Annotated in this window: 39 protein-coding genes, 3 tRNA genes and 1 pseudogene (1 of these 43 only partly in view); 33 read left to right on the top strand and 10 right to left on the bottom strand. The window is 55.2% G+C overall.

Going from position 1 to position 42229, the window contains the following annotated elements:
- Positions 1–421: 421 nt before the first annotated feature.
- On the top strand, positions 422–1126 hold the full coding sequence (locus BLP93_RS17630) for a DUF6946 family protein (RefSeq protein ID WP_092116492.1): 705 nt from the start codon (positions 422–424) through the stop codon (positions 1124–1126).
- A gap of 386 nt (positions 1127–1512) precedes the next feature.
- Here the strand turns inward: BLP93_RS17630 and BLP93_RS17625 are convergent, their stop codons facing one another.
- Positions 1513–1671 (bottom strand): hypothetical protein, encoded by a 159-nt coding sequence (locus BLP93_RS17625; RefSeq protein ID WP_425248207.1) that lies wholly within the window; start codon positions 1669–1671, stop codon positions 1513–1515.
- 11 nt (positions 1672–1682) lie between these two features.
- On the opposite strand from BLP93_RS17625, the gene BLP93_RS17620 reads away from it, so the two are divergent.
- On the top strand, positions 1683–1904 hold the full coding sequence (locus tag BLP93_RS17620; RefSeq protein WP_425248209.1) for a 2-thiouracil desulfurase family protein: 222 nt from the start codon (positions 1683–1685) through the stop codon (positions 1902–1904).
- Entirely contained in the window at positions 1901–2464 is a 564-nt protein-coding gene (locus tag BLP93_RS01525; protein WP_092116490.1) for a putative glycolipid-binding domain-containing protein, read from the top strand. The genes BLP93_RS17620 and BLP93_RS01525 overlap by 4 nt, the downstream gene beginning before the upstream one ends.
- A gap of 123 nt (positions 2465–2587) precedes the next feature.
- Here BLP93_RS01525 and trxC read toward each other — a convergent pair whose 3' ends face one another.
- Positions 2588–3019 (bottom strand): thioredoxin TrxC, encoded by a 432-nt coding sequence (gene trxC / locus BLP93_RS01520; RefSeq protein WP_092116488.1) that lies wholly within the window; start codon positions 3017–3019, stop codon positions 2588–2590.
- Positions 3020–3200: 181 nt separating this feature from the next.
- Here trxC and BLP93_RS01515 point away from each other — a divergent pair, with 181 nt between their 5' ends.
- The 10 genes from BLP93_RS01515 to BLP93_RS01470 all read left to right on the top strand — a co-directional run bounded on the left by BLP93_RS01515 (position 3201) and on the right by BLP93_RS01470 (position 14008).
- The gene (locus tag BLP93_RS01515) at positions 3201–4247 is read left to right on the top strand and encodes an FUSC family protein (RefSeq protein WP_161946151.1); all 1047 of its coding nucleotides are present in this window, start codon (positions 3201–3203) and stop codon (positions 4245–4247) included.
- Positions 4248–4575: 328 nt separating this feature from the next.
- Positions 4576–5382: a M48 family metallopeptidase gene (locus tag BLP93_RS01510; RefSeq protein WP_092116484.1), complete on the top strand. Its 807-nt coding sequence runs from the start codon at positions 4576–4578 to the stop codon at positions 5380–5382.
- Positions 5383–5575: 193 nt separating this feature from the next.
- Positions 5576–6439, top strand: a complete 864-nt coding sequence (locus BLP93_RS01505) for a patatin-like phospholipase family protein (protein WP_092116482.1) — start codon at positions 5576–5578, stop codon at positions 6437–6439.
- Between the two features lie 147 nt (positions 6440–6586).
- A complete protein-coding gene (locus BLP93_RS01500; RefSeq protein WP_092116480.1) occupies positions 6587–7255 on the top strand; it encodes a phosphatidylserine decarboxylase family protein in 669 nt (222 codons plus the stop codon).
- Positions 7252–8013, top strand: a complete 762-nt coding sequence (gene pssA / locus BLP93_RS01495; RefSeq protein WP_092116478.1) for a CDP-diacylglycerol--serine O-phosphatidyltransferase — start codon at positions 7252–7254, stop codon at positions 8011–8013. The genes BLP93_RS01500 and pssA overlap by 4 nt, the downstream gene beginning before the upstream one ends.
- 286 nt (positions 8014–8299) lie before the next feature.
- On the top strand, positions 8300–9835 hold the full coding sequence (locus BLP93_RS01490) for a 2-isopropylmalate synthase (protein WP_092116476.1): 1536 nt from the start codon (positions 8300–8302) through the stop codon (positions 9833–9835).
- Positions 9820–11091, top strand: a complete 1272-nt coding sequence (locus BLP93_RS01485; RefSeq protein ID WP_092116474.1) for a 3-isopropylmalate dehydratase large subunit — start codon at positions 9820–9822, stop codon at positions 11089–11091. Before BLP93_RS01490 ends, BLP93_RS01485 begins: the two co-directional genes overlap by 16 nt.
- 1 nt (position 11092) lies before the next feature.
- Positions 11093–11587: a 3-isopropylmalate dehydratase small subunit gene (locus BLP93_RS01480; protein WP_092116472.1), complete on the top strand. Its 495-nt coding sequence runs from the start codon at positions 11093–11095 to the stop codon at positions 11585–11587.
- A 62-nt stretch (positions 11588–11649) separates the two neighbouring features.
- The gene (locus BLP93_RS01475; protein ID WP_092116470.1) at positions 11650–12702 is read left to right on the top strand and encodes a 3-isopropylmalate dehydrogenase; all 1053 of its coding nucleotides are present in this window, start codon (positions 11650–11652) and stop codon (positions 12700–12702) included.
- Complete coding sequence (locus tag BLP93_RS01470) at positions 12680–14008, top strand: YhjD/YihY/BrkB family envelope integrity protein (protein ID WP_092116468.1); 1329 nt, start codon at positions 12680–12682, stop codon at positions 14006–14008. The genes BLP93_RS01475 and BLP93_RS01470 overlap by 23 nt, the downstream gene beginning before the upstream one ends.
- Positions 14009–14058: 50 nt before the next feature.
- On the opposite strand, the gene BLP93_RS01465 is transcribed toward BLP93_RS01470, so the two are convergent.
- Complete coding sequence (locus tag BLP93_RS01465; protein ID WP_092116466.1) at positions 14059–14553, bottom strand: rubrerythrin family protein; 495 nt, start codon at positions 14551–14553, stop codon at positions 14059–14061.
- A gap of 215 nt (positions 14554–14768) precedes the next feature.
- Here BLP93_RS01465 and BLP93_RS01460 point away from each other — a divergent pair, with 215 nt between their 5' ends.
- The 7 genes from BLP93_RS01460 (at position 14769) to BLP93_RS01430 (ending at position 19415) form a co-directional block, all read left to right on the top strand.
- A complete protein-coding gene (locus BLP93_RS01460) occupies positions 14769–15596 on the top strand; it encodes a CheR family methyltransferase (protein ID WP_092116464.1) in 828 nt (275 codons plus the stop codon).
- A gap of 317 nt (positions 15597–15913) precedes the next feature.
- Positions 15914–15988, top strand: a tRNA-Gly gene (locus BLP93_RS01455).
- Between the two features lie 9 nt (positions 15989–15997).
- Positions 15998–16072: transfer RNA gene (locus tag BLP93_RS01450), tRNA-Cys, on the top strand.
- Positions 16073–16087: 15 nt separating this feature from the next.
- Positions 16088–16162: transfer RNA gene (locus BLP93_RS01445), tRNA-Gly, on the top strand.
- Between the two features lie 112 nt (positions 16163–16274).
- Entirely contained in the window at positions 16275–17045 is a 771-nt protein-coding gene (locus tag BLP93_RS01440; protein WP_092116462.1) for a class I SAM-dependent methyltransferase, read from the top strand.
- On the top strand, positions 17042–18781 hold the full coding sequence (locus tag BLP93_RS01435; RefSeq protein WP_092116460.1) for a YcaO-like family protein: 1740 nt from the start codon (positions 17042–17044) through the stop codon (positions 18779–18781). The genes BLP93_RS01440 and BLP93_RS01435 overlap by 4 nt, the downstream gene beginning before the upstream one ends.
- Before the next feature lie 316 nt (positions 18782–19097).
- Entirely contained in the window at positions 19098–19415 is a 318-nt protein-coding gene (locus tag BLP93_RS01430) for a TusE/DsrC/DsvC family sulfur relay protein (protein ID WP_092116458.1), read from the top strand.
- Between the two features lie 337 nt (positions 19416–19752).
- Here BLP93_RS01430 and BLP93_RS01425 read toward each other — a convergent pair whose 3' ends face one another.
- Positions 19753–22368 (bottom strand): tetratricopeptide repeat protein, encoded by a 2616-nt coding sequence (locus BLP93_RS01425; RefSeq protein WP_092116456.1) that lies wholly within the window; start codon positions 22366–22368, stop codon positions 19753–19755.
- A 320-nt stretch (positions 22369–22688) separates the two neighbouring features.
- On the opposite strand from BLP93_RS01425, the gene BLP93_RS01420 reads away from it, so the two are divergent.
- A complete protein-coding gene (locus tag BLP93_RS01420) occupies positions 22689–23057 on the top strand; it encodes a molybdenum cofactor biosynthesis protein MoaE (protein ID WP_092116454.1) in 369 nt (122 codons plus the stop codon).
- Positions 23058–23066: 9 nt separating this feature from the next.
- Here the strand turns inward: BLP93_RS01420 and BLP93_RS01415 are convergent, their stop codons facing one another.
- The 3 genes from BLP93_RS01415 to BLP93_RS01405 are packed head-to-tail and all read right to left on the bottom strand — an operon-like array spanning position 23067 to position 26002.
- Entirely contained in the window at positions 23067–23966 is a 900-nt protein-coding gene (locus BLP93_RS01415) for a glycosyltransferase family 2 protein (RefSeq protein WP_244148610.1), read from the bottom strand.
- Positions 23963–25243: a DUF401 family protein gene (locus BLP93_RS01410; RefSeq protein WP_092116450.1), complete on the bottom strand. Its 1281-nt coding sequence runs from the start codon at positions 25241–25243 to the stop codon at positions 23963–23965. The genes BLP93_RS01415 and BLP93_RS01410 overlap by 4 nt, the downstream gene beginning before the upstream one ends.
- 6 nt (positions 25244–25249) lie before the next feature.
- Positions 25250–26002, bottom strand: coding sequence for a tetratricopeptide repeat protein (locus BLP93_RS01405; protein WP_092116448.1), 753 nt, complete (start codon positions 26000–26002; stop codon positions 25250–25252).
- Between the two features lie 187 nt (positions 26003–26189).
- On the opposite strand from BLP93_RS01405, the gene galE reads away from it, so the two are divergent.
- Positions 26190–27164: a UDP-glucose 4-epimerase GalE gene (gene galE / locus BLP93_RS01400; protein WP_092116446.1), complete on the top strand. Its 975-nt coding sequence runs from the start codon at positions 26190–26192 to the stop codon at positions 27162–27164.
- Positions 27165–27206: 42 nt separating this feature from the next.
- On the opposite strand, the gene BLP93_RS01395 is transcribed toward galE, so the two are convergent.
- Entirely contained in the window at positions 27207–28493 is a 1287-nt protein-coding gene (locus tag BLP93_RS01395) for a CBS domain-containing protein (protein ID WP_161946150.1), read from the bottom strand.
- Between the two features lie 348 nt (positions 28494–28841).
- Here BLP93_RS01395 and BLP93_RS01390 point away from each other — a divergent pair, with 348 nt between their 5' ends.
- On the top strand, positions 28842–31379 hold the full coding sequence (locus BLP93_RS01390) for a glycogen/starch/alpha-glucan phosphorylase (RefSeq protein ID WP_092116442.1): 2538 nt from the start codon (positions 28842–28844) through the stop codon (positions 31377–31379).
- A 261-nt stretch (positions 31380–31640) separates the two neighbouring features.
- Here BLP93_RS01390 and BLP93_RS01380 read toward each other — a convergent pair whose 3' ends face one another.
- Positions 31641–32111 (bottom strand): phosphatidylglycerophosphatase A family protein, encoded by a 471-nt coding sequence (locus BLP93_RS01380; RefSeq protein ID WP_092116438.1) that lies wholly within the window; start codon positions 32109–32111, stop codon positions 31641–31643.
- 240 nt (positions 32112–32351) lie between these two features.
- Here BLP93_RS01380 and BLP93_RS01375 point away from each other — a divergent pair, with 240 nt between their 5' ends.
- From BLP93_RS01375 to BLP93_RS01330, 10 genes and pseudogenes are all read left to right on the top strand, one after another.
- Positions 32352–32969: a class I SAM-dependent methyltransferase gene (locus BLP93_RS01375; protein WP_092116436.1), complete on the top strand. Its 618-nt coding sequence runs from the start codon at positions 32352–32354 to the stop codon at positions 32967–32969.
- Between the two features lie 59 nt (positions 32970–33028).
- Positions 33029–35824, top strand: a complete 2796-nt coding sequence (locus BLP93_RS01370; protein ID WP_092116434.1) for a PAS domain-containing sensor histidine kinase — start codon at positions 33029–33031, stop codon at positions 35822–35824.
- Positions 35825–35850: 26 nt separating this feature from the next.
- A complete protein-coding gene (locus BLP93_RS01365) occupies positions 35851–36465 on the top strand; it encodes a flavodoxin family protein (protein WP_092116538.1) in 615 nt (204 codons plus the stop codon).
- A 211-nt stretch (positions 36466–36676) separates the two neighbouring features.
- Positions 36677–37084, top strand: a pseudogene (locus tag BLP93_RS01360) (CatB-related O-acetyltransferase); the annotation flags it as partial.
- 191 nt (positions 37085–37275) lie between these two features.
- Positions 37276–38160, top strand: coding sequence for an ABC transporter ATP-binding protein (locus tag BLP93_RS01355; protein WP_341844724.1), 885 nt, complete (start codon positions 37276–37278; stop codon positions 38158–38160).
- Positions 38157–38954, top strand: coding sequence for an ABC transporter permease (locus BLP93_RS01350; protein WP_244148609.1), 798 nt, complete (start codon positions 38157–38159; stop codon positions 38952–38954). Before BLP93_RS01355 ends, BLP93_RS01350 begins: the two co-directional genes overlap by 4 nt.
- A 34-nt stretch (positions 38955–38988) precedes the next feature.
- Positions 38989–39684 carry a TVP38/TMEM64 family protein gene (locus BLP93_RS01345; protein ID WP_092116428.1) on the top strand — a complete coding sequence of 232 codons (696 nt, stop codon included), beginning with the start codon at positions 38989–38991 and terminating at the stop codon, positions 39682–39684.
- Positions 39685–39694: 10 nt separating this feature from the next.
- The gene (locus BLP93_RS01340) at positions 39695–40468 is read left to right on the top strand and encodes a hypothetical protein (protein WP_092116427.1); all 774 of its coding nucleotides are present in this window, start codon (positions 39695–39697) and stop codon (positions 40466–40468) included.
- Positions 40469–40698: 230 nt separating this feature from the next.
- Positions 40699–41415, top strand: coding sequence for a tetratricopeptide repeat protein (locus tag BLP93_RS01335; RefSeq protein ID WP_092116425.1), 717 nt, complete (start codon positions 40699–40701; stop codon positions 41413–41415).
- Between the two features lie 90 nt (positions 41416–41505).
- Positions 41506–42144 (top strand): flagellar brake protein, encoded by a 639-nt coding sequence (locus tag BLP93_RS01330; RefSeq protein WP_161946149.1) that lies wholly within the window; start codon positions 41506–41508, stop codon positions 42142–42144.
- Positions 42145–42155: 11 nt separating this feature from the next.
- Here BLP93_RS01330 and BLP93_RS01325 read toward each other — a convergent pair whose 3' ends face one another.
- A protein-coding gene (locus tag BLP93_RS01325) for an ABC transporter ATP-binding protein (protein WP_092116421.1) crosses the window boundary here: on the bottom strand, positions 42156–42229 show its final stretch. Its footprint extends 709 nt past the window's final position; the window shows 74 of its 783 coding nt (coding positions 710–783); the start codon falls outside the window, past its right edge; its stop codon occupies positions 42156–42158.

Raw genomic sequence — 42229 nt, 5'->3', positions numbered from 1 at the left:
TGCTGGGCGCCCTTTCTCGCTGTAGTAAACCGTAAACTCATCATCGAAGTGCTGCCAAGGGATCTGTTTAGCCAGTTGAAGCAGAGAATGATGGGGATTGAGTTGTTTCAACAAATCCGGATAGAGGAAGTTGCCTTGATTACAATTTTTCTTTTTCGCCTTCATAGTCACTCCAAAATCAGTGATTTTTCGACCGGCTTATTACAGAAATACTGCAGTAACTGGTTGAAAATGTACTACGAAATAGAAAAAATGTCAAACAATTTTAAATAGTTGATCTATTTTCAGGGCAGACTACTTAGAAGATGTCCTGGGAGAAGATGTTGAAATATTGGGGAGTTGAATTCAGGGGGGGAAATTCAATAGATTAGCTCGGTCCAATCCCAAACAATGCAGGCGTTAGGGTAAACGGAGTGTCTTTTTGAAACGAATCTTCGTACCGACCCAGAGTAGCGGCGACTGGCAGCGCTTGCTTGGCAAGCCAAAGATTCACTGGAAGAAGGGGCGTTCCGCTATGTCGGCCGCTGCGTGTTGGGAGGCTGCCGAACCGAATCTTCCTGCAGATATAAGAGCGGCCCTTGAATCTGCGAATGATCCCGCGCTTGCCGGTTTGGAGCTGCTGGTCGCAATCCCTGAATGGGAAGTTGCGCTGCCGGGGGGCGGAACTGCGTCACAGACTGACGTGATGGCGATTACTCGCAATGCGCAAGGGTTGGTCATTCTCGGGGTCGAAGCAAAGGTTGACGAGACGTTCGGTCCAACCCTGAAGGAGAAGAAGGCCCAGGCTTCGAAAGGCCAGTTGGACCGCATCGCCTTCCTTGAGCGGGAGCTGGGCCGTGATGAACCGTTCCCCGGCAGGGTCCGGTATCAACTTCTTCATCGTACCGTTTCCGCGCTACTCACCGCCCGAGCATTTCACGCTCCAGTAGCGGTAATGCTTGTCCATTCATTTTGCCCTAAATCAAGGTGGCGCGCGGACTTCTCTGCATTCTGTGATGCGCTGAAATGCCAGCCACTGAGTACAGATTTGTTTGAGACCCCCAGGATGGACAGTACTCGATTGATACTTGGGTGGTGCTGCGGCAGAGTAGAAAACCTGACAGCGGAGTGGCCAAGTTTCCTCTAACATGACGCTGCACAGGACGGGAATCCGCTGGCGCTCCTACCCGCCTGTGAGCTGACAGTTAGCCTTTCGAATGAATATGAAACAGAATCCAAATATTCTGACCATCAAGAACATTAATTGCATTAGTCACCCATCTTGCTATGACCGATTGGTCGGCAAGAACGCCAACAAATCGCTCCATGGCTCTTTCAATTGAAAAGATGGAATTGTATTGGTTTTAGAAAGTTTCAAGGGACTCTTCAGAAAGGCAAATAAGACATCAAAAAAGCGTGGGGAAAATTTTTACACTCTTCAAATAAGGCACGCCCGCGCAATGGTTGAATGAAGCTGAAGAAGAAGGTGAGGAAACAAAGAAGCCACCTCTAGAAACAGAATATTTAACTAAACTACTTGATTTTATCTGTCCCGAGGTTGAGGCCGGGATGGGCATTCCCAGAAGTCCAGCGGAAATCCTGAAAGGCGATGGGTATTGCGTGATGAATGGTGAAGCCGAAGTTGTCGATATAAACGGCGACAGGGTGACTCGATTTTTCTGTCTGGTGCATCTCGTGTCTTGGTGTTATGCAAAAAGTTCGGCATTGAAATCGCAATGCTGGCGGAATTCAGTCCATCGTGTGGAAGTTCAGCCATTTATGACGGCAGCTTCTCAGGTAAAAAAACAACTGGCATGGGCGTTACAACAGCTCTATTGCGACGACACGGGGTTCACGTGTTTAGCCAATATGAAATAGCTGATGCCAACAGGCAATTCACGCGACGAGCCTATAAGACCGTATGAACAAGTCCATTGCCGTCTTATGGCGTAGACTGGATATGCCTGGCCACGATGCTTGCCGGTTCGCACAAAGCAAGCAGGGCTGGACCTTGCGAGGCATGGCTGTATTCCTTGAAGGGAAGCAGGTTTGCCAGCTTCGCTACGAGGTACTTGCGGATCCGGCATTTCAGACACGGGAGGCGGTGGTCGCGGGATGGGTCGGCGATACGGTAGTGGACTTGCAAGTCTGTGTCATCGGTCACGGGATGTGGACAGTGAACGGTGTGGAGCAGCCACAGTTGGCAGGCTGTGTGGACCTGGATCTTGGCTTCACTCCCGCTACGAATTTCCTTCCGGTTCGGCGTCTGAGGTTGCGTATTGGTGAGGAAGCGCAAGCGCCCGCCGCTTATCTGGCTTTTCCCCAGCTGAGGTTTGAGGTTCTTCCGCAGAGCTACAAGCGGATTTCAGAAACGAAATACGAATACCAGTCGCCAAGCGCCGGCTATACTGGAACTCTGGAATTTTCCCCGCAAGGCGTCATCGTCAGCTACCCCGGTCTGTTCAGCATTGAGGGATTAAATTAACTGCGGTGCGGGAAATACGCGGGGTTGCTTGAATTCTGGAGTCAGATTATGGCTTCGGGCTTCGATTTTTAAATGAAGGACCGGCACTTCATGCGGTGCCGGATCTCTGATCAATTGGTTCCGTCAGATTTGGCCCATAACCCATTGTTCTATTTGCGAGGCGCCGACGGCTCCGGAGAATCGTGCTTTCTCCTTTCCATTCCGGAAAATGACCATGGTCGGTATTGACTGGATGCCGAATTCCTGACCGATTTGCGGCGCATCCTGGGTATTGAGCTTGGCGAGACGCACCTTTGGAAACAGGGCGCGTGCCGCTTCCTCGAAGGCCGGAGCCATCATCTTGCACGGACTGCACCAGGGCGCCCAGAAATCCACCAGAACAGGGATGTCCGTCCTGGTGATATACCGATGAAAAGAGTCCCCGGACAACTCAATGGGCCTCGGCTCGAAAAGAGGCGACCTGCACCGTCCGCAGACTCCCTTCCCGATACGATCCGAATCCACCTTGTTCACGCTGGCACAGGATGGACAGACAAGGTGCGTGCTGGAACTCATGTGAATGCCTCCATGGAAGTCTGGTGAGATTACGTGAAATAAGCGTAAAGTCGTAATGGGATCGTTGATATCCCAAGAAGATGCATATTGAGACATGCATCGTCAAGCCAAAAACGCCGGGCTTGCTCTTTCTCGGTTGAAAAGCGAAACCGGGGGGCGACGAAATAGTGGAGGTTGCCGTGTGATATCTCGAAAAACGTTGTTTACCCGGATCTCTCCGGATCATCTGCGCCATGGCCTGAAGACGGGTCTGGCCGCTGTTCTGGCGTATGCCGTGGTGTTCGTGTTCGATCTGGAATACGGCTTCTGGGGCGTGCTGTCGGCGGTGATCGTGATGCAGATCAATGTGGCCGATTCGGTCCAGATGTGCTGGTACAGGCTGACGGGCACCGTGATGGGCGCGCTGATCGGCATCGCCGCGATCCTGGCCTTCCCGGAGCCCGGCTGGCAGACGGCGCTGGGGCTTTTTCTGTCCGTGGGCTTTTGCGCCTACATGACCAGATACAACCCGCGCTACCTGATGGCGGCCATTACGGTGGTGATCATCGTGGTTGCCGGCAGCGAGGAGGAACAGCGGGTGTTGTTCGGTCTGTACAGGATTCTGGAAATCGGCATCGGCGTGAGCAGCGCCTTCCTGGTCACGGTGCTGGTCTGGCCGCGCCGCGCCGGAACCACGCTTCGGGAACAGTTGCGGTCCCATTTTGCCGAAGCGGCGCATTGCCACGATACCCTGGTGGAAGCCTTTCTTTCCAGACAGACCACAGTGAATCGGGACCTGCTGGACAATATCAGCGCCAAGTCGCTGCAGAGCAGGGAACTGCTGAACAAGGCGATTCGCCACGAGCGTCTGCTATCTTCAGAGGATACCGCCACGTTGAGCCAGAAGGTAACGGCTCTGGAAAACTGCGTCGAACAAATGCGCTCCATGCAGAACGTGCTCAATAATTTCGAAGAAGGCGAAGGGTATGACATCATCATGGCCCAGGAAGTGCGGAGTCTGGCCCGTGTGATCCGGGAAGTGATGGTTTCGATCGGAGAGGGGCGGGAAGCCGTCTTGAACGATCTGGCGGACGCGGTGCGGAGATTCGACCTGCGCCTTGAGGAACTCCGATCCGCCGGCGTCACCAAACGCTTCAACCTGCACAAGCTGCTTCAGGTTTTTTCATTCCTGCACGCCCTGGAACATACGGCCAAAGGTTTGCTGAAAATGCGGAAAAGTCCGGCTTGATCAAATGAGCATCCGGCTGCTTGGGGATGTCACCCTGTTTCTTTTAATTTTACGCAGATGAAAATCCTTATGTGTCGATCTGTGGGCAATACTCTTCGTGAAACAACTCGTTATCGTGATAGCTTTCAATTATGCAATAGGACCCGATCCGCCTTGACTTTCCTTTCCTAAAGACAACTATTTAGGATGATGATCATTCGCACTTCCGCTCGGTTGAATGGACGCCGACAAGGTCGAACCGAGTGCAGCCGAGATTAAATGATCAGTGGTTGGCGAAGGGGAACAATCCTGCGGACGCTCAAATGGAGAAAGGTCAAGGAGGCGGTTGATGCGTGAATTGCAAATAGTCATGATTTCGCTTTTGTTTCTGCTGGTCGCGGCCTGTGCCACGGTTCCCGTAACTGGGCGTACCCAGTTGCAGCTTGTTCCCTCGGACCAGCTTGCTGCCATGAGCCAGGAGCAGCACACTCACTTTATGGCCGAGCACAAGCTGTCCGGTGACGTTGAAAAAGTCAGGATGGTGAGGGAAGTGGGGCAGGACATCGCCTGGGCGGTGGAAGCATATATGCGCGAACTGGGCAGAGGGGATGATGTCGCCAATTACAATTGGGATTTCAGTCTTGTTGAGGATGACTCCGTCAATGCCTTCGCCATGCCTGGAGGCAAGGTCGTCATCTTCACGGGGATTCTCCCGATCGCGCAGAACAGAGACGGTCTCGCGGTGATCATGGGGCATGAAATCGCCCACGTGGTGGCGGATCACGGCAATGAACGAATGAGTCAGGGGCTGCTGACCCAACTGGGCGGCCTTGCCCTGGCCACGGCCTTGAGTCAACGACCGGCCGCCACGCAGGAGTTGTTCATGGCCGCATTCGGCGCCGGCGCTCAGGTCGGAGTGCTGCTGCCGTTCAGCCGGTTGCATGAGCGAGAGGCGGATCATCTGGGTTTAATATTCATGGCCATGGCCGGATACAACCCGGAAGAGGCGCCGCGGTTCTGGGAACGGATGACGGCGGAAAAAGGCGGGGCGCAGGCTCCTGAATTCTTGAGCACCCACCCGGCGGACAGCCGCAGAATCGAGGAAATTCGAAAGCTTTTGCCGGAGGCCATGGAATACTACAGGGCATCGCAGTGACGATTGTGATCCCGATTAAGCAGTATAAGCTTCATCTTGTTGATATTGAATCGAAATCTAGATAAGCCCGCATCAGGCAAATACCTGACGGTATTTATCGGTGCCTCGTTTTCATGCGGGACGCCATGTTCAATTTTAACCGCACGAGGTATCCGTTATCCGTGCGGTTTTTGCTTGTTCACGTCACGGAGAGATGATGATCGATGCCGGATTGGTGTTGGAAGGCGGTGGCTTGCGGGGCGTGTTCACCTCCGGGGTGCTCAGGCGATTCGTTGATGAGGGATTATGGTTCGCCAACATCTACGGCGTCTCCATGGGCGCGTGCAGCGGCGCAAACTATGTTGCCCGACAGCCTGAGCGGAACCGGATCGTCAATATCTCGTTCGTGAACGATTCCCGATACCTGAGCTGGATGCGGCTGCTCCGAGGCGGGGATCTGTTCGGCATGGAGTTCATCTTCAGGACAATTCCGCACTTCATCGTGCCCTTTGATTATGCAGTTTTCCGGGACAGCCCGATCACCTTCTTTGTCGGCATGACGGATTGCCTGACCGGAGAAGCCGTGCATGTGGAAAAAAAGGAATTCGCGAACACGGTGGAGGGGGTGGATACGGTGTTTCAGGCCACGGCCAGCCTGCCGCTGATCGCAAAACCGATACAATACCAAGGACGCATGGTCATGGACGGCGGCATCGCCGACGCCGTGCCTATCCGCAAAAGCATGGCTGAAGGAGATGCAAAGCGGGTGATCGTGCTGACCCAGGCGCGGGGCTACAGGAAAAAAACAAACGGCTTCCAGTTGCCGTGGCGGATCTGGTATCCTGATTATCCGGGACTGGTTCGAATATTAACCCGCCGGAACCATGTCTATAATGAGACAATGGATCTGATCGAAGAAATGGAGGTCCGAGACGAGGCATTTGTCATTCGGCCGGCTACGACTCTCGGAATTGGCCGGATATGCAGAACACCTAAGAAGCTTTATGACCTGTACGACATCGGCTATTTCGAGGCTCAGAAGCGGATGGAGGCGTTGCGAGAGTATCTCTCCCCGTAATTCATGCCCTGTTGTAAATGTGGACGCAACGATTTCGACGACTTTTCAACGACTTGTTTGACTTGCGGACCGGATTGGTTAAATAGAAAAATTCTTGCGGTTGAGGTTCGGCGAATCTAATTATTAATTCGAATAAAGAGGTAATTGATGCTTCAATCCAGACCGGGGGTCTGCAAGGAAGGGTTTCCATACATCGGGTTGGGAGTCTTCGTGACCTTGACCATGGCGATCATGGGCTGGACCATTCCGGCGCTTGTGGGTTTGATCCTGACGATTCTGACCCTGAATTTTTTCCGGGACCCCGAGCAGGTCACCCCGCGGGAACCGGGCTTGGCGATAGCTCCGGCTGACGGGAAAATCGTTTTTATCGGGCTGGCCGTTGATCCGGCAACGGGAAAGACGCGGCAGAAGGTCTCCATCTTCATGAACGTCTTCAACGTGCACGTGAACAGGACTCCCGTGACGGGGAAGGTTGAAAAAATCACCTATTTCGCCGGAAAGTTTCTGAACGCGTCCCTGGACAAGGCTTCGGAAGATAATGAACGCAACCAGTTCCGGATCGTGGACGAGTTCGGACATGGCTGGACAATGGTGCAGATTGCCGGGCTGGTGGCCCGCAGGATCGTCTGCTGGGCCGAAGAGGGTGATGAAGTGACCCGGGGCCAGCGCATCGGCCTGATCAAATTTGGGTCCAGGGTTGACCTTTATCTGCCGGAAGAATATGAACTTTGCGTGACGCAACGGCAAAAAACCTTTGCCGGTTTGACCGTCATGGCCAAGCTGAAAGCCCAACCAAATCTTCCCGAGGCATCGTGAATCGCCAGAACCAGCCGATCTGCAAAGGAGTTTACCTCCTCCCCAACCTGTTCACCACAGCCAGTCTGTTTTCCGGTTTCCTGGGAATTGTCTGGGCCATTGAAGGACTGTTCGTCCATTGCGCCCTGGCGATTCTGGTGAGCTGCGTGCTGGACGGTCTGGACGGGATGGTTGCCCGGCTGACCCGTTCCACCAGCGAATTCGGGGTTCAGTTGGATTCCCTGGCCGATCTGGTTGCTTTCGGCGTCACTCCGGCCATCATGGTCTACATGTGGCAGCTCCAGAACTACGGCCGCCTCGGCCTTGTGGCTTCCTTCCTCCTGGTGGCCTGCGGCGCGTTGCGCCTTGCCAGGTTCAACGTACAGTCTGGCAAGGTATCCCAAAAATATTTTATCGGTCTGCCCATCCCCGCGGCAGCCTGCGTGCTGGCGACACTGGTTCTGTTCAGCACCGTTTCCCCCGGCTTTCTTGAAGACAGATTCGGCGTCCTGACCCTGACTTTGGTCTATGTCCTCTCGTTCCTGATGGTCAGCAGGGTCCGGTACCTGTCCTTGAAAGAATTCGAAGGCATGCGCACGCATCCTTTCCGAACCACGGTCGTGGCCATGCTCATGCTCGTGGTCATCGCCTCCGAACCGAAGGTTATCGGGTTCATGTTCTTTCTCACCTACCTGATTTCCGGACTGGTTCTTTCTTTCCTGATTCTACCCTTTCGCAAGCTTCGTCTGCTACGGGAGTCCCCAAATGAACTCCCGTAACCAATCCTTCCCCCTCATATCCTGATTCATTTCTTGCTTCGTGAACACTTCACGGTCGACACCATCGCGTTTGGCTTCACGTGTTCAGGATTCAGGTTTTCTTCCGGAAATACGCCGCAACATTCTTTAATTTACTGCGCAAGACGATACGAGTTCAACGTCTCGTCTTGTCGGATCTTACATCCGGATATATTCGCAACTTGCTCAAGGCTTGTTGCGCAGTTACTTATGTTCGTGGCAACATGTCATTTTTTTTACATCATTTTCAATATATTGTGAGGACGTCATGAGTAATTCACGAGTTCTTTTTTTCGATACCACCTTGCGCGACGGAGAGCAGTCACCCGGCGCGACCATGAACATGCCGGAAAAGATTCGTCTGGCCAGGCAGCTTGAGTCCCTGGGCGTGGATATCATCGAAGCCGGCTTTCCCGCTGCCAGCCAGGGTGATTTCGAGGCGGTGCAGGCCATCAGCCGGACCGTCAAGGAGTGCCAGGTCGCCGGCCTGTGCCGGGCCACTCCCGCGGATATCGACCGGGCCTGGGATTCCATCAAGGACGGCGCAAATCCGCGCATCCATACCTTTCTGGCCACGTCCCCGCTGCACATGGAATACAAGCTGCGCAAAACCCCGGATCAGGTTCTGGAAATGGCTGAAGCTGCGGTGCGGTACGCGGTCAAACATACATCCAACGTGGAATTCTCGGCCGAGGACGCCTCCCGCTCGGACTGGGATTTTCTGGCCAAGGTCGTGGAACGGGTCATTGCTGCCGGAGCGCGGACGATCAACATTCCCGACACTGTGGGCTATGCCCAGCCGGACGAGTTCGGCGCCCTGATCCGCCATCTCCTGGAAAAGGTGCCCAACAGCGACCAGGCCGTGTTCAGCGTGCATTGCCATAACGACCTCGGGCTGGGAGTGGCCAATACCCTTGCGGCTCTGCGAGCCGGAGCCCGGCAGGCCGAGGTGACCTTGAGCGGCATCGGCGAGCGGGCCGGCAACGCCGCCCTGGAAGAGGTGGTCATGGCCCTGAACGTGCGCAAGGACGTCTACAACCTGACCACGAACATCAAAACCGAGCAGCTTTTTCCGTCCTGCCGACTGCTCTCCCTGATCATCGGCCGGCCCATCCCGGCGAACAAGGCCGTGGTCGGCGACAACGCCTTTGCCCATGAGTCCGGCATTCACCAGGACGGCATGCTCAAGCACCGTTCCACGTACGAGATCATGACCCCGCAGAGCATCGGCCGCTCCGGAACGGAAATGGTGCTGGGCAAGCATTCGGGCCGACACGCCCTGAAATCGCGTCTTGAGGAGCTGGGATACCGGCTGGACGAGGCCCAGCTGGACCTGGTTTTTCAGGCCCTGAAGCGTCTGGCGGACAAGAAGGAACAGATCGCCACCGAGGACATTGAGGCCCTGGTGCTGGAGGAGATCTACCGCATTCCGGACAAGTACAAGCTGGTCTACCTGAGCGTGATGTCCGGGAACATGGCCATTCCCACCGCGGCCATGAAACTGGAGGTGGACGGCGAGGAAAAACAGCTGGCGGATTTCGGCGTCGGACCGGTGGACGCGGTGTTCCACACCATTGCCAAGGTCTGCGGGCGCAACCCGAAATTGTTGCAGTTCTCCGTAAACGCCATTACCGGTGGCACGGACGCCCAGGGCGAGGTGACCGTACGCATCGAGGAAAACGGCGCCTCGGCTGTCGGACGCGGCGCGGATCCGGACATTATCGTGGCCAGCGCCAAGGCGTACCTGAACGCATTGAACCGTATCGCCAAAAAGCAGGAGGAAAAAATATGCCCCAGACCCTAGCGGAAAAGATACTGCAAGGTCACACCGACGACACGATCACCGGAGCGGGTCAGATCGTGCAGGCCAGGGTGTCGCTGGTCCTGGCCAACGACATCACCGCGCCTCTGGCCATCAAGTCCTTTGAGGCCATGGGCGCGACAAAGGTCTTCGATCCGGAAAAGGTTGTCCTGGTTTGCGATCATTTCACGCCGAACAAGGATATTGATTCGGCCCAACAGGTTAAAGTCGTCCGGGATTTTGCCAGGCGCATGGGCATCACCCATTTCTATGACGGCGGCGAATCCGGCGTGGAGCACGCCCTGCTGCCGGAACTTGGGCTGGTCGGGCCGGGAGACGTGGTGGTGGGCGCGGACAGCCACACCTGCACGTACGGCGGGCTGGGCGCGTTCGCCACGGGCATGGGCAGCACGGACGTGGCCGGGGCCATGGCCCTGGGCGAAACATGGTTCAAGGTGCCGCCGACCATCCGAGCGACGTTCACCGGAACCATGCCCCAATACCTGGAAGCCAAGGATCTGATCCTGCTGCTGATCGGCCGGATCGGCGTGGCCGGCGCCACCTACAAGGCGCTGGAATTCGACGGCCCGGTGATCCGGGACATGGACGTGGAAGGGCGGATGACCATGGCCAACATGGCCATCGAGGCCGGCGGCAAAGTCGGATTGTTCGCCGCGGACGAGAAGACCGTGGCCTATGCCCGGGCCGCGGGCCGCAAGGATCCGGCGCATATTGTTCCGGATCCCGGCGCGATCTACGAGCAGGAGCTGACCTTCGACGTTTCCGGGCTGTCGCCCCAGGTGGCCTGCCCGCATCTGCCGGACAACGTCCGGCCCGTGGAAGAAGTCTCCTCCGTGGCAGTGGATCAGGTGGTCATCGGTTCCTGCACCAATGGACGGATCAGCGATCTGCGCCGGGCGGCCGAGCTGCTCAAAGGCCGCAAGGCGGCCAAGGGGCTGCGCCTGATCGTCCTTCCGGCCACGCCCATGATCTACAAGCAGGCCCTGCGCGAGGGACTCCTGGAAATCTTCATGGATGCCGGAGCCGTGGTCGGACCGCCCACCTGCGGGCCATGTCTGGGCGGGCATATGGGCATCCTGGCGTCCGGGGAAAAGGTTCTGGCCACCACCAACCGCAATTTCAAAGGCCGCATGGGCAGCCTGGAGAGCGAGGTCTATCTGGCCGGAGCAGCTGTGGCCGCTGCCACGGCCGTGACCGGACATATCTGCCATCCAGCTGAAATCGAGAAGGGGAACTGACATGATCTACACTGGAGCGGCCCGCAAGGTCGGAGCCAACATTGATACGGACGCCATCATCCCGGCACGGTTCCTGGTGACCACGGATCCCCTGGAACTGGGCAAGAACTGCTTCGAGGGGTTGGAGTCGGGCTGGATCAACCGTGTCACGCAGGGCGATATCCTGGTCGCCGGGCCGAATTTCGGCTGCGGATCATCCCGGGAGCACGCACCCATCGCCATTCTCGGCGCGGGCATGCCGGTGGTCCTGGCGCACAGTTTCGCCCGGATCTTCTATCGCAACGGTTTCAACATGGGGCTGACCCTGCTGGAAATCGGCGATGCCGTGAACGATATCCGGGAGGGCGATCGCCTGGAAGTGGACGCCGAAAAGGGGCTGATCCGCAACCTGGACCAGGACAGGGACATCCCCTGCACCCCGGTCCCCCGGTTCATGCAGGACATCCTGGCCCAGGGCGGGCTGGTGGGATACGTCCGGAGAAAAATGGCCGTCTGAAGCAGGGGAAGTTTGTCCTCGCTGAATAAATTCTTATGTATCGCAAATGGAGGTGCAACGACATGCGCAGTTATAATATCGGTTGGTTTCCCGGGGACGGCATTGGGCCGGAAGTGACCATGCAGGGCCGCAAGGTGCTGGATGCGGCCGGAGCCAGGTTTGGATTCAAGATCAACTGGAATCATATCGACCTGGGCGGCGAACGCTACCTCAAGACCGGGGAAACCGTGCCGGACTCCGTGCTGGAGGAGATGCGCGGACTGGATTCCATCTACCTCGGAGCCATCGGTCATCCCGACGTCAAGCCGGGCATCCTGGAGCAGGGCATTCTGCTGAAGATTCGTTTTGCCCTGGATCAGTACATCAACCTGCGTCCGGTGAAACTCTATCCCGGGGTCGAATGCCCGCTCAAGGACAAGGGGCCGGAGCAGATCGACTATGTCGTGGTCCGGGAAAATACCGAAGGGCTTTACGCTGGCAGCGGAGGGTGTCTGCGCAAGGGCACGGTGCACGAGATCGCGGTGCAGGAATCCGTGAATACCTACATGGGCGTGGAGCGCTGCCTGCGCTACGCCTTTGAACTGGCCGCTGCTCGGCCGCGCAAGAAGCTGACCCTGTGCGGCAAGACCAACGTGCTCACCTTTGCCTTCGGTCTCTGGGATCGGGTTTTTCACGAACTGGCCAAGGACTATCCCCAGGTGGAACTGGACTACGCCCACGTGGACGCCACCTGCATGTGGATGGTCAAGAACCCGGAATGGTTCGACGTCATCGTCACGGACAACATGTTCGGGGACATCATTACCGATCTCGGAGCCATTACCCAGGGCGGGCTGGGGATCGCGGCCGGCGGAAACATCAACCCTGAAGGGGTGTCCATGTTCGAACCCATCGGCGGATCCGCTCCGAAATATACCGGACAGGGCAAGGCCAATCCTTTGGCTGCGATTCTGGCCGGACAAATGATGCTCACCGAGTTGAAGGAAGATGCGGCCGCGCAGGCCGTGGAGCAAGCGGTGATCGGCATCCTGCCGACAATGGCCGGCCAGGGCGCCGGACGGATGGGAATGACCACGGACGAGGTCGGAGATCGTGTGGCCGAGGCTATCGCTTAAAATTCCCTTCGACAAGCTGGGGGACGGGCTGAACTGGTTTCTGCAAACCACGTACGGCACCGTCCTCCAGTTTTTGAAAAATCAACTTACAAGCCACGCTTCAGCCGCGGCTTTCTACTTCCTGTTGTCCATCGGGCCGTTGATCCTGCTGGTCATTTCCCTGCTGAACATGTCCCTGATCAACAACCCGGAGCTGAGCGACCGGCTGTTCAACTTCCTCACCGAGTTCAACGAAGAATTGAACGAGGATTTTTTTCGGACCATCGGTATCTTCGAGTCGCAGGTGGCTATCAGCGGTCTGGGTTTTCTCGGCTTTCTCTGGACCAGCCGCCTGATCATCAGTTCCATCCAGAGCGCCTTTCACGTCATCTTTCCAAGCAGCCGGACCAGGAATTTTCTGTGGAGCAATCTGCTATCCATGGTTCTGGTGCCGGGGGTGCTGACCCTGCTGCTTCTGTCGGCGCTGTTCAACATAATCATCCGTTTTCTGTACAATCAATTGCAGGTCATCATTCAGATGGAGCATGTCTATGAACCGCTGCTGTATCTGTCCGGCTGGATCGTTCCGCTGGGGCTGGTGTTTGGCCTGATTTTCGTATGTTATCGATTTCTGCCTCTGGCGAAGCCGAACACATGGCACGCCCTCCTGGGAGCCGGGTTATTCACACTGTCCATTCACGGCCTGAGAGTCATTTTCGTTGAATTTATCACTCTGGCTTCCTACAACTACATCTACGGCTCCCTGGGTGCCGTGATATTTTTGCTGCTGTGGGTTTATGTGATTTTTTTGCTTTTCTTCCTGTTTGCCCAATTCGTGGAAGTGGCCGGACAGGTGGATATTTTCGCTCTTGATCGAATCATCGACCCGCAAAATGGTTCCGGCGGAATCGGCAATCGAGTGGAAACGAGGTTGTTCACCCGGTCACGTCGCATCTTCTCCAAGTATTCCCGTAAGGTCAGGGCCGGCGAGGTAATCTATCGCCAGGGTGATCGGCACCGCGAAATCTTCTACCTGTATTCCGGAAGAGTGGAGTATTTCGACGAATCAAAACCTGACGTCGCCACACACCTGGAAGATGTGGAACCGGGACAGTTTTTCGGTGAGACGGCATACCTGCTGCAACATTCCCACATTGTTGCAACCCGGGCCAAGGAGGATTCCGAACTCCTCCTGGTCCCGCCCCATGTCTTCGAGAGCCTGCTGGCCCACAGTCCTTCGGTATCACGCAAGGTCATCAAGTCGCTGAGCCTGCGCCTGAAGCAGGTGGCGACGGGAGAGCAGGGAGGGGTGGCGAAACCGGCCTGAGAAAGAAGCTGTCCCGCGAAGCGTTGTGCCCGCGGGACTCTTGGAGGGGATTAGTCGACCTTGAAAAATGCCTTCTGCATGGCATTGCAAACCGGACATTTTTCCGGAGCATCGCCTTCCACTGTATATCCACAGACGCTGCAGACATGGATGTCCACTTCCGCGGGTTTGCCCAGATTCTGCATGGCCTTTTCGTATAACCCAGCATGAATTTTTTCCACTTCATTGGCGAAGTGAAAACCGCGCTCGACTGCCTTCTGCTGTTCTTCCTGCGCTTCGGCGATCATCTGGGGGTACATTTTCGTAAATTCATGAGTTTCGCCGCTCAACGCTTCCCTGAGATTCTCTTCGGTGGTCCCGATGCCGCCCAGCAACTTGAGATGGGCGTGGGCATGGACGGTTTCAGCTTCGGCTACAGCCCGGAACAGCCGGGCAACCTGATGATGCCCTTCTTTGTCGGCCTGCTTGGCAAATGCAAGATATTTGCGGTTGGCTTGCGATTCTCCGGCAAACGCTTCCTTCAGATTCTCTTTTGTCTTGGACATGGGCTTCTCCTTTTTGCTGTAATGGCTCATGTACGGCGACGAGCGTTCTTTGCGTCGTGCCGTTGTCATACATCCACTTTCACCATACTAAAAGTGGCTCAGCAAGGAAAGCCGTTGTCGACGTCTTGAAAAAGGGCTAATTGCTTTTCGGGTCCCGCTTTAGGCGCATTCAGGGGGTGGATCGGGATGTTTTGTCGATAAATGGAGGCAAAGACATGTTGGGGAGCATGATGGAGCGCGATTTTCGTCGGCTTAGCGAATTTGTGCAGAATAAATGCGGCATCAAAATGCCTTCATCCAAAAAGACCATGATGGAGGCGCGATTGCAGCGGCGGTTGCGGGCCCTTGGTCTTGCCGATTACCGAGCGTACTGCGAATACGTTTTCAGCCCCAAAGGTACGGAGAGTGAGATTCCGCACCTCATCGACGCCTTGAGCACCAATACGACCAGCTTTTTTCGCGAACCTCACCACTTCCAGTACCTCACTTCCTCAGTACTTCCGTCCTGGTGGCAAAACAACGGACACGAGCGGGAACTGGCGGTCTGGAGCGCTGGATGTTCCTCCGGGGAGGAACCGTACACCCTGGCCATGGTTCTTGCGGAATTCATGGAGCATCATCCGCTGTTCCGGTGGTTTATTTTGGCCACGGACATCAACACCCAGGTATTGGAGCGGGCCGCCAAAGGCATCTATCCCGACGACAGGCTGAATTCCATTCCGGCCCAGCTCAGAACAAAATATCTGCTGCGCAGCAAGGACCGCTCCAAAAAATTGATTCGCATCATCCCCGCCTTGCGGGAAAGAATCCATTTTCGCCGCCTGAACTTCATGGAAAAGTTCGCCTTTCGAGAACCCATGGACATCATTTTCTGTCGCAACGTCATGATCTATTTTGAGCGCGACGTGCAGGAACGGCTGATCCGAAACTTTCTTGAATATCTGCATCCCTTGGGGCACCTGGTGATCGGTCATTCCGAAAGCCTCGCCGGAATGAACCTGGGGCTGCGCCAGGTCGCCCCAACAGTGTATGGAAAGGCATAGCGTCATCTTTTCTTCAGCAAGATTTTCCTACTCACTGGCTACTGCTTCGCTGGCTTCGTAACATCGGACCATTGTTCAGATAAACATCAAATGGCGTTTCAGGCGCTTGGCAATGATCGACGATCGAATCCTGGCTCAGTCCGACAGACGATGCAGAAAATCGAGACAAGCGAACCCTCCGTGCTTGTTGTGAAAAGTGAGTAGTGACAAATTTGCATCATTAGGGGAATGGGATGGAGAGACATTCGCGTATTTCCATTATTTCATTCCCGCCCTTGACAGACCGACTGCTCTTGGCTACTTACACAACCCTTCGAGCGGGAATAACTCAGCGGTAGAGTGCAACCTTGCCAAGGTTGAAGTCGCGGGTTCAAATCCCGTTTCCCGCTCCAATTTTTTTCGGCGGCATAGCCAAGTGGTAAGGCAGCGGTCTGCAAAACCGCCATTCTCCGGTTCAAATCCGGATGCCGCCTCCATTTTTCATATCTCTTGCGGGAGTAACTCAGTGGTAGAGTGCAACCTTGCCAAGGTTGAAGTCGCGGGTTCAAATCCCGTCTCCCGCTCCAGTTTTACCTTTTCCTCCCCAGCAGCTATTCCACCCGATTCCATATTCCACCTGCTTTGCTTCATCTCATTGAAGAACCGACCATCTCGGCAGTGCTAGAAGGATTTGTTCCAATGCAGCTTCTGAATCGTTCTCTTTCCTCACAACAACTCGAACACCTGCTCCGCGAAGGAACCCTCGAAGAACTTATGGCGGTGGTTTCCGCCAGAAACAAGGTTCATTTCGAGAAGGTGCGCGTTGGTGAGGATGTCGTGGAATGTCTTCAGGTGACCGACATGGAGGGCTACATCGAGGAGCAGTTGGAGCGGACGGCCGGTGGCGGATTCGATGCGCTGCCGCTGTGGGCGAAAATATGGCCGGCCTCTCTGCCATTGGCCATCTACATGCAGCGCCTGATCCCCGGTCCTGATGAACGTGTTCTCGAAGTCGGCGCCGGCCTTGGTCTGGCAGGCCTTTTCGCAGCCAAGCAGGGGTTCTCCGTCGTGGTCAGCGACATTGTGCCAGAGGCCTTGCTCTTCGCCAGGATAAACGCATTACAAAACAATCTTGGCGAATCCATCCAGGTCCTCCCCATAGATTTTGTCAAGAATGGTCACATTGGTCGCTATCATCGGATCATCGGTTCCGAGGTGCTTTACCGGGAACAATTTTTTGAACCGTTGTTGGCTTTTTTGCGCAACCACCTGGAACCGACCAGCCGGAGCGAAGTTCTGCTCACGGCGGATGCAAGCCGGCGTTCCTCGAAATTTTTTGCGGCAGCCAAGAATTATTTTCAGATCTCACGCTCTTCCATGCCATACAAGAATGATCGGGTTCATGAGTTCGGGTTTGGAGGCGATGTGGCCGAAAAGGAACTCTGGTTTTACCGCATGAGACCGTTATGAGCATTCACCTGAAGCCCTGTCCCAAAGGGCACACACGGGAGCTGGACAAAGTCTGCTCTCCGGAACAAACCGTCCAATGGGTGCGTAAGGCGCTGGCCGTCTTTGGCGAAGACATTCTTGCTGAGACGAGGCGCATCGATACCGGACGGCTCGGAATCCCGGTATATTTGAGCGTCTGTGGTGAAATGGCGCGGCAGGTCATGCCGACACGCAAACAGATGGGCAAAGGCGCTTCCGCCATCCAGGCCGAGGCCTCGGCACTGATGGAACTTGTCGAGCGATTCAGCTTCTTCAGCTTCTGGAAAGGTGTTCAGGATGTCGTTCCCTGTACTTGGAGCGAGGCGGAACGCAAGTGGCCGGGAAAGATTTTGCCGATTTCCGAAATCGCCGGTTCGGTTGCCGAAGACATTGCCGAAGAGCGGGCCAGGGCTCTGATGGATCTGGTTTCCTGGCGGTTTGTTCCGGCAACCCGTCTGGATACCGGCCAGGAAATGCTTGTCCCCTTGGAATGGTTCAAGAAAATCAATGAATTTAACGGATCTTCCGCCGGCAACACCGAAGAAGAGTCGATTCTGCAGGGTCTGTGCGAACTGGTGGAGCGGCATGTGTGTGCGGTGGTGGATCGCCGGCAGATGGAAACGCCGACCATCGATCCCGCCAGTGTTGAAGACCCTGTCCTGCGAGATCTTTTGAATGCGTTTGAACGCCAAGGTATCGTCGTTTTACTCAAGGATTTTTCCCTGGGGCTGCCCGTACCCACCGTTGCCGCGGTCGCTTATGATCCGGCCACGTTTCCGGACAGCAGCGAGATCGTTTTCACAGCGGGCACCGCATCGACTCCGGCCAAGGCGGCCATCCGGGCTCTGACCGAAGTGGCTCAACTGGCGGGGGATTTCGAAACTGGGAGCAATTATGAAGCTTCCGGGCTTTCGAAATTCACCGAGCTGGAACAAATTGCCTGGCTGGAACGGGGAGATTCTGTTGCGCTGGCAAGTCTGCCGGATATTGGTCGTGAGGACATTCTTGACGAGCTGAAATGTTTCTGCGAGGGGTTGTTGGACCAGAATTTTCGGGCCTACAGCGTGCAGACAATCCAACCGGCACTGAATGTTCCGACTCATTATTCCTTCATTCCAGGCTTTCAGTTTCGCGAGAGGGCGCAGAACTCCACCATCGGGCTTTTTGTCGGGCGCATGCTTGCCGAGGAGTCCTCTTTCGAACAGGCTCAAGCCGGTCTGGAAACGCTGCGAAAAATGTACCCATTGGCAGCGTTCCCCGTGTTCTTTCGAGGTTTGTTGGCCATCCGCAGAGAAGCTTTTCAGGAAGCCAGGGAGTTGCTTGCACGGAGCGAGCAGGGTTTGGAGCAGCAGGATGATCAGGCTCTTGCCGCCTTCTATCAGGGCTATGCCATGAGCCAGGAGCAGCGCTGGCCAGCTTCCATACCGCATCTGGACCGGGCGATACGTCTCTGTCCAGAGGTCAAGGAATATTTCAACCTTCGAGGTGTGGCCAATTTCAAGCTGGGCGAATATGCCCTTGCCGAATCGGACTTCAGGAGCGCCTTGAATCTTGATAGCGGTTCCGCCATGGATTTGGCGAACATGGGGCTTTGCGTCAAATTCCAGGGCCGGACGGAAGAAGCCGAACACCTGTTGCAATCCGCCCTTGATCTCGATCCAAATTTAGGTTTCGCCCGGACCCACCTTCTGGAACTGCAGTCCGGAAGAGCAGCTTGACGGCTCAGTCCTCGCAGAGCGCACTTTTCGTTATTCCGTTCCATGGGCAAAAGCATCTTTTTCGGACAGTTTTTCGGTGATAAGGTATTCGGCATTGACAAGAAATCTCTGGTATTTTACAAGCTCCATAGATTCAGCCGGTCATGTGAATGAAATCCATGAAGTTGTTTTTCAAGGACTTTCATTTGGTCTCGAAGGAATGTTTTATCGTTACAGACTATCTCGGACACTTCGTCCGTGATTTTTTTGACAAGGTCCAGGTCGTGCTCACGGCACATTCATTTCGAGTTTTAACAATTGTTAAGGAGGATTGACAATGGCAACAGTAGAATTCAAGGGAAATAACTTTGAGGTCGATGAAGATGGTTTCTTGCAGCGCTTTGAAGACTGGAACCCTGATTGGGTAGAATATGTCAAGGAAAGCGAAGGTATCAAGGAATTGACCGATGAACACCAGAAGGTCATTGACTTCCTGCAGGATTACTACAAGAAGAATGGAATCGCGCCCATGGTTCGCATCCTGTCCAAAGTGACCGGATACAAACTGAAGCACATTTACGAACTGTTCCCGTCCGGACCTGGAAAAGGCGCCTGTAAGATGGCCGGCCTTCCCAAGCCCACAGGTTGCGTATAGTTTCCATCTTTCGCATGTGATGTTTAAAGCGGAACTCGTAAGAGTTCCGCTTTTTTTTTTCGGGACCACCAATCCGGAAAGCAACTACGCAACCAAGGTCCGGCTTGCCTTGATTTTGCAGCCTCGCAAAGTAATTGCTCATTAAGGCCGGGCAACCAATCATCGGGGGGCCGTGCTGCCTGGATACCGGCCTTCGCCGGTATGACGGAATGGAGTGGCGCGTTAACGAGTTCCTACGGGCGTCACCCAGCGCAGGCCGGGGTTCTGGTGTTTTGGTGTAGTTCACCCGGAGTTATTGAACAGTTGCCTCGCAAACTCCTCGACAAGCGCTCATTGTTCACTTGCTGCGTTGTCTTGAGGCCAGGTATTTCCGTTTTTGCTTTTCGTACCCCAGGCTGGTCCAGACAGCGGCAATGGTCCCGCTGATGACGACCATGATCAGGCTGACGGTTCTTTGGACCTGCCAGCGTTGATCCGTAATCCATTCCGTTGCCCAGACTGATCCGGACTGCTGAATGGAATGCAAGAGGACGGGAACCACGACAATCGAAGCCAAGAGGCCGAAGATAGCCAGCCAAAGGAATCTTTTGCACAAGAAGAGCACAAAGAGAGAACTCTCTCGGATCAACTTTACGCTTTTCATTTGTTTACTCATTTTCTGGAGAATATCTTCAGCTTCCTGCATCTGCGTCAGTGCTTGCCGATATGTTTTTCCGTTATGCAGGTCCATCTTGCTGATTGATTGAAGAATGCGTCCGCCTTTGTTGTAATAGCTGTTTGTTTTGCGGATCAATCTGGGGAAGGGGAAATAACAAATCTCTTCATAGATTGAACGCATCCTGGCTATATTGTCGCGGACCCTGATCCTGATCGCGGCAACAGCTTCCTTGATTTTCTTGTCCGTATCCTTCTGGAGATTCTTTCCGGCGGCGAGGGTTCTGGAAAACATCACGTAATTTTGGACATCCTTTGTTTCCGACAAATGTTTGATTCGCTCTTCGGCATCACGACGAAATGGGTTTTCATCTTCAAACCATGTTGCCAGTTTTGTGTTGAGTCCAGGCAGGTCATTTTGTTCCCTTGTAGCGTTATGTTGCGCCGCGGCCCAGGGGCCGGACAGGGATGTCAGCAGAAAGGACCGACCGCGTTCCAGTTCGTGGTCAATCAAGATGCGATTGAAAATGTGTGGGTTTTCGGCCATAAGCTCTGAAAAAAGTACCCAGGCCTGATCCAGAAAACCCTTCTTGGTGATGCAGACCCCTTGCCGATACCGAGGTTCCGGCCATTTCGGGCTGAAGGAAAGGGCTTCGCCGTAAAGTCCATGCGCTTGATCATATGCTCCCTGAATCTCGCGCAATCTGCCCTTTAAAAAAAGGAGGTAGGCCTGTTGCAGAGGGGTGTAGCTCAGGTTCTGGGCATCCCTCCAGTGGGCTTCGGCCTTCCGTTGATTATCCGTTTCCAGGGCGATGAAACCAAGCAACACATGTGGCTGGTAGTTCTTCGACGTCCTTAGAACGGCCTGCTGCATCATGCGTTCGGCTTGGGCATAGTTCCTGGACCGTGCATTTTCAAGGGCCGCCCAAACGTACTCGCCATCCGGCTGCGTGAGCTGGCGCAGACCGTCCGGAAACTCCTTGCCTCTGCACCTCCAGACAAGGCGGATCATGCGATGTTGGACGGGAAAATTGATCTCGAAGACGGCCTTGAGGAAAAGATTTTCCGGGGCTTCGGCCAGTAAAATGTCCGGATTTGTGCTCAGGTTGCCGTTTCCCACGGCCTGATCCAGCTTCTTTACGGCTTGGGCAAACTCCTTGTGGTCCAGACTGCCGATTTTATCCCACACGCCTTGATCCTGGTTGAAGATCTGTCGGCTCGGGCATTGGGACAGCTGGTGGGATTTCATGCCGCAATAGAAGCACGGCAATTCTTTGCCCGCAGAGGTGACCGCCGAAACCGGGAACTCAAGGGTTGGACGTTGCGTCTGGCCGGTGGTCCGTGAAGTTACCCGGCATACGGAATCCAGCTTCAGTGTGCCGGCAGAATTCAGAAAGGTGATTTCGAAATCCTCTCGAAGCAATAGTCCCGCGCTCAAGGGAAGGTGCGGCTCATCCGGAGGAAGACAATCCCAGTCCAAATCGACCTTGTTGGGCAGGTCGTCGGTGAAAGCCAATCCATTGGGTGTGAGCGCATCGTAGAGGCAGGGCCAATACTGATTTGGGTCTTCTGATTTGACTTGCGCTATGATTGACAGAAGATCTCTGCACCAGGTGGTCAACAACGCCAGTCCGTCAATTTTGAAGAAAAGCAGCTGATGTTGATAGATATACCTGATGCCCAATCGATCCAGTGTCCCTTTCAGGCGCATGTAGAAATTTTTCCAGCGCAACGCGTAATGTTCATTGCCCGTATCCTGCACTGGTTTGACGAAGAATAACCAGCTCAAATCAGCATCCAATGAAAATCCGGGATCAACCATCAATGTATGCCAACTCAAGGAAGACATGCCGTAGGCGGGCGGCCGCTGCTCCGTGGACAATCCCGAAAACGTTTTGATTTGTTGAACAAGGTCCGGATGAATCCAGACATCCAATGAATCTCCGGGCTGGACTTTTTGCTCTTTGAGTTGATTTGGAATGCTCACGGAGAGTTCGTGCAAGGATTCCCCTATGAGGATCTTGGCCGGCAAGACCTGGATCAGTACCGGCTCGGGATGAATCCTGGCCCAAATCAACAACCTGGCCAAAGCCGGATAAACCTGACTGCCTTGAAAAAACCAAAGACTCTGGTTTGTGGAGACGATGATTTTTTGTCCGCCAAACCGGATCAGGGTCTGGTGGATGGTGGTATTGGCATTCTTATTATTCCAGACCACCCAGACGCCGAAGCCGGAGTGCACAAGGCGAGGGTTCCCGATGCTGGACAGACTTTTCAAGATATCCGAAAGCAGGTACATGCAAACCCCTTGTCAAACGACGTAATTATTCTAAAATAAAGCAGATGGTACCACGAAGAGCACGAAGGCCAGGAAGGATGGGAACTCGATTCACCAGCTAGAAATCACATGTGAGCAGTTCTCGCCAATGTTTCCTTCTCTGTCCCTTTCGTGTCCTTCATGGTGATAATGGACTGTGAAGCAAAGACTTATCAGATTTATAAGATCAACAGCATGTTGCTGAACTAAATTCTAATTGCTCGAAGCTTGGAAAAGCAGGTTGCTCGCAGGCTGTGCCGACAATTTAAGCAGTTACACAAATTTCAACCAAAGGACGAGTCATGGATATCAGCAAGGCAATCGCTGAGTTGAAGCAAAAACCGGGTTTCGCGGACAATGTGGGCATGGTGCTGGTCCATAACGGCACTGTTCGTAGCTGGTCCAGGCAGGACAAGCAACATGTCACGGCCCTTGAAGTGACGCCGGATCAGGAAAAAATTCAGGAGCTGGTCCGTGAATATTCAGCGAAACCCGGAATCTTCCGGATTGTCGTGGAAGCCAGATCCGGCCGCTTTCAGCCCGGGGACGACCTGTTGTTCATTATCGTTGCCGGAGATGTTCGCGAACATGTCAAGCCGGTGCTTTCCGAACTCCTGGAGCGCATCAAGGCAGAGGGCGTGCGTAAACGCGAAATCATGGCCGGAGCATAATCGTTTCGATCATGTCCGTGTAATGCCTTCGACGTCCGGGCGAGGGGTTTCGGCATTCATTTCCGTCAGCCACGGCCGCAGCCACTCCTTGACCCGCTGCGCTTCATCGGACCTGTCGTGCTTGAGGCTGCCCTGGATATATATTGCCGCCTTGGCACGAAGTTCCCGGAGTGTCATTTCCCGTTGCCGCGGCGTCATTTTTGCGTTCCGGAGCAGTTTGTCCATGGCCTGGAGGCGGTAAAGGTCCAGGCCGATGATTTTGCGGGACAACTGGTCCGGGTGCCCTCCGGTCTTGCAGACCAGTTTTTGCGGGCATAGTCCCACAGGATGCCGCACCAGCGTGCGCAGCCAGAGGTCGTAGTCCTCGCATGCCGGAAGAAGCGGGTCGAAGGGGCCGATTTCGTCCCAGAATTCGCGATCAAAGAGTACGCAGGAAGGGCTGATCAGACAGAGTTTCAGGGCCTGCTCCAGGAACCAGCCTTCAGGTTTGCCGTGTTTGTCCTTCGGATTGACGCGACGCCCATGCCGGATCCAGATTTCGTCGGTCTGCGAGATCCGCCATCCGCCGGCCTGATGGCAGCGCAGGTGGACGGCCGTTTTTTCCGGCAACCACCAGTCATCCGAATCCAGCAAGGCCAGCATTTCCCCTTGGGCTGCCGCCAAACCGCGATTTCGGGCCGCGGAAACTCCCAGGTTGGTCTCGTGCCGGATGAGCTGGACACGCGGATTCCTGACGGTCCGCAGGGCCTCGGGCGTGGCATCCGTGCTGCCGTCGTCCACCACGATGATTTCCAGGCAATGGCCGGTCGGCAAGTTTTTCTGTCCCAGGACCGAACGTACCGCCCGGAGAACCTCAGCCGGGCGGTTGTGGACCGGGATGACTACGGAAACAAGCACCGGCTGCCTCACCAAAATTCCATAATCAACCTGGCGTAAGCCACCGCGAACAGAAGCATGATTCCGCAGGGCAGGGCCAGGCTTTTCAGCACTTCATCCAGGCGGGCGTGAAAGTATTCGCAGGTCAATATCAGGCAGATATGCAAGGGCGAGGCCAAGACACCGATGAAACCGGAGAAAAGGACAAGGACCACGTAACCGGTGGTCTGTTCGATGTGCAGATTGGCGGCCAGGCCCATGATCAAGGGCAGGACCCCGCCGACAAAAGCCACGGTCAGACCGGAAATCATGCCGACGATGAAGGGCAAAAAAACACTGATCCAGAACAGGGCCGTGGGTGTGGACACTGATCCGGCAAGGGCGTCGACAATCCCTCCCTGTTCCAATACGGCCTTGAAGGCAAAAATGGCCGCCACCAAAAAGAGCATCCGCAGGGCATGGGGACTTTTGATCACCGTGACGAGCATCCTTCCGGGCAGCCTGTTCTGCAGGACAAGACAGGTCACGGCCGCGGACAAAGCGATGATGAAGCCCCATTCCATGGGTATCTCCGGACTCAAGAGGGCGATCAGCCCTTCCAGCCCCAGGGAACCGAAGACGGCGATCAGCAGGGGCAGGGATTCCCGGAGCAACGGGGCGAGACTTCTTTTTTCACTGACCTCGGCGACAGGCGCGTGGTCCGTCAACGGCAGAACGCCGGGGCGAAGGAAGAACAGCCAGCCCAGGAGGATGGTCAGCACCAGGCTGGGCCAAGTGAACATCAGCAGGCGAAACAATGCAATATCCGCGATGAAGGCTGCCAGAATGATCCCCGGATACAGCGGCCAGCAGAGTTCCCAGACATGGCGGAACCAGTAGTTGAGCTGGACGAACCGCTGGGGGGAAATGGAGAAGGGGGCGGCGATCTCCTTGAGCATGGGCGCGGAGAAAATCGCACCCCCGGGCATGGGCAGCAAGCCGATCAGGGCCGGAAAAAAAACCAGCCTGGGCCGTGGCCAGTGCAGCAATCCGGAGATGTGGTTCATCATCCGGCGGCCTTGGCCGGATCGTTCCAGGATGTCGCTGAAGTACAGGATCAGCAGGACGATCCCTCCCAGCAGGAGAACCTTTTCGTGATAGATGCCGATGGCGGCGATGGTTGCCCATTCCAGAGGCTGGACGCCGAACAACAGGGCCAAGAGCAGACTGCCCAGCAGAATTGATGTTCCGATGCCCAGCTTGAAACGGATTCCCGTGAGAATGGCGATGAAGGCCAGGGCGATCTTCAGCAACGGCCAGATGGTGGTCATGAAGAATCAGCGCCGGAGCTTTTGTTCCAGATAAAGTTTGAACTGATTGGCTTCCGGCATGGCCGGATTCAATTCCAGGGACTTGATCACGAATTTGAGCGCCAGAGTGTCGCGGCCCTTTTCATGGAAGATGCGGGACATGTTGAACATCAGGTTTTCATCACTCTTGCACAAGGGCATGGCTCGGGCATAGTATTTCAACGCCTGGGCGAACATCTTGTTCTTGCGTAACGCTATCCCGAATTCATTGAACATGTGCTTGTGGCATGGCTGGAAGGCGCCCTTGAGACGGACCAGGCGGCGAAAGACAATGTCCCCGCGTTCCCGGTCGCCCCGGGACAAATAGCATTGTCCCAGGCCGAAGGTGGCCCGGATGTTCTCCTCGTCGATGCGCAAAACGTTTTTGAACTCCATCTCCGCGCTGAAGGCCTCCTTGTGTTGCAGGTGCCGTTCGCCACGGGCCACGCCCTTTTCCACCTCGCGCATGACCGGAATCACTTTGGAAAAGTAGACATCCGGCTCCGGAAGGTAGTTTTTCAAAAGCTCTTCCTTGGTGATTAGCCTGGAGGCGCCGGTGGGCATGAAACGATCGTTCAGGGACTGGACGGAGATCTGGTCGTTCTCCTGCTCCACGGCATATACCAGAAGATTCTGGACGGTGTTTTTTTTGGTGTGGCCAAACCCCACGGGAATAAGGCATTTCGTGGAGAATACTCCCTTGATGGCGTTGGAGGGCGACGGGAGGGGTGGCGAACTCATTGTCTAGTTATTCCGGAATGTTAAAATGATGGTTGACCGCTCTGGAAGCAGTCTATTAACTGCCATTGTCTGAGGATGCAAGCCGACAGATGAACAGTTCCAATACAATACGGTTATGGAACCGAGGCAGGAAGGACAAGGCAAATCAGCCATGAACCGCGAGTCCATGGCCAAGCGAGGAGAGAGGATGAGCGACTGCATTTTGGTAACGGGCGGCGCCGGGTATATCGGCAGCCAGACGTGCAAGGCCCTGGCTGCGGCGGGATATCGGCCAGTGACGCTGGACAATATGGTCTACGGCCACGAATGGGCCGTCAAATGGGGCGAGTTGGTCCGCGGCGACATCCTGGACGCCCAGACCCTGGATGCGGTGTTCTCCCGCCATGCTCCGGCGGCGGTGATCCATTTCGCGGCCTATGCCTACGTGGGCGAATCCGTGACCGATCCCCAGAAGTATTACCGGAACAACGTGGGCGGGTCGTTGAGTCTGCTGGAAGCCATGCGCCGCCACGACTGCCGGTACATGGTTTTTTCCAGCACCTGCGCCACGTATGGAGAGCCGAAGGAGATCCCCATTCCCGAGAACCATCCCCAGCATCCGGTCAATCCCTATGGCTGGAGCAAGCTGATGATCGAGCAGATGCTCAAGGATTTCGATACGGCGTACGGCCTACGTCATGTGGCGTTGCGCTATTTCAATGCCGCCGGAGCGGATCCTGACGGGATCGTGGGCGAGGAGCACGATCCCGAAACCCATCTCATTCCGCTGGCTATTCTGGCCGCCCTGGGCAGACGCAGGGCATTGTCCGTGTTCGGCCGCGATTACCCCACACCGGACGGCACGGCGATCCGGGACTACATTCATGTGGCCGATCTGGCCGAAGCCCATGTGGCCGCGCTGAAGTTTCTTCTCGCCGAAGACCGCAGCGAGGCCTTCAATCTGGGTACGGGCACGGGCCATACGGTGCAGCAGGTCATCGAGACGGTTCAGGAAGTCGGAGGCCGGGAGGTGCCGGTGGCGGACGCGCCCCGCCGGGCCGGAGATCCGCCGGCCCTGGTGGCCGTGGCGGACAAGGCCCGAAGAATTCTCGGCTGGGAGCCTAAAATCCCCGACTTGCAAGGCATCATCCGAACTGCGTGGGACTGGCACCGCAAGCAGTAGAATTTTCAACAAGTCAGCTAGAGCCGGCTTGCCTGAGAACCCTCAGAAATCATACATGTTCAAGATGATAGCTGACCTGGTGATTTCTCCGATCAAACGACCGTCTGCCACGACCGGCAGGAAGCCAAGCTCGGAATGCGCCATGAGCTGGAGAGCTTCCCGGACGCTTTGGTCCGGGTGGATGACGGGAAGATTTTGGCGGATCATGGATGTGACCGGCCTGTCCCATTGCCGGTCCTGCTTGATTTTAGCCGTCTGTTCCTTGGCGAATGATCCCAGAAGTCTGTGGTTATCCTCCACCACGAGCATGGCCTGACGTCCGGCGTGGGCGAGGCGGGCGGCTGCCTCCCGGATCGTGACCCCGGCCGGGATGCATTCGCTGGTCTTTGTCATCAGATTGCGGACAGGTATTTCCCTGCCCGGCGCCTGGCGGATCAGTTCGATGACCCGCTCACGGACAGCATCAGTGGGGGCGTGGACAACGGCCGAACCGGCCCCGGGATGCCCGCCGCCGCCCAGCACGCGCGCCAGGGTGCCCACGTCGAACATTTTCGGATTGCCGCGACCAATGACCACCGTTTTCCGGGCGCTCATGGGAAATATGCCGAAGGCAACGTCAAGCCCCTTTATTTCCTTGAACTTACTGACCACCGTGGGCAGCATGTTCAATCCCTTGTGCGTGTCCTGGACGCAGACGCCAAGTTGCAGGCTTCCAATGGCGAACGTTTCCGATTCGGACAGCATGCGGGAGAAGATATCCAGGTGCCGGGCGTCAAGAGCGCTGTCCAGATAAGCGGATACCACGTTCAGGTCGGCGCCGTTTTCCAGCAGGAAAGCGGCCATCCCCGCGTCTCTGGACGTGGTGTTCGGAAAGGACAGGGAGCCGGTATCGTCGTAGATGCCCAGCAGGAAGAGAGTGGCCTGGACCGGCGAAAATGCGCAGTCCCGGGCTTTCATCCGCTCCAGGAGCAGGGTCACCGTGGCCCCGACCTCTTCCCGATGTTCTTCCTCTGCCTCAATGTTACCAGGAGTCATGTGGTGATCCCAGATAATGGCCGGAAAGTTGTCCCGCCGGGCCAGTTCATCCAGAGCGTCCAGACGTTCCCAGTTGGAGGTGTCCGTGACGATGAGCCGCTCAACTTCGGAAACGTTCAGAGCGTTTCGTGACCTGAGCTGGAGCATGTCCCAATGAACGGCCAAAAAATCGCGCACCGAAGGCTGGACATGGGCGGGGGCCACGCGCACCGCCTCCGGATAGAGATAGGACGCGGCGACCATGGAGGCCAAGCCGTCAAAGTCGGTATTGGTGTGCGTGGTGACGATGATCATATGGATTGACCTCCAAGAACGCTCCAGACGTTGCCGCGGTTGTTCAACGGTGCTTCCAGACAAAGGTGGGGAGCGCACCTTTGCAACATGTGCTGTTCTTCTGTATCTTACCCAATGTTGTCGATCAGAGTGGGCAGCATGTTCCGGGCGAATCATGCTTTGCTGTAAAAAAAGTAACTACACAGCTCATTTGAGAATATTCGGCCTGGATACCGGCCTTCGCCGGTATGACTGAATTGAATAAGGCTTGCTATGATACGTCATCCGGCGAAAGCGGAATTCAGTGCTGGTGAATGATCGCACTGCATGTGCTGAATAGTTACTAAAAAATACCATAAGGGAGTTTGTATGACCAGAAAGACCGGGGGCGGAAAGCAGACAGCCCCTTCATTTGATTTGAGTTGCAAAACGTTCGACGCGGACATCGGACTGCGGGAAGACAATACCGTGGAGGGGTTGAAACGGGACATCATCCGGCATGTGGTTTCCACCCAGGGCAATGATTACGCCCGGCCCAGCGACTACAACTATTATCACGGTCTGGCCCTGGCCGTGCGGGATAGGATGATCATCCAGTGGATCAAGACGCAGCGCTCCTACTACAAGGATAAAGCCAAGCGGGTCTACTATCTGTCCATGGAGTACCTTCCCGGCAAATCGCTGATGAACAGCCTGCACTGCCTGGGTCTGACGGAAACGGCCCAGCAGGCCCTGAAAGATTTCGGGCTGGACCTGGAGGACGTGGCCGAGGTGGAATGGGATGCCGGGCTGGGTAACGGCGGCCTGGGCCGTCTGGCGTCCTGTTATCTGGATTCCATGGCCACCCAGTGCATTTCGGGTTACGGGTACGGCATCCGCTACGACTACGGCATGTTTCACCAGATGATTGAAAACGGCGCTCAGGTGGAGAGCCCGGACAACTGGACCAAGCGGGGCAATCCCTGGGAATTCGACCGGGCCCGGTACATGAAGCCGGTCAATTTTTTCGGGCATGTGCAGACCTGGGTGGATGATCAGGGGCGGTTGCGGCATAGCTGGGTGGATACGCAAAAGGTGCTGGCCATGGCCTGCGATCTGCTCGTGCCCGGATTCCGCAACGGCCAGACCATCAACATGCGGCTCTGGGCAGCCAAGTCCACCATGGATTTCAACCTGGAATACTTCAACACCGGCAACTATATCGGCGCCCTGGAAGCGAAGATCCGGGACGAAACCATCTCCAAGGTACTCTATCCCAGCGACCAGAAATTGACGGGCAAGGTGCTCAGGCTGTCGCAGCAGTACTTTTTTGTCGCCGCGTCCCTGGAAGACATCCTGCGCCGCTACAAAAAGAAGCACGACACCTTTGACATGTTTCCGGAAATGGTGGTCATTCAACTCAACGACACCCATCCGACCATTGCCATTCCCGAGTTGATGCGCATCCTCGTGGACGAGGAACTTCTGGACTGGGATACTGCCTGGGACATCTGCACCAGGGTCTTTGCCTACACCAACCACACCATCCTGCCCGAGGCCCTGGAGACCTGGCCCTGTTCCTTGATCCAGCGCGTTCTGCCCCGGCACATGGAGATCATCTACGAGATCAACCACCGCTTCATGCAGTGGCTGGATACGCTGGCGGACGGTCATCCGGATCCGGACAGCCGCAAATCCCGCCTGTCCATCATCCAGGAGCATCCCGAGAAGTCCGTGCGCATGGCCAATCTGGCCATTGTGGGCAGCTTTTCGGTCAACGGCGTGGCCGCGATGCACACCGAGATCATCAAGAGCGTGGTGTTTCCGGAGTTTCACGAGGTGTTTCCGGGCCGCTTCCGGAACATCACCAACGGGGTCACGCCCCGGCGCTGGCTGAACCAGGCCAACCCGGGATTGACCGAGCTGATCTCGGAGAAGATACCCGGAAACTGGCTTTGCTATCTGGACAAGCTGGAGCAGCTTTCGCCCCATGCCGATGATCCGGAATTCCGGGTTCGCTGGCGGAAGGTCAAACGCGCCAACAAGGAACTCCTGGCGAACTACGTCCGGCGCAAGATCGGCATCGAGTGCAACCTGGACGCCATGTTCGACGTGCAGGTCAAGCGCATCCATGAATACAAGCGCCAGCTGCTCAACGTGCTGCACGTGATCACCCTCTACAATCGCATCAAGGCCAATCCCGGCGGCGAGTTCACTCCCCGGGCCGTCTTCTTCGGCGGCAAGGCGGCTCCGTCCTACTTCATGGCCAAGCTGATCATTCGCTTGATCAACGCCGTGGCGGACGTGGTGAACAACGATGCCGACATGGCAGGACGGCTGCAGGTGATCTTCCTGCCCAACTACTGCGTTTCCCAGGCCGAACGGATCATACCGGCAACCGAACTTTCGGAGCAAATCTCCACGGCGGGATACGAGGCATCGGGCACGGGCAATATGAAGTTTGCGCTCAACGGCGCACTGACCATCGGCACCCTGGACGGGGCGAATGTGGAAATGCTCGAGGAAATCGGCGCGGAGAACATGTTCATCTTCGGCCGCACCGCCGACGAAATCCGGGATTTGCGGCGTTCAGGCTACAACCCTTGGCACTATTGCGAACGCGATCCGGAACTGAAAAAAGTGCTGTCCATGATTTCCCGGAACGTCTTTTCACCGCGCGATCCCGACCTGTTCGCGCCCATCACGGATTCCCTGCTGCACAACGGGGACTATTACTGCGTTCTGGCCGATTACCGGGCCTACGTGGACTGCCAGGAACAGGTGGACCTGGTCTACCGCGACCAGGAAGAATGGACTCGCCGCTCCATCCTGAACACGGCCCGGATGGGCAAGTTCTCCAGCGACCGCTCGGTGGCCGAATATGCCCGGGACATTTGGGGCGTGGAGCCGCTGGCATGTCCGATTTGATGATTTTTGTTGTTCTCTGGTAACTACTCAGCTTGAGCGGGAAAAAGGTGGCTTTTCAAAAACTTGTGGCAAGCATGACCTGGATTCCCGCCTTCGCGGGAATGACTTGTTTTTCCAATCCCGTCTTCGAGTCAGTCATACCCGCGAAGGCGGGTATCCAGTCCGTTTTTACTCGGATGAGCTGAGTAGTTACGTTTTCAGTTCTGAAATGTCTTTTCACCTGGGGAGGGTCGCAAGGCCCTCCCTTTTGCATTCCTGGGATCAAAGGAAAAGAATCATGAGCCAGAGCATTGCTGCCGCGGGTATGGCGGCGATGCAGTCGTCCACCATGACGCCGAAGCCTCCGGGGACATTGCGGTCCACATAGCGGATCGGCCAAGGTTTGAGGATGTCGAAAATGCGGAAAAAGACAAACCCGGCAGCCAGTTGAACCGGTGAGAGCACGGCAAAGGGCAGCAGGGTCAGCCACTGGCCCAGCAGTTCGTCCACCACGACGCAGCCCGGGTCCTTGCGTCCAAAAATCCGCTCCGAACGCGACGCGGCCCAGGTGCCGACCAGGAGAATAAGCATCAGCACCATCACGCGCATGGAGAAGGACAAGGGCATGAACAGCCAGGGCGCGGCGGCAATTGCCGCCAGCGAGCCCCAGGTGCCGGGAATCTTGGGCAGATGGCCGAAGGGGCCGAGGGTGGCGATGATCGAGGCCGTGCGGTCGAGCAGGCGGGTGGACATGTGAACTCGCTTCGATGGTTGCATTTGTTGAAAAACGGCAGCCGTATCGAGTAATATCTTCTTCTCGGTTCGGCAATCGTCATCTGTTTGACTCCGTGTTTTCTCGCTGGCGCAGGCTGGACATCCGACAAAGGCATTTAATTGTCATTGCATGTTTCGATGCCTATTCTTTTCTTATTCCGATTCAAAACAGGTAAAAGATCCGTTATCGATTCTGCACGACGTATTCAGGCAGGGATAATGTCGTTTTACAGAAAATACATCCTTCCCAGAGCGACGCATCTTACATGCGGCATGAAGCCGATGATGCGTCAGCGGAAGAAAGTGATTCCTCGTGCCTCGGGGCATGTTCTGGAGGTCGGATTCGGGTCCGGGTTGAACCTGCCGTTCTATGATTCCCGCAACGTCTCCAAGTTGTGGGGACTGGACCCATATTCCGAGATGACGAAGATCGCGGAAGACGTCGTCCGCGACGCTCCCTTCGAGGTGGAGATCCTCAAAGCGCCGGGTGAGGAAATGCCGCTTGAGGACAGGAGCATGGATACCATCGTCATGACCTATACCTTGTGCACCATTGCCGATCCGCAAAAAACATTCGCGGAGATGGCTCGCGTGCTGAAGCCCGAAGGATCGCTGCTGTTCTGCGAGCACGGCGTTTCTCCCGATCCCAGCGTGCATTCGTGGCAGGATCGCCTGACGCCGATCTGGATGCGCTTGGCGGGCGGGTGTCACCTGAACCGCGACATTCCAAAACTCATCACCCAAGGCGGATTCCGGATCAGGGAACTGGAGACCGGATACGTGTCCGGGTTGCGGATAGCCAGTTACAACTATCTGGGTATTGCACGTTTTGGGTGATTATGATTATGGCAGTGTAAGAATATAACTTGAACTTTGGATACTTAAGAGACTGTTTAATGTCGTCCGCTAAAGAAGCAATGAGTCATTTCAACATGTCGCGCCTCCTTGGGCCAGGCAAGGGCAGACGTCTGGGCCTGCTCACCGCGATCACGCTGCCGATCCTTGTGGTTTTGCTCACGCTGCAAGATTCTCGGACCGTTTACTATTCACCTTTTCTCCTCCAGACCGCAACATTTTTGTTTATTATCATCCCATGCGGGATCATGGCCATTCTATTCGCCAGAATCTATCTGCGCCAGGGACAGCCAAGCGTGCTTGCGCTTGGTGGCGGCGTGGTGGCCTTCGGCATTGCCAACGTGCTGACGAGTTTCTATTCGGCCTTTGGGCTAGGAGCCAATGATATCGTAACGGTCCACAATATAAGCACGCTCGCCTTTGCCGCGAGTTGCTTCGTGAGCACACACCAGCGACTTCAGTCTGGTTCCTATTCTCAAGGAGGGGCTAAGTTCTCTTTGCTGGCCCTGGTCTACACCAGCATGCTTCTACTTCCCTTGCTGGTCTACTGGGCAAGCCTCAGTGGCAACCTGCCAACCTTTTTTGTTCAGGGAGAAGGGCCGACGCGCATACGCCAACTCGTGCTTACAACTGCCCTGGTCCTTTTTGTCGTTGCCTTGAAAGAACAGTACTCCGTATACCGGCGCATTCGCTCGGTTTTCGGCTACTGGTTCTTGCTCGGCCTCGTTCTCATCATAACTGCTTTAATTTGTTTCGGCCTTATGTATGCGGTGCACACTCCCCTGAGTTGGCTTGGCAGAATCAGTCAAATTTTTGGATTCGGCTTCATCCTTGCGGGCGTACTTGCGACCTACCGGGATTCCAGAGAGGGTCGCCAAAGCGTTGAAGATGCCCTCCAGTCCTTTTTAAGTGCCAATACTGGTTACAGGCTTCTTGTGGAGAACTCATCCGACCTCATTGCGAGGCTCAATCTCGAGATGCGTCTCTCATACGTCAATCCCTCCATAGAACGCCTGACGGGTCTGCCGGCAAGCCAATTACTGCACCGCACGCTGGCCGAGGCCGGGCTAAAGGGTGAAACTCTGAGGAGACTGGAAAGTACCGCCCACAAGGCACTCGAGGAGGGCGTGGAGCAGACCGCGGAGATCGCATTCGCCACACGGGACGGTTCCTATGTCCACCACTGCCGCTTCATGCCCGAGCGGAACGACCGTGGACGCATCTGGGGCGTGGTACTCGTCGGTCGTGACATTACCCAGCGTGCGAACTTGGAGAAGGAGCTTCAGCAGGCGAAAATAAAGGCAGAGCTCAGGGCGAGTGAACTCGATGCCGCACTCGACGCCCTTGCCGAAGGTGTGGTCATCTATGGACTCGATGAGAAGATCAAGCGCATGAATCCTGCCGCGGAACATCTCCTCCAGTACGATCCCCGCACTCGCGAGGCGGATCTCGCCTCGCGACTGGCGATGTTGCGCGCGAGCCTGCCCGGAGGCGGCCTGGTAACATCTGATGACGCTTCGATTAGGCGAGCCGCACGTGGCGAGACAGTACGGTCCAAGGAGCTTCTGGTGTACCTGAAAGGGGATGACCAGCCGCACTTCATCTCTGTAAACGCCGCGCCCATCCGCATGCCGAATGATGAACAGATCGGGATTATCGCCACCTTCATCGACATAACCGAGCGGAAGCGCATTGAGCAGGCTCTGCGCGAGAGCGAGGAACGCTTTCGCACCCTTGCCGACAACATGAGCCAGTTGGCCTGGATGGCCGACGAGAAGGGCTTTATTTTCTGGTACAATCGACGCTGGTACGTTTATACCGGCACCACCTTTGAGGAGACGCAGGGGATGGGCTGGCGCAAGGTTCACCACCCCGAGCACGTGGACCGCGTCGTGGAGAGTGCCAGCCATAGCATCTCAACAGGAGAGGAATGGGAGGACACCTTCCCTCTGCGCGGCAAGGACGGCCAGTACTGCTGGTTCCTGTCGCGGGCTGTTCCCATCCGTGACGACCAGGGCCGTATCGTACGCTGGTTCGGCACGAACACCGACATCACCGAACTGCTTGAGAAGGAGCGTCAACTTGAGACAGCTCTGGCGGAACGGGACAGATTCTTTTCCATCATCGCGCATGACCTCAGGTCACCCTTCATGGGGTTTCTCGTGTTCATCAAAATGTTGACGGAACGTGTCGACAAGTTGTCTCTGAATGAGATCCAACGGTTGTCCCATGACATGCAGGAATCCGCTGAAAACCTGCATCGTCTCCTCGAAAACCTGTTGGAATGGGCGCTGGCGCAACGAGGTGAAATCGCGTACGAGCCGGGCCGGTGCGATCTGGCGGAAATGGTCGATCGCAACATCGAGTTTATCAAGATGGTCGCTCTGCAGAAGGATGTCGAATTCCAATCCGAAATTCCGGAAGGATTAAGTGTGCTTGTCGACAAACACATGTTGGATACTATTCTGCGCAATCTGTTCACCAATGCCGTCAAGTTCTCGAGCAATGCGGGAAAGGTGCATGTTCGCGCCGACAGTAACGAAGATTTCGTCACGGTTTCCGTCAAGGACAATGGCATCGGGATGGATGAGGAAACTCTGTCCAACCTCCTGAGATTGGACAAGATGCGCTCCAGGAAAGGAACTGGCGGCGAAAAAGGAACGGGACTCGGTCTGTTGTTGTGCAAGGAATTCATTGAAAAGCACGGCGGCAGAATATGGGTGAACAGCAAAGCTGGCAAAGGGACAACCATATATTTCACCTTGCCCGCGTATGCCGATGACCAAGTGACGGATGAGGCCACCCTAGATCATGAAAGAACTGGGCCTATGTTTTAGATATGACATTGATGGAGGTGGAGACAATGAAAGTGTTGGCAGTCAACGGAAGTCCGCGCAAGGGCGGCAATACGGAAGTCCTGTTGCGCAAGGTTTTGGAGCCGCTAGCGGGCGAGGGCTGGGAAACGGAGTTCGTTCAGTTGGGCGGCAGGAAAATCTCGGGCTGCATAGCCTGCTACAAATGCTTTGAGAACAAGGACGAGCGCTGTGCCGTGACCTCGGACGCGCTGAACGACATCCTGGAGCAGGTCCTGGCAGCCGATGCCCTGGTTTTCGGTTCCCCCACGTATTTCACCGACGTCAGCGCCGAGATGAAGGCCCTGCTGGACCGTACGGGCTTGGTCAGCGTGGCCAACGGCGGACTGCTGCGCGGCAAGATCGGAGCTGCCGTGGTCGCGGTGCGCCGGGGAGGGGGCACGCATGTCTTCGACACCATCAACCACATGTTTCTGATGTCCTCGATGATCGTTCCCGGATCGATCTACTGGAACCTGGGATACGGCCTGCACAAGGGCGACGTGCTCCAGGACGAGGAGGGACTGCGGAACATGAACCACCTCGGCCGAACCATCGCCTGGCTGGGCAAAGCCGTTAAACCTCACCTGAACGATTTCCCCGATCCCGGACCGGCGGAGGGATAAGCGGTTGGTCAAGTCCAATGTGTTTTCCTTTTCAGTGCGAAGTCCAGTCTGTTGAAGACTTGACCCCTTTCTATGAAACAAAATTGAGACAAGACATCATGGGCGGTTCCCTGGACGCAAAGGCATGGAATAAACACTTGACGCCCTGATCGATGAATAAACCGGCAGCACCAAGATCTATGCCATTTGCAACCTGAAACGGTTGTGGATTATTTCAACCTATCCCTTCTTCATCTTCGGCAAAGGGTGGGAGAAGGGGGCGTTTGTGGATGACGGCAAGGCCTACAAAGGTGACACCGTCATTGGAAATGACGTTTGGAGAGGGTATGAAGCCATGCTTATGCCCGGCGTCACGATCGGCAACGGGGCGGTTATCGCCTCACGGTCAGTGGTTGTTTCCGACGTGCCGGCCTATGCCGTTGTCGGCGGGAATCCGGCCAGGATAATTCGTTTCCGCTTCCCAGAGCACATCGTTCTGGCGCTGGAGCAAATCGCATGGTGGGATTGGCCCGTTGAAAAGATAACGCGGAATCTTAGGATACGGGGCTGCCCCTGCCATTGGGGTGGTTTCCGCGCTGGACTTCAGGTTGAGGGCGATATTATAATGAAATGTTTGTAACTACTCAGCCTTCTGAGCAGGAAAGGTTACTTTCAAAAACTTGAGGCAAGCATGACCTGGGCTCCCGCCCTCTCGGGAATGGCTTGTTGTTAAAGCCGTCTCCGGGGCAGTCATACCCGCGAAGGCGGGTTCATTTTTCTCCCCAATCATCTATGCCCTCGACCACTCCAACCGTCATTGAAGCCAGCAATTTGCGCAAACAGTTCGGGTCGTTCACTGCGGTGGATGATTTGAGTTTTTCCGTGGCCAAAGGGGAGTTCTTCGGAGTTCTTGGACCCAACGGCGCGGGCAAGACCACGGCCATTCGGATGATCTACGGGTTCTCGCCCTTGACGTCCGGGACGATGCGCGTTTTCGATCAGGATATCGGGGTGGGGTGGCGGGATATCCGGTCCCGGCTGGGGGTCTGCCAGCAGGAGAATACTCTGGATCCGGATCTGACCGTGGAACAGAATCTGCTTGTCTTTGCCGGATATTTCAACATCCCCAGGGTGGTGGCGGTTCGGAAGACCTCGGAACTGCTGGAATTCTTCGCCCTGGAGCACAAGAAGTCGGCCCGGGTCCTGGAACTGTCCGGAGGCATGGCCCGGCGATTGATGCTGGCCCGGGCATTGATCAACAACCCGGAACTGGTCATTCTGGATGAGCCGACCACGGGCCTTGATCCACAGTCGAGGCATCAGGTCTGGACCAAGCTGAAGGAGTTGCGGGGCCGGGGACTGACCATGCTTTTGACCACCCACTACATGGAGGAAGCTGCTCGTCTATGCGACCGCCTGATCATCGTCGACCACGGCAAGCTGCTTGTGGAAGGGGCGCCGGTCAAGCTGATCCGGGAATATGCCGGTGATTCGGTGATCGAAGTGGAGTCGCCGTCCCAGGAGTTGCGGGAGTTCGTGCGAGCTCACGAACTTGCCCATGAAGACCTGGAATCGCGGATCATCATCTACAATGATCGTGGGCATGAGCTGGAGCAGACATTGCGCGGCACGTTCTGCACCCAGACCTGCACTTTCAGGCTGGCTACCCTGGAGGACGTGTTCCTGCGGTTGACCGGGCGAGGTTTAAGGGAATGAACCTGTCACGGCAATTTTTCATGCAGTACTCCCGGAGGCTGTTGCGGGTCTGGGAACGCAACTTGGTGGTGTACCGGCGGATCTGGAAGGTCAATTTTCTCGTGCCCCTGCTGGAGCCGATCTTCTACCTGGTGGCCTTTGGCGTGGGATTCAGCGGATTGATCGGCGATGTGATCTATGCGGGGCAAGAGTTGACCTACGTGGCCTTCATCGCGCCGGCTCTGCTGGCCACTGCCATCATGTTCAACGCCTTCTACGAGACCACATTCGCATCCTTTGTGCGCATGTATTACCAGAAGACCTTTGACGCGATGCTGGCCACGCCGCTGTCGCTGGAAGAGATCATCACCGCAGAAATCCTCTGGGGAGCCACCAAGTCCGTCATGGCCGCGGCTTTGATGTTGGTGGTGATCGCCTTGTTCGGGCTGGTGCGGTTGCCGGAGGGGCTGTGGATCTTGCCGTTGGCCTTCCTGGGGGGTATGGCCTTCGGGTCGGTGGGCATGTATTTCACCGGCATCACCCCGAGTATCGACATGTTCAACCTGCCGATGTTTCTTTTCATCACGCCGCTTTTTCTGTTCAGCGGAACCTTTTTTCCAGTGGCCGGTCTGCCGGAATGGGCGCAGCTCGTGGCCCAGCTTTCGCCGCTGTATCATTTGGTGGAGATTTCCCGGCTTGCCGCCACGGGCAGGATGGAGTCCGGTCTTTTCACCAGCCTGGGATATCTGCTGGCGTTCAGCAGCGTGTTTTTTATCCTGGCCATACGCGCCATGCGCAAGCGGCTGATCAGGTAATCATGAATATGATTCCGCCAAAACAAGAGCTGCAATGACCGAATCGGCGCGAACACCATCGTTGTTTCCCGCTGCTGGCTGGGTAGTTATCCTGGGCATCATGGGGCTGGCTCTGTGGTTCGGCATGGAGTACGGGAAGCTGATCCACCTCAAGGCGGAGCAGTGGACCCATACCTGGTGGCTTGTTCCGATACTGATCTGCGCCCAGGCATTTCCTTTTGCCCTGGCATTGCCCGGATCGATCATGTTTCTGGTGATCGGGCTGCTCTATGACCCTCTTCCGGCTACTGCGATGATCACCGCCGGCGGCGTTTTGGGAAGTACTTTGGCCTATTATTTCTCGCGGCGTCTGGGAAACAGCTGGGTGTCGCGGGTGCAGCAGGGTCGCATGTATCAAATCCTGCGGCGCAATACGAATTTTTTGATGCTGTGCGCCATGCGCACCCTCCCCGGTTTTCCGCATTCCATCATCAATTACGGCTCCGGACTATTGCGTATACCTCTGAAGCGTTTTGTGATCAGCGCGATGATCGGCTACATGCTCAAGGGGCTGCTTTATGCGTCGATGCTGCACGGTGTGATGGATGTCGATGAAGGGCGGGAGATGATTTCCCTTGAGGTTCTCTGGCCGCTGATCGTTTTGGCCGGTTTGTTCATCGTCGGTTTTGTCCTGCACAATCGGTTGGGCAGGCCTCAGGCGGATGCGCAGCAGACGATGTCCGCGGATTAAGGAGCGCAATGTGAACAACATGGCAAAGGCAGATGAGGCGAAGCAATCTTCACGAATTGTCGACCTTGTGCACACCCCGCTGGAGGCCGTTGCGGCCTACTGGCTTTCCCTGAAAAAGGCGCTGGACCGGCACAAGAACGGCCGTTTCCTGGAGGAAGAGGCCAGGCATGCGGCCGAACCCTTCATCAAGCATCTGTTGAGCCTGTTGCAATCAGGTTTTTCCGTCGATGACTGCAGGCGGCTGGCCACTGTGAAGCAACGCAACCTGCTGCGGGATCTGCACCGCAAGCTGGACCTGCTGGCAATCTGCCTGCTCGGCATCGCCGGGAACGAGAATCCGCAAAAAGTCCTGATCCGCATCATATCCAAGTTTTCCATTTCGCCCATATTCGAGAAAGAGGTATTCGAGATCGCCCAGCAGGCCTTACAGAACCTGGACAAGCCGAAAACCAGGGAAAAGTTCCTGCTCATCGATCAGGCCATGAAGATCGAGGCGTTGATCATCAACATGATGGTTTATTCCATGTTCGCACGGCGCAACGATCACAAGAAAATGCAGCTGTTTTCGGAGTACATTCGTTCCTACTACTTTTCCGAGGGCATGGCCCTGATCCAGGACGGATTTGAACATGATTTCGTGAAATATCGTTTGATTCTGCTGCGTAAGGAGATCCTGGCAGACATGGAAAACAAGATGGAAATGTCCCTGGAAATGTTTTTCGGAATGCGAAATGGGAACAGCTATGGAGACATGTTGAAAATATACAACTCTTTTACCATCTGACAACTGAGATTTTTGATAACGGTTCAGCCGAACAATTCCCTATTGTCTTGTCATAATTGCTTAATAATTTTTTCTTTCTTGACCCTCCGCAATTTCCAAAGATTAGCCAAATTTTGTTGTTCCCATAAAGTTGTTGATTTCATGGGAGGTTAATGGTTAGGACTTCACTTCCGTCAATGTACACCTCCAACTGATGTTTATCCATTCAGATTAACCTCCTATTGAAAATCATGATTCTTGGCGTCTATTCAAAAAAAACGGAAATGTCCGGTGGGTTCGGCGGGACGCGAATGTCTTCATCAACCAGGACATACTGGTTTGTCCGCAGAGTGGATGACGATACCTATGAGGTTCAGCCGCTGAATCAACAGCATGTTCCCTCAGGCATTGTCTCGCGTATTTCCAAAAAGACATTCATGCTCGAGTATGCTCCAGAACTCGACTATTACGAGCGCAAGACCTTGCCTGTGCTGAAATCGTTGCAGCGGAAACTGGATCAAGGAGAGAAGCTTTTTGAATTAAAGCAGTTGGACGCAGCTGAGTCTGAATTTGTCAAGGCTTTACATATTGACGAGCAGAATTCCCAGGCGAGTCTCAGGCTTGGAGATATCTACTGTCAAACAAAAGATCATCAACGATTGAAGAAGGCTCTGGCCCGAATTCTGAATCTTGATAATGTTTTCATTGAGACGGAACGGCATCGGTTCAATGAGTTCGGCACTAATTTGCGGAAAGGGGGGTTTTTGGATGAATCCCTGGCGTATTACGACAAGGCCTTGTCGCTTAACGACCATGATGAACACTTGCATTTCAATGTCGCTAGAGTCTTTTATGATTTGAAAGACTATGGCAAATGTATCGATCACCTCCAGCGTGCCTTGGCCCTTAATCAGGATTTTGAAGAGGCGAAGGATTTTCTGGAATACTGCCGAAAGTTCAACACCTGATTTTTGCTGGAAAAACCAGCTGAATTCTCGGAAGATGCGATTGTCGCGTCTCAATGCTATTTCTGGAAACCGCTTTTGATGGAGAAAGGTTTGAGCGCAATAGAAGTTGGCATGAAAGTCATGGTTGAATTGCCCGGCATGAAGGACAAACTTCATACTCGTTTCGTAGGCTACATCAACAAGCGCTGCGTTATTACCACGATACCACTGGTGCCCGAGGTGAATCGGTCCATGCTTTACGAGCACCTTTACAAGGGCAATGCCATGACGGTCCGCTTCATCAAGTCCGGCTCCGTTCTCGGATTCGCCACCTTGATCCAGCACGTTTCTTTTTCTCCCTTTCCTCTCTTGTTCCTGGAGTTTCCCGATAAGATCGAATCCTTCAACTTACGCAAGGACAGCCGGGTAAATTGCTTGTTCCCTGTAGCGATGGCCCTTAATGGAACAACAATTCAAGGCGCCTTGTTGGACATCAGCAAGTCCGGCTGCGGGATTGGAATCCAGGGTGAAGAATCCCAGAAAATTACATTTGAAATTGACGATGTCGTTAGAGTGCAGTGTCCATTTCTGTTTAAAAGTGAAGATGAACGAGTGGACTGCGTGATCAAGCGTATCAATAAGAGTGGCTCGAAAGTTGATCTCGGCCTTAAATTCAATCAAATTCCGGAATCATTATTGTCTGTTATTCATGATTATGTTCAGCAGATGACAATGTATCTGGACGATTAAAGAAGCGTTGGTCAGGCCGGCACCACTTGAAAATAACCACCAGATTCCAATAGGCGCAAGGGAGTCTCGAACAGATCGGCCATGG

This window comes from Desulfonatronum thiosulfatophilum, from assembly GCF_900104215.1.
Taxonomy (GTDB): domain Bacteria; phylum Desulfobacterota; class Desulfovibrionia; order Desulfovibrionales; family Desulfonatronaceae; genus Desulfonatronum; species Desulfonatronum thiosulfatophilum.
The sequence above is the reverse complement of the archived record's forward strand: the minus strand, read 5'-3'. Positions and strand labels throughout refer to the sequence as shown.

What these genes read in the sequence shown, in the direction of transcription:
- BLP93_RS01420 (WP_092116454.1), top strand. Translation starts at nt 22,689, where the DNA reads ATGGATATCAGCAAGGCAATCGCTGAGTTGAAGCAAAAACCGGGTTTC.
- BLP93_RS01500 (WP_092116480.1), top strand. Translation starts at nt 6,587, where the DNA reads ATGCTTCAATCCAGACCGGGGGTCTGCAAGGAAGGGTTTCCATACATC.
- BLP93_RS01490 (WP_092116476.1), top strand. Translation starts at nt 8,300, where the DNA reads ATGAGTAATTCACGAGTTCTTTTTTTCGATACCACCTTGCGCGACGGA.
- trxC (WP_092116488.1), bottom strand. Translation starts at nt 3,019, where the DNA reads ATGAGTTCCAGCACGCACCTTGTCTGTCCATCCTGTGCCAGCGTGAAC.
- BLP93_RS01480 (WP_092116472.1), top strand. Translation starts at nt 11,093, where the DNA reads ATGATCTACACTGGAGCGGCCCGCAAGGTCGGAGCCAACATTGATACG.
- BLP93_RS01430 (WP_092116458.1), top strand. Translation starts at nt 19,098, where the DNA reads ATGGCAACAGTAGAATTCAAGGGAAATAACTTTGAGGTCGATGAAGAT.
- BLP93_RS01345 (WP_092116428.1), top strand. Translation starts at nt 38,989, where the DNA reads ATGACCGAATCGGCGCGAACACCATCGTTGTTTCCCGCTGCTGGCTGG.
- BLP93_RS01475 (WP_092116470.1), top strand. Translation starts at nt 11,650, where the DNA reads ATGCGCAGTTATAATATCGGTTGGTTTCCCGGGGACGGCATTGGGCCG.
- BLP93_RS01460 (WP_092116464.1), top strand. Translation starts at nt 14,769, where the DNA reads ATGTTGGGGAGCATGATGGAGCGCGATTTTCGTCGGCTTAGCGAATTT.
- galE (WP_092116446.1), top strand. Translation starts at nt 26,190, where the DNA reads ATGAGCGACTGCATTTTGGTAACGGGCGGCGCCGGGTATATCGGCAGC.
- BLP93_RS01390 (WP_092116442.1), top strand. Translation starts at nt 28,842, where the DNA reads ATGACCAGAAAGACCGGGGGCGGAAAGCAGACAGCCCCTTCATTTGAT.
- BLP93_RS01465 (WP_092116466.1), bottom strand. Translation starts at nt 14,553, where the DNA reads ATGTCCAAGACAAAAGAGAATCTGAAGGAAGCGTTTGCCGGAGAATCG.
- BLP93_RS01435 (WP_092116460.1), top strand. Translation starts at nt 17,042, where the DNA reads ATGAGCATTCACCTGAAGCCCTGTCCCAAAGGGCACACACGGGAGCTG.
- BLP93_RS01405 (WP_092116448.1), bottom strand. Translation starts at nt 26,002, where the DNA reads ATGAGTTCGCCACCCCTCCCGTCGCCCTCCAACGCCATCAAGGGAGTA.
- BLP93_RS01365 (WP_092116538.1), top strand. Translation starts at nt 35,851, where the DNA reads ATGAAAGTGTTGGCAGTCAACGGAAGTCCGCGCAAGGGCGGCAATACG.
- BLP93_RS01335 (WP_092116425.1), top strand. Translation starts at nt 40,699, where the DNA reads ATGATTCTTGGCGTCTATTCAAAAAAAACGGAAATGTCCGGTGGGTTC.
- BLP93_RS01410 (WP_092116450.1), bottom strand. Translation starts at nt 25,243, where the DNA reads ATGACCACCATCTGGCCGTTGCTGAAGATCGCCCTGGCCTTCATCGCC.
- BLP93_RS01510 (WP_092116484.1), top strand. Translation starts at nt 4,576, where the DNA reads ATGCGTGAATTGCAAATAGTCATGATTTCGCTTTTGTTTCTGCTGGTC.
- BLP93_RS01425 (WP_092116456.1), bottom strand. Translation starts at nt 22,368, where the DNA reads ATGTACCTGCTTTCGGATATCTTGAAAAGTCTGTCCAGCATCGGGAAC.
- BLP93_RS01525 (WP_092116490.1), top strand. Translation starts at nt 1,901, where the DNA reads ATGAACAAGTCCATTGCCGTCTTATGGCGTAGACTGGATATGCCTGGC.
- BLP93_RS01485 (WP_092116474.1), top strand. Translation starts at nt 9,820, where the DNA reads ATGCCCCAGACCCTAGCGGAAAAGATACTGCAAGGTCACACCGACGAC.
- BLP93_RS01380 (WP_092116438.1), bottom strand. Translation starts at nt 32,111, where the DNA reads ATGTCCACCCGCCTGCTCGACCGCACGGCCTCGATCATCGCCACCCTC.
- BLP93_RS01375 (WP_092116436.1), top strand. Translation starts at nt 32,352, where the DNA reads ATGTCGTTTTACAGAAAATACATCCTTCCCAGAGCGACGCATCTTACA.
- BLP93_RS01440 (WP_092116462.1), top strand. Translation starts at nt 16,275, where the DNA reads ATGCAGCTTCTGAATCGTTCTCTTTCCTCACAACAACTCGAACACCTG.
- BLP93_RS01505 (WP_092116482.1), top strand. Translation starts at nt 5,576, where the DNA reads ATGATGATCGATGCCGGATTGGTGTTGGAAGGCGGTGGCTTGCGGGGC.
- BLP93_RS01350 (WP_244148609.1), top strand. Translation starts at nt 38,157, where the DNA reads ATGAACCTGTCACGGCAATTTTTCATGCAGTACTCCCGGAGGCTGTTG.
- BLP93_RS17625 (WP_425248207.1), bottom strand. Translation starts at nt 1,671, where the DNA reads ATGCACCAGACAGAAAAATCGAGTCACCCTGTCGCCGTTTATATCGAC.
- BLP93_RS01370 (WP_092116434.1), top strand. Translation starts at nt 33,029, where the DNA reads ATGTCGTCCGCTAAAGAAGCAATGAGTCATTTCAACATGTCGCGCCTC.
- BLP93_RS01395 (WP_161946150.1), bottom strand. Translation starts at nt 28,493, where the DNA reads ATGATCATCGTCACCACGCACACCAATACCGACTTTGACGGCTTGGCC.